The organism is Mucilaginibacter sp. P25 (assembly GCF_050859465.1).
Classification (GTDB): domain Bacteria; phylum Bacteroidota; class Bacteroidia; order Sphingobacteriales; family Sphingobacteriaceae; genus Mucilaginibacter; species Mucilaginibacter gossypii.
In genome coordinates this window covers 4940335-4998005 of record NZ_CP193937.1, presented here as the reverse complement: position 1 = coordinate 4998005, position 57671 = coordinate 4940335, and the positions used below count along the sequence as shown (strand labels likewise).

The following is a 57671-nucleotide window of genomic DNA, read 5'->3' as shown; positions in this document are numbered from 1 at the left end:
GGACGCCAAACGCCGCGTTCGCCGTAAATAAAACCTTTTAGGCCATTTTGTACTTCCTCACCGCCCACGTTAAATCTTGATAAAGGTAAAGAGCTGCCATCATCAAGTTTAAGATAGCCGCGCTGCACGCCTTTTTTGGCTACTAATAAGTATGGCTTCCTCTTAAGATTTAATTTAGCCAGACCGTCGCCGTCGGTAGTGGTTTTGTAGATCACTTGTTTCTGATAGTCGAGCAGCTCAAGATCTACATTGCTCATAGGCTCGGCACTTAGGATATCGGTAACAGCTATCAGCATACTGTTATCATTGCCACGTTTGGCAATAAGGCCAATGTTTGAGGATATGATGTTTCGGGTAGCCCAGCGTTGCTTACTATAATACGAATCTGTGCACGCATCGTCGCGTTCCTGCCAATTGTAGCCTTCGGGATAGTAATTATCATAGCGCTTCCAAAAGTCGTCGTCCTCGTCGCTTACTTTTGAGGCATTATCGCTATAATCACCGCCGTAGTAACCGCCTTCTTCGTCGTCACCATTGTCTTTTTGAACCTTACCGCTATAAACCTTGCAGTTGAACAAGGAATATGATCGCCTGAAACCGATTACCACTCGATATATAGCGCCGGGTTCAGTTCGGATCATCTGGTCAAGATCAAGCATAAAACGGTTCTTCTTGTGCAGGTTAAGACCTTTATCAGTATCTAACCGAATAGTTTTTTGCACTATAGGCTTACCAACCTGCCTTAATTCTGCACTGCCGTCAAAACCATTGCTTTGAAAGTATTGCGGTACGTTGTTTTCGTAGATCTTGATGATGATGACATCAACCGCGTTCAGGTTAATTGCTTCAAAAGGCATCATAATGCGGCCCGAGTCGGGGAGGATCACACCCTTGCCGGGTATGGCAACTGCAGGCAAACGGTTTTCAAAGAATAAATTAGCAGTATAGCCCTTCGTGATCCTTTTCAGGAGCGTGTTTTTAATGCCTTCGTTCACAGATATGGTGTAATCCCCCTGGAGGCGATCAGGAGCGTAAACTTTTACCAGGCTACCGTCGATGCTGTACGCCGGATCAGTGATATTGTTGATGCTGATAAGGCCGTTAAGTTCCTGTCCAACTAAAATGTTATCCGAAAACTGTACCTCAACATACTGATCATTGTCCTGCACAGCGCGGATATTCAGTACCTTAAAATCGCCAATGGCGGGCACTTCAAAATTCTGGTTGCCTTTTTTATCCACGCCAATGCTGCTGCCATCCCAGTTAATTGTAAGTGGATTGGCTTTGCCGGCTATACGTGTTAACCCGGTTATGGTAAAATGATGGTTTTTATGGGCCGCGTCGTGTTCCCAGTTTATTTTAACCGGCGAATCATAATTGGGTACAATAAGCTTATCAACAGCCGATGGGTCTTCTGCGTCAGCTGTTTGAATATCACCTGTAAGCTTCATTTCGGTATTTGAAGTACTGCTGGCGGTTTGCATGCCGATAAATGACACGGTAAAGTAGGGCTGAATAACCTGGAAATTAAATTTAAAGTGCTCAAAATGATCCGACACTTCAATAAGCTTGCTCAATTTAAAATCAGCAGTATAGTTTTTACCGGGGTCGAGCTTTTCATCGGGCCTGAACTCGATGGTTCGTGCATCCGTCCAGATAGCCTTTCCTTTTATAGCTGGTGAAAAGTTGAAAAGATCTTCGTTTATTTCCTCATTTTGCTGGTGCGTTACCTGCACGTCACTGGCCAGCCTGATACGAATGGGGCTCTGTTTGGAAATAACACCAGTTGTATACGACTCGATATACTTGCTGAAAGCAGGATCAACTATTGTTTTTTTTGGCCATGAGCTACCAGGTATATGATGAGTAATGCAAGAGCAATGGTAGTGACAACAGTGATTAAGGTTCGGCGTTTGCGGAATTGATTGTATCCGTTTTCCATGAATAGGTTTATTTATTATCAGGTAAATTATGAAATTTATGACAATAAATAATTTAAAGCGAGAATTATTTTATCATAACTCCAGGCTTATTTAAAACCGGGATCTTGATAAAATTCATCTCCACAATACTTTCAGGAAGGAATATAAATTTCTTGTCGAAAATGTCTTTGCCTATATAATAGCTTAGCCAATATTCGTTATTAAGGCCGAAGGTTTGCTCATCAATAGGCTCGATAAGCTTATATGCTTTGCTATCTACAACAGGGATCATATGCCTTAGGGTAGAGGTTTTTACCTGTTCACCATCCTTTTCCCCATAGCCTTTTGAGGTTATGAGCACGTTTTCGATCGGCTCGTTTTTAAGGTTAATGAGGTACACATACCATACCTTACTTTCCACGCTCTCGCTCTCCAATGCTACCGCAATAGCAATATCCTTTACATTATTTTCGGGCAGGTCTTTTTTCATCTTTTGGTCGATTGGGTTGATTAGGTGAGTGGTCTAATTTCAATGCTAAACCATTCACCTAATCAACCATTCACTACTTCTTCTTAGTTGCCGCCTTTTTCTTAGCCGGTGCTTTTGTTGCAGCGGGTTTGGCTGAGGTAGCAGCTTTACCAAAGCGCCCTTTTTTAGCATCCTTCGGAGTTGCGTCGGCGAGTGCCTTGCATTCCTCGTAAGTCAGGGTCAAAGGATCTTTATCTTTAGGGATCTTAACATTTAGTTTACCAAATTCAATATATGGTCCCCAACGGCCGTTCAATACTTTTACATCCGGATCTTCGTCAAAAGCTTTGATCAGCTTTTCAGCATCCTTTTTGCGCTTCAGGTTAATGAGCTCAATAGCTTGTTCTTCAGTAACATCATGCGGGTCGATTTCTTTAGGTAACGATACAAAAGCGCTGTTGTGGCTAATGTAAGGTCCGAAACGGCCGATGGCCACTTTCATTACCTTGCCTTCATACTCGCCCACAACTTTGGGGAGTTTGAATAGCTCAAGTGCCTCTTCAAGGCTGATGGTCTCGATACTCTGCCCGCTGCGAAGACTTGCATAAAGGGGTTTCTCTTCGTTTTCGTCGGTAGCGCTCTCTCCAACCTGCACAAATGGCCCGAAACGACCTATCCTCACAGAAACTTTCTTCCCACTTTCAGGGTGAATGCCTAATTCACGCTCGCCGGTTGCTTTATCAGCCTTTTCAATAGTATTTTCAACTTCCTTATGAAACGGATTATAAAAATCGTGGAGCATTGCAGTCCACTCTTTCATTCCCTGCGCTATTTCGTCAAATTGCTTTTCAACGCTGGCGGTAAAGTTAAAGTCAACGATATCCTTGAAGTATTGTACCAGGAAGTCGTTAACAACTGCACCAATATCAGTAGGGAACAGTTTGCCACGTTCGGCTCCGGTGTTCTCTGTTTTTTCCTCTTTGGTGATGCTGCCCGCCTTCAATGTTAACACCCGGAAATTACGCTGTTTACCTTCGCGTTCTTCCTTTACCACATAACCACGGTTTTGAATGGTTGAGATAGTTGGAGCGTAGGTTGACGGACGCCCGATACCAAGCTCTTCCAACTTTTTCACTAAGCTTGCCTCAGTGTAGCGTGCCGCCGGACGTGAAAAACGTTCTGTAGCCGACATCTCCTGCATAGCTAAACGCTGACCTTTGGTTAATGGAGGCAACATTGCGTTTTCACCATCTTGCTGTGGTTCATCCTCATCATCCTGCGATTCAAGGTAAACTTTCAGGAAGCCATCAAATTTCATTACCTCGCCGTTTGCCACTAAATCTTCATTACGGGTTGAGATACTGATTTTTGCAGTAGTTTTCTCAAACTGGGCCTCGCTCATTTGCGAAGCAATGGCACGTTTCCAGATCAGCTCATATAAGCGCTTTTCTGCGGATTCACCATCGATAGAATGGTTATTGAAATATGTTGGCCTGATCGCTTCGTGCGCTTCCTGTGCACTGGCATTTTTGGTTTTATATCTTCTTTGCTGATGGTATTTTTCGCCGTAGGCAGATACAATCTCGCTTGCCGCCGAATTTAAGGCCAGTTCAGACAGGTTTACCGAGTCGGTACGCATATAGGTAATATAACCTGATTCATATAACCTTTGTGCAACCTGCATAGTGCGCGCTACAGAATAGCCCAATTTGCGGCTTGCTTCCTGTTGCAGGGTTGAGGTGGTGAACGGTGCAGCTGGTGAACGTTTTGTTGGTCTGGTATCTAATGATTTTACATCGAAGTCGGCAGGAATACAATCCTGTAAAAACTTTTCAGCATCTCCCTGTTTAGAAAAACGTTCAGGTAGTTCGGCCTTGAAAGCTTCTTTGCCTTTGCCAAATATGGCTACGATTTTAAATGCTGCTTCTGATTTAAATTTATTGATCTCACGTTCACGGTCTACAATAAGCCTTACTGCAACTGACTGTACACGACCTGCCGAAAGTGATGGTTTTACCTTCTTCCACAAAACAGGGGAGAGCTCAAAGCCTACCAACCTGTCTAAAACACGGCGCGCCTGTTGGGCGTTAACAAGGTTATAGTCGATTTTACGTGGTGTATCTATTGCTTTTAAAATGGCCGGTTTAGTGATCTCATGAAAAACAATACGCTTGGTGTGCGTGTCCTTCAGATCCAATGTTTCAAACAAATGCCAGGAAATGGCCTCACCCTCGCGGTCCTCGTCCGACGCGAGCCAAACCATTTCGGCTTCCTTAGCTAACTTCTTTAATTCGCTAACTACCTGCTTTTTATCTGCGGGTACCTCGTATTTTTGTTTAAAGTTATTAGCTATATCAATTGCATCTTCCGACTTAACCAGATCACGGATATGCCCGTAGCTGGACTTTACAGTAAAGTCCTTTCCAAGGTAACCCTCAATGGTCTTAGCTTTTGCCGGTGATTCAACTATCAGTAAGTTTTTGGCCATTTAATCAGTTTTAGTTTTTGCAAATAAAACATAAAGTAAGCGAAACACCAATTAGTTTTTGGTAAAAGGTGTAAAAATTGAAGGCGAATTATGTTTTAAGTTGAGATTTTTGCGCGAAAATGCCTTTGGAAATTATATTCTTGCAAAATAACCAATCTGATTTTAACAAAATGATAACAAGCAAATGCGGCAGCTCGCATTGTCAAGCTTAAAAAATGCAGGAAATAGGGTGTTTACATAAGAAAGCCGCCGCCAACAAGGTCATCTCCTTCATAAAATACAGCTGATTGGCCCGGTGCTATGCCTGATACATTATGATGAAAATCAACTTTCATATGTTCGCCCATTTGAAGAATGGTGCTTTGCGCTCCGGCATCTTTATAACGGATTTTGGTAATGGCTTCGAGCGGCTCATTTATATTTTCATATTTAATTAGGTTGAGGTTTTTTACCCAGGCTTGTTTGCGTTCAAGCTCGTCGGCGGTGCCTAAAACAACTGTATTAGTGGTAGGATCGATGCGCGTAACAAACATAGGGTGTCCTAATGCCACGCCCAAGCCCTTACGCTGGCCAATGGTATAAAAAGGATAGCCCTGATGCTTACCTACTACTGTGCCGTTGGTCAGTACGAAATTACCCGGGCCAATTCGCTCATCAAGGTCTTCAACTTTATGGCGCAGAAATGACCGGTAATCATTATCAGGTACAAAGCAGATCTCATAGCTTTCACTTTTACCTGCAAGCTCTATTTGCCCCATATCAAGTGCCATTTGCCTGATCTCTGGCTTTGAAAAACTTCCCAATGGAAATTTAGTACGCGCAAGATTTTTTTGAGATACACCCCACAATACGTACGATTGATCCTTATTGGTATCCTTGCCTTTTGATATCACGTAACGGCCATTGTCCTGCAAACGGATATTAGCATAGTGACCGGTAGCTATAAATTCGCAATCGAGTTTATCGGCACGTTTTAATAACGCTTCCCATTTAATATGAGTGTTGCACAAAACGCATGGGTTAGGGGTACGGCCAGCCAGGTATTCATCAACAAAGTTATCGATCACGAAATCGCCAAACTCGTTGCGGATATCTAATATATAATGAGGGAAACCGTAACCAACGGCAAGGGCACGCGCATCATTGATGCTATCTAAACTACAACAGCCGGTTTCTTTTGAGCTGCCGCCCGATGAGGCATAGTCCCAGGTTTTCATGGTTAAACCAATAACTTCATAGCCCTGTTCATGCAGCATCACTGCCGCCACCGAACTATCAACCCCGCCGCTCATCGCCACTAATATCCTGCCATGCTTACTCATAATGCTGCAAAGATACCTATTTGATTTTTATGTTAACACAAGCTTAGTCAGTATAGGGTAAAATGTGTTTAGATAACCATTATTTTGTGTTAATTAATAGTTAATTAATATTGTTATTCAGGATCTTATATGAGTTATATTAAGTAAAGATGATGGTGATATATGAGGCAAAATTAGTGTAAATGTTGTTTATAAATCCCGATTTCGTCGCTGTTAATTTCATTGTTTCTTTAATATAAGTTAAAATGCCCCGATAGCGATATTCTTAACACCATATTAATATTGTATAATAAAGCAAAAAAATTTAATCTACTTAGTGTAAAAAGGGCTGATTAAAAAAGGGAATTAAACGGGCGCTCAGAGAGTTCATTTCGTTGTAAAAAGTGTGTTTGTAACAGGTGTAGGTGATACACTAATTTCAACATTAAAAGACATTTGTTGCTAAAATTTTAAATAATAAATGTAGAGTTGACTATTATAAAAACAAGCAACATTATTTATTAAAAAAACGTAAAAGTGATGCCGCCTATTGTAACGGACCTATTACATTATAAATTTGCTATATCCTAATTAATAAAACAATGTTAACTCAATTAACTTTAGAACAAAAATTACAGGGCGTAATTTTAGTGATTATTTGCTTTATTGCAGCAGCCAACTACTTAATAAAGTAACGCTTAACAATACGAATAAACACGTTAAGGTGCTTACTATACAGAGTAAGCACCTTTTTTATGTGATATGTTTTTTGCAGGATATTTTACGGATTGCGTGTTTGTCCGTTGCCTTTAACTATCCATTTGTAACTGGTAAGTTCTTCCAGGCCCATAGGACCGCGGGCGTGGAGTTTTTGAGTACTGATGCCAATCTCGGCGCCAAGACCAAACTGGGCGCCATCAGTGAACGCTGTTGATACGTTTGCATAAACAGCTGCAGCATCCACATCATTTAAAAATTTAGCAATGTTTTCTGCATTTTCAGAGATAATGGCTTCACTATGTTTTGAACTGTTTACAGCGATATATTCTAACGCTTCAGTAAATGAACTTACTGTTTTAATAGCCATCTTCATCGAAAGAAATTCAGTACCAAAGTGTTCCGGACTGGCTTTATGCAAAAGGTTGGAGGGGTAATTGCTTTTTAACGCTTCAAAGGCCCGTTCATCGGCAAAGATTTCTACTTCTTTTTCGTTTAGGATGTGTGCCAGTTGCGGCAGGTCGCTTAAGCGGGCGGAGTGGATGATCAAACAATCCAAGGCGTTGCAAACACTTACCCGGCGGGTTTTTGCGTTGGCAATAATTTCAGCACCTTTCTCTACGTTGCCCGATTCATCAAAATAAGTATGCACAATACCGGCACCTGTTTCAATAACAGGTACCTTGCTGTTATCCCGCACAAAATCAATCAGCGACTGGCTTCCTCTTGGGATAAGCACATCAATATAACCAATAGCATTCAGCAAAGCTGTTGTAGCCTCACGTTCGGCGGGGAGCAGTGTAACCACATTGACATCAACTCCATGTTTTGCCAATACTTTATGGATAACCGAAATAATAGCCCGGTTAGAGAAATCGGCATCACTGCCGCCTTTTAATATGCTGATGTTGCCTGTTTTAAAGCAAAGCGCAAAAACATCAAAGGTAACATTGGGCCTGGCTTCGTAAATAACGCCAACAACGCCAAGCGGGACACGTATTTTTGATATCGATAAACCGTTGGACATTTCTGTAGCAGAAAGCTGTTTGCCAAGCGGGCTATCCAGTTGGGCTACGCTTTGCATATCGCCTGCAATACCTTTGATGCGGTCGGCTGTAAGTTTAAGGCGGTCGTATTTTGGATCGGCCGGATCCATACGGTCAAGGTCTCGTTCGTTCTCGGCCAGGATATATTCGGTTTGTGCTATAGCCTCGGCAGCAACATCCTCCAAAATCCCGTTGATTACGGTAGGGGCAAGAGGCGATTTTCGACTTGCTTCACGTGCTTTATCAAAATAGCTGTTATAGTTCATTGTATTTAGCCTTGTAAGTAAAGATAATCATAGTGTACCAGTGCTTTTTGGTTTTTTTGGCCGACGCGTTCACGGGCCTTATCGGCACCATATTCGGCAATGCCTAAACCAATCAGCTTATCGGTATCATCTATCAGTTTAATAATATCGCCTTTTTTAAAGTCGGTTATTACCCCCACTATGCCAACCGGCAATAAGCTGGTTGCCTTGTTTGAGATGAGCGCGGCTTTTGCACCGGCATTGATCAGTACACTCCCAGTCGCTGATTTTTCGGAATGGGCAATCCATTTCTTTTTACCCGATGCTGTTTTATTTGGAATGAAGCGGGTATGTGTAACCTGGTTTTCCAAAACATCTGTTAAGATCTGATCACGTTTACCATTGGCTATATGCACTGAAATACCAAGCTGGGCTGTTTTTTGCGCCATGGTTGATTTGGTGATCATGCCACCCCGGCCAAATTGCGAACGGCCAGATGATACAAAACTTGAAAAATCAAGTTCATTACCGCTAACCTCATCTATCACTGCCGAACCAGCTGCTTTAGGATCGCCATTGTAAATGCCATCAACGTTGGTGAGGATGATGAGCGCATTAGCGTTTAGCATAGATGCTATGAGGCCTGCCAATTCATCATTATCGGTAAACATAAGCTCGGTTACTGATACCACGTCGTTTTCATTGACAACAGGGATCACCTCATATTGCAGCAATGCCTCAAGGCAATTTTTCATATTGAGGTAATGCATCCTGTCCCTGAAATCCTCGCGGGTAACCAAAACCTGCGAGCACAGGATCTGAAACTGCTCAAACAAATGTGAATAGGTATTGATCAGTTTTACCTGCCCGATAGAGGCCAAAACCTGCCGGGCCGCAACAGCATCTGATTTTTCGGCAACGGTAATGAGACTGCGACCGGATGCGACAGCGCCCGATGAAACCAGTATCACTTCAATGCCTTGCTTTTTTATCGCAGCTATCTGGTCAACCAAATGGGTTATTCGCGGCAGGTCGGGGAGGCCGTTTTCCTGGGTAATAACATTTGAGCCGATTTTGATAACGATGCGTTGATAATTGAAAGCCATTAGTATAGTACAGGTTGAGGCTTCAATATTACAAATTTGGGAGAAATTAGGCTTTGTTTATTTTGAAATATCCAGTAAAGTGATGGATTTTATAGTGAAATGACGCGGAAGTCATCAAAAATTTAAAAAAACAGACCGGAAAGCTTGACAGTCAGTATTAAATTTTTATTTTTGTCGACTAATTCTATAGACAATGTATCATTTTAATGCAATTGCCGTTCTGTCCAAGTTAAAAATGCAGCTCCTAACTGCAATGTGTTGTTGTTGAGCCATAGCCTCCATCAACGATAATACACGACCCAAAATCACAATTTTAATTACCACCGCCACAAATTACTTCATGAAAATTTTTACAAACTTAGTTAGAATACTTGCGCTCTTCCTGGTACTATTGCCGGGTATAGGTTATGCACAGCTTAACGGCTCATATATATTGAGCGGAAAAGTTGACGACGACCAGGGTAAGCCGCTGATAGGGGCAACCGTATCTATTAAAGGCACAACCAATAAAACATCAACAGATACTACCGGTAAGTTTTCATTAACTACCAGTGCCAAATTGCCCTATACACTTGTTTTTACCGCGATCGGTTATCAGCCGCAGGAGTTTTACATTAAAAATGCCAATAGTACCGTAAATATTACGCTTACTACGCAATCATTGTTGGTTAATGAGGTGGTAGTAACAGCATCCCGTAAGGAGGAAAAATTGCTTCGCTCGCCCGTAGCTATCGAAAAATTGAGTATCACGGCGTTAAAACAATCGCCCGGCCCAAGTTTTTATGATGCTTTGGAGAACGTGAAAGGCGTGCAGATGACAACCACCAGTATCACCCTCAAAGTGCCTAACACCCGTGGCTTCAACAGTCCCAACAACTTCAGGTTTATGCAACTGGTTGATGGCGTTGATATGCAGTCGGCTACACTGGGTGTACCGCTTGGAAACGCTATTGGCCCAACCGAATTAGATATTGCCAGTGTGGAAATTACTCCGGGTGCTGCTGCTGCGCTTTACGGTACTAATGCTATTAACGGCTTGTCAAACCTGTTCACTAAAGATCCATTTAAATACCAGGGCTTAAGCTTTTACCATCGCCAGGGTTTAAACCATGTTGGTAAAGACCGCTTAGGGGCAAGTTCGCTTACCGAAGATGCTTTAAGATATGCCAAAGCATTTAACAATAAATTTGCCGTTAAAGTGAACTTTAGTTATATGCAGGGACAGGATTGGCAATCAGATACCCGTCTTGATCAAAATCCAACCAACCTTAAATCGGCCAACCCTGCTTATCCTGAATTAACAGGTACCAGCAACGCAGCTTATGATGGCTGGAATAAGTATGGTGACGACGCACTCGCAGGCAGTAACACTGTATCAATAAAAGGCATCACGGTTGATGGTAAAGCCCGCCCAAACCTTACCGTAGCCCGTACAGGCTATAACGAAGTTGATCTGGTTGATCCGCATGTGAAAAACTTAAAACTGGATGGTACGCTGGCTTATAAATTATCGCCAAATACCATCTTATCTTATACTTATCGCTATGGCAGACTTGATGGCGTGTTTCAGCGGGGTAATAAAATCTCGTTACAAGGGGCTACAGTTCAGAACCATAAAATTGAGTTAAAAGGGAAAGACTTCCTGGTGCGCGGTTACGAATCGATTGAAAATACCGGCAACTCGTTTAATGTAAAACCACTGGCCGATAACCTTGACCTTAACCACGCCAGCAATTCGGCATGGGCAACTTTATATGGTAACGCTTTAAAAGCTTATAATGGCGGTGTATTAACGTCTGCAAATCTTGCTGCAGCCGAACAAGCTGCCCGTGTAGCTGCTGATAAAGGCCGTGTTGAACCGGGAACTCCTGAGTTTGACGCTTTGAGGAAAACCATTATCGGCATCAATAACTGGGATATTAAATCAAGCCTGATCCCTAATGCCCCGGAAACAGGCGGTGCGGCGTTATGGCAAAAAAGTCATATGTACAACGGTGAGGCCCAGTGGGACCTGAGCAGGAAGGTTAAATTTGTTGACCTTTTGGTTGGCGCTGATGTACGTGTTTACAGCATTACGCCGGATGGTAATAACTTCGTGGATTTCAGCCGTCCTATTGCAGACAGGAACACGCCATTGGCTGATGGCTCTTTCGGTAAAGACGTTATCTATAAAAAATACGGTGCATTTACCCAGGTTACCAAAACCTTTTTTGATGAGAAGTTGAAATTATTCGGCTCAATCCGCTGGGATCGTAACCCATACTTCGATCCTAAATTTACACCGCGTTTAGCCGCTGTTTATACCGTTAACCAAAATCATAACTTCAGGTTTACATTCCAGAACGGTTTTCGTTTTCCATCGTTATTTGAAGCTTTATCATACGTAAATAACGGTCGTGTAAAACGTGTGGGTAGTTTGCCATTCATTAACGAAGGCTTAGGATACCTTGGCAATAGCTATACCCAAACATCGGTAGTGGCATTCAATGCTGCAGTAAACGCTGCAGGCGGCTCAGACCAGGCAGCTTTGGCTAACCGTAACCTGTTAAAAGTAGCGGACTTGCCACCTGCCCGCCCGGAGCAAATTACTTCTTTTGAGGTAGGTTATAAAGGTATCGTAGCCGACAATAAAGTGTTCATTGATATTGACGCTTACACCAACCGTTATGATGGTTTCCTCGGCCAGGTACAAGTTTTTGTGCCAAACGGTGTTACCGTAGGTTCAGACGCAGCTGTATTAGCCATGCTTGACATTAACCGCGATCCCACAACAGGCACATCAAGTAACGCAGCCAGTCAGGGGCAAAGCAGGTACCGCGTTTATACCAATGCTAAGAATATTTACCATAATTATGGTTCTTCGGCGGGTATCACTTACAATTTCTACCAGCACTACACGGTATCGGGTAACGTGAGCTTCAATAAGCTGAAAGCCCAAACAGCTTCAGATATTTTTGTTACAGGTTTCAATACCCCGGAGTGGTCGGGCAATGTATCGTTCGGTAACCGTGAGGTGGTTAAAAACTTCGGTTTCAACGTGGTTTACAAATGGCAGCAGTCGTACCTGTGGGAGAGCCCATTGGTTACCGGTACCGTGCCTTCAATTAAAACAGTTGATGCACAGGTTACTTACCGCGTGCCTTCTTACTATGCAACATTTAAGTTAGGGGCTACCGATATTTTTAACAAAAGATATTATCAATATGCAGGCGGCCCGACAATCGGTGGCTTGTATTACGTATCGGTAACGCTTGATGGCTTATTAGCAGGCAATAATAACAACAAGTAAGAGCTTTTATAAGGTTTTATATAGTTTGTAAGGGGATGGAGTGATAAGCTTTGTCCCCTTTTCTATTTTGTCTATCGTCATTATAAAAGCGTCATTGCGAGGCACGAAGCAATCCCCTAAATACAATGGGGCTAAGCAAATCCAGCCTTTGTAGTTCGCGATTGCTTCGTGGCAATGACAGTGAGTGGGGATTATGACGGAAACAAAAAAGGCCAACTGATTTTTCAACCAATTGACCTACGTATAAAAAAAGCGTCTTTGACTTATTTAGCGGTTACCTCATGCAAACCACATTCCTTTTTCGATTGATCTTCCCACCACCAGCGGCCTGCACGAAAATCTTCACCTTCGGCTACGGCACGGGTACATGGCATACAGCCGATGCTTGGGAAACCTTTATCATGCAGTGAGTTATATGGAATGTTGTATTGTTTGATATAGGCTTTTACTTCGTCCAGTGTCCAGCTGAAAATAGGGTGGAACTTAACCAGTTGGTTTTGCTCATCCCATTCCATGTCATGCATATCATGACGGTTAACCGATTGCTCGGCGCGGATGCCGGTGATCCAAATTTTGTTGCCTTTTAAAGCGCGTTTGAGCGGTTCTATTTTACGGATCCCGCAGCACTCTTTGCGGTTTTCAACCGACTCGTAAAAGCTGTTTGGGCCTTTTTTGCTTACCATTTCTTCCAATAGTTCATTATTCGGATAGTAGGCATGTATAGGTTTTTGATACCTGTTCATGGTAGCCGCCCAAACTGAATAAGTTTCGCGGAACAGCCTGCCGGTTTCAAGCGTAAACACTTTAATTGGCAGGTTATTGGCAAAGATCATATGACTGATCACCTGGTCTTCCCAACCAAAGCTGGTAGAAAATATAACTTCACCAGGGAAAAGCTCTGCCAATTTAGTGAGGGCTTCCACAGGGCCAAGTCCGGTGGTTACACTTTGTATTTGTTGTAATGCAGTGCTCATTTTATATAACCTTAGTAATAAACATGATAATAGAACGGATACTGATGAGGATAACAATTACTGATACCGCCACCATGATAGTTTTCGCAGAGATCTTATTAGAAATCTTAGCTGCGATTGGCGAAGCAAGCGCACTGCCTAAGATAAGCCCTCCGACAGCCTGCCAGTGATCGCTGCTTACCATGGCTATGAAGGTTATTGAGCCCATCATTGCCACAAAAAAACGTGAAAGCTTAACAGTGCCTAACGAAAAACGTGGGCTCCGGCCACCGGCTATCAGGGTTGATAACACGATTGATCCCCAGCCACCGCCGCCAACAGCATCGATAAAGCCACCGCCTAAACCCAGCAGCGAAATGCGTTTTACCTTATCGGCCGATTTTTTCTTTTGTGTATTGAATGCCTTCCTGAATATCACTATACCCAATATCAGGGTATAAACCGATACAACAGGTTTGGTATACATGCTGTAATGCTCAAGCGAAGATAGGAGATAAGCTCCTGTTACCGCTCCTATTATACCGGGAATAACTAATAACTTAAATAGTTTCCAGTTGATGTTGCCCATGCGATAATGCATCCAACCGGCTATACCGCAACTCATGATCTCGGAAAGGTGTACGCCCATACTGGCTGAGGCCGGAGGGATACCCATAGAAAGAGAGAATGTGGTTGAGGTAACACCGTACGACATGCCGATGGCGCCATCAATCATAGCAAATACAAACCCGGCTCCTAAAAAGTAATAAAAGATAGGATCGATGCCGGTTACGAAGTGCTTAAAGTTAGGCTCTTTGAAATAAAGTGCGGTTATACCAATGGCCAGTGATATGATAATGGTTGACCAAATTAGCCAAATGAAATTTTTCCGGTTAACAGGTTTTGGTTCAACCAATACCGAGGTTACGCTATTTAGTTTTTTTACTTTGTCGGCAAAATCGCCTTCAAGGGTATTTCTTAGTTCGCTCATTTGCTGCAAAGTGATGTCAAGCTCCGCAGGAAGGCTTTCATTCAATACTTCTTTTAATCGTTTAGCCACAGTAGGCGATTTTCCATTGGTAGATATGGCCAGTTTCAAGTCGCCCTTTTGCACTATCGATCCTAAGTAAAAATCACATAGCGCAGGCTTATCAGCTACATTGATCAATAATTTACGATCATGTGCTGCGCTGCGAACATAGCTGTTAAGTTCGCTATCATTAGTAGCAGCGATAACAATATCGGCGTCGTTCAGGTCGTCGTCGGTAAATGATTTTTGTATAATGCGGATGCCCGGATATTGCAATGCAAGTGTATGTACCTCGGGCAAAAACTCGCGCGAAATAACGGTAACCCTTGCACTGTTGCTGTTATTAAGTACAGCAGTAAGTTTTTCCAAACCAACATTACCGCCGCCAATAAGCACCGTATGCAGATCATTCAGTTTTAAAAATACCGGAAAAAGCTGGTTACCTTCCTGTTTTTTATCCTGAATGTTGGTTAAACTCTTATCCCCGGGCAACAACGTCATAAACTTCTTTTATCAGTTGGAATTTTGGATGAAGCGATACCACCTCGCCTAAAACAATAATGGCAGGCGATGAAATCTCACTTTCATCAACGGTATCAACAATAGTATCCACCGTCGCAACAGCGATCTTCTCGTCTGCAGTAGAACCGCTTTGAATAACGGCTACGGGTAGTTTGTTCTTGCCTTGTAACTTGAATATTTCAGCGATCTCGGCCAGCTTATGAATGCCCATCAATACAACCACGGTAGCATTTGATCGTGACGCGTCAACAAGATCGTTCGAGATCTTGCCATTTGCAGTAGTTCCGGTAACCACCCAAAAACTTTCACTTAAACCGCGGTGAGTAACCGGGATCTGCTGCAATTCGGGTACGGCTATCGAGCTGGAAATGCCCGGAATAACAGAAGCGGATATATTGTGTGCCGCGGCAATTATCAACTCTTCATATCCACGACCGAATACAAACGGATCACCACCCTTTAACCTGACTACGTGACCATAGTTTTTGGCATAATCAACCATGAGGTTGTTTATTGCTTCCTGCGAAAAGGTGTGATCGCCTGAACGTTTGCCTACGTAAACTTTTGTAGCGTTTTTCGGAGCGTAGTCAAGTAACTCTTCATTAACCAAAGCATCGTACAAAACAACATCGGCTGTTTTTAAAGCTTTGATAGCTTTTACGGTTATCAGGTCGGCATCGCCTGGGCCTGCACCCACCAGTGTGATGCGTGGTTCTTTTATATTTTTATTAGTTTCAGTCATTATTGTACAAGCGCCTCTCTCTTATCCTTGCTTCTGCTTAAAAATTCTGTAGCCTGTGCTAAATATGTTGTGGCAAATTCTTGTGACGGCTCATTTTGGTTGAGTTGTAATACCAGATCATTAAAGCTCCCGTTCAATTCAAACTCGCCTTTTTCAACGTATTGCGCATCAAACTCGCGGATCACGCCAATTTGCGTACTGCTGTTAACGGCTTTATCAAGCAACAGCGCTTTCGCCGAGCTTACAAACACATTATAGGCATGATAAATAGCGTCAGCCCAGCGGCCATCAGCATAAGCTTCGTTAGCCCAGCCTAATTTTTCTTCCGATTCAAACAGGAGGGTAGCTACCAGGTCGATGATCACACCGGCGCATTCACCTACGCCTATAGCGGTAACAAATGTTTCCTGGTGCCCCCAGTCAATATATTCGTCATCGGTAAGAGTAGTTAAATCGGCAAGTGGTTTCAGCAAACGGTAAAAATAATCTTTACCCTGCCTGTCATAATATTCATGGTAAGTTTCACCCTCCGGTGAAAACTCTTTATAGTCGTTCAATAACCACCTTAGCACATCGGTAGCACGTTTGGTAGGTACTTTAATCACCCTTTCGGCAGCGCGGCCAACGCCGTCGCCAACGGTACCGCCGCCTAACATCACCTGTACAGAAGGTAATACTTTAGCGCCTGCTTTAAGCGAACTGCCATGAAACCCAATGTGGGCCAAACCATGCTGGCCACATGAATTCATACAACCGCTTATTTTGATTTTGATTTCGCGGTTATAAATAAAGTCTTCGTATTCGTTATAGATCAGGTCCTCCAATACGCGGGCCATGGTCATGCTGTTGGAGATACCAAGGTTGCAGGTGTCTGTACCCGGGCAGGTGGTGACATCAGCAATGCTATCAAAACCCGGCGCAGCCAGTTCAAGCTTAGCCAGGCCTTCATATAAAGCAGGCAATGCTTCCTTTTGAACATATTTTAAAAGCAAACCCTGGTTTTGAGTAATGCGGATCTCGTGACCAACCAATGGCTCCAGTGTTTTAACCAGTGCACGGGCAGTATCTGATGAGATATCACCTACAGGCACTTTAATATACACGCCGTAAAAACCTTTTTGTTTTTGCTCAAAAACGTTGGTAGCCAGCCATTGCTCATAGCGCAACGGGTTGCTGATGGTTACCTCAGGATAGCTATCAGTTGGTGGTAAAGCCGGGGCATCAATAGCATCCCGGTTGATAGGGTATGATTTTACTTTGTTGGCCGTACGCTCAATTTTGGCTAAACGCAATACCTCGTCTAAACCTAATTTTTGGATAAGGTATTTCATACGGGCTTTGTTGCGGTTATTGCGTTCGCCGTAACGGTCAAAAACACGGATTACTGATTCTATATAAGGGATCAGCTGATCTTCTGGTAAAAACTCTTCAACAATACTGGCTAAAATTGGCTGTGCACCTAAACCGCCGCCAAGCATGATCTTAAACCCACGTTCGCCATTGGCATTTATTTTAGGTATAGCACCGATATCATGAATGTATGAAAACGCTGTGTCCTCATCGCTTGACGAGAAAGAGATTTTGAATTTGCGGCCCATTTCCTGGCATATCGGGTTACGCAGAAAATAATCAAACGTAGCATATGCATAAGGAGAAACGTCAAATGGTTCTTTTGGGTCGACACCTGCAGTAGGAGAGGCTGTAACATTGCGCACGGTATTACCGCATGCTTCGCGCAGAGTGATATCATCCTGTGCAAGCTTGGCCCAAAGCTGAGGTGTACGGTCAAGACTTACATAGTGGATCTGGATGTCCTGGCGGGTGGTAAGGTGGAGATTACTGCTCCCAAACTCGTCAGAAATCTCGGCAATCTTCAATAGTTGCTTAAAGCTAACTTTACCAAAAGGTAGTTTAATGCGTACCATTTGCACGCCTGGCTGACGCTGGCCATAAACACCGCGCGCCAAACGTAAACTTCTGAATTTTTCATCATGAATTTTACCTTCACGAAAAGCATGGATCTTTTTTCAAGATCTATAATATCCTTCTCAACAATAGGGTTCTCCAGTTCCGTTCTGAAGCTCTGCATATTCTATGTATTAATCTTTTATAAAAAAGCCCCTTTGGCTGTGGCTAAAGAGGCATATATGGTTAAATATTACGTTTACAGCCTCGTTTTCTCATTGCACATATAGCAATAAGGCAGCTGGTTAAGACAAGTAATATTAATGCTCTCACGATTCATTTCCCAAATATATATATAGTATACGGAAAAAGTAGCATTTAATTTAAAAAAACTGCGTTATGACAGTTTTATGAAGTTTTAAAATTAAACGCTGATGAGGGTGGTTTCGCGTTTGATGATATCGGCGATGCTGGTTTCGCTTAATATTTTAAGTGTGGCATCTCTTACATCAACAAATACATCCCTTATGCCGCAAGTGCTTTCCTGGTGGCATTCATCACATTTGTGGTAAAAATTTAAGCTGGCGCAGGGCACCATGGCTATAGGCCCATCGGTTATACGCATAATGCTTACCAGGAATATTTCTTTAGGATCGCGGTTAAGACTGTAGCCACCGCCTGCTCCTTTTTGCTGTAAAGAAACCCTGCATTGCGCAAATCAAGCAGTATCTGCTCAAGAAACTTTTTAGGGATTCGTTCAATCTCGGCAATCTTCGAAATTTGCATAGGCGGCTGGTCCATGTTCTTGCCAAGAACCACAAGTGCCTTTATAGCATACTTAGTTTTTTTGAAAGCATTTTCTAAAATAAAACTCACAAAGGTAAATAAAGATATTCTCTAAATTAACTATTTTTTCGAGTAATATTATAGATTATATAGAAAGGATATTTTATACAGACATTGTTATATAAAAGTTACAATGTATGCCTGTCTGAATGGCCGAGGCTTTTACCCGGGTTAACTTTATCACGAACGGCCTGTTTTAACTCTTTGATTTCTGGAAAATGGCCATCACGTTTGCGGTCAAATAGTGTTTCTTCACCTACGCTTATCGTATATCTTCCGCTCACTTCGCTTGGTTTTAAGGTAACGCCATTTACGTCATCGGTAAAGGTTGTAAGCAGTTCCTGCGCCATGTAAGCGGCACGCATCATCCAGTTGCATTTAGGGCAATATTCGATTGTTATGGTTGGTTTCATGCAGTTGTGATTGGTTTCTTTGCTACAATAAATCTTTCTTCGGTATGGGTACTTAAAACCTTAAGTTCATCACCCACCGAAATTATGCCGGTATTTTCATGTATCAGGTTTTGCCCAAACATGATCTTATTGTTTTTCATACGATAGGAGGCGAGGGTTTTTAAAGGCTCTTTGGCTTTTACAGCCGTTTGCTGATCAATAGTAGTGAGCACACAGCGTGCACAAAGCTTTGCCCCGTAAAAGGTTATGCCTGCTATCTCAATCTCATTCATCAGGTCTTCGCTATAAGCTTTGCCGCCTGTAAAAACTATATTGGGGCGAAAGCGGTTGATTGGCAATGGCAACGGCATACGTTTGTTGAGGTCATTAAGCGAAGCTTGCCCAATAAGCAGAAAAGGATAGGCATCTGCAAAGGAAGTGATCATGCCGGGTTTGGCGTAGCGCTGGTCAACTTCGCGTTCACTGTCATCGGGCATGTAAATGAGGCGGCATTTCATATTAAGTGCTGCGCTGAACCATTCGTCGAACTCTTCGCTTACATATTGTCCAAAACAGGTGTCTTCCCAAACTGCAAACTGTTGCAAAGGTTTTCTTTCGCAATTAAACGGAATTAATAATGACCCACTTGACTGATGATGTACTGTTATCCCATCCGATTGGATTGATGCCTTCAATAAGGCCATCTGCGGAAACTCGCGTTGCGTTATAAAATGCCCGTGGTCATTAACCAGCATCCAACGCCTGTCGTGTTGTAAACCACGACGGGTAACCTCCGCATTTTGCACAGCAACGCCGCCCAATGATTTGATAGGGTAGATGTATAATTCACTTACTTGTAGCATGTGGTAAAAATAAGAAATCTGAGGCATGATTTTCGGGATTAGGAGATTAAAGGATGTTTGAATCCAGACTTTCCATCAAGTCAATCCTTCAATCAAAAAAAACATGGTTCTTTTTCTTCACAATCGATTGCTATATCGATTTTTAATTAATATAATTGTTTTATCCAATTTCAAAACCAATTTATAAACTATGCCATTAAGTAATATAAACGGCAAGGCTAAGGCTAATAATACCTATGATGCCATTGTAATAGGGTCAGGCATCAGCGGTGGCTGGGCAGCAAAAGAGTTATCCGAACTTGGCTTGAAAACCATTATGCTTGAACGGGGCCGAAACTTTGAGCATATTAAAGATTATAAAACTGCTAATCAGGACCCCTGGGACCGACATCATGCCGGAAAGCCAACGCAAGCCCAACGTAAACAACGCCCCGTAATTTCACGTAATTGGGGAGCTTCCGAACCTATTATGGATTACTGGACCGATGAGCAGGCCGCACCATACACCGAGATCAAACCTTTTAATTGGTGGCGATCATACCAGCTTGGCGGCCGCTCTATTTTATGGGGAAGGCAAAGTTATCGCTGGAGCGATTTTGATTTTGAAGCCAACGTTAAAGATGGCTGGGCTATTGACTGGCCCATCCGATATAAGGACCTTGCACCCTGGTATGATCATGTGGAGAAATTTGCAGGCATCAGTGGTTCGCTTGAAGGGTTACCGCAATTACCTGATGGGCATTATTTGCCACCCATGGATATGAACGTGGTAGAAAAAGACGTAGCTGCCCGTATCAAGAAAAATTATAATGGTACAAGGCATATGATCATCGGTCGTACAGCCAACTTAACAGCTGCTATTCCGGGGCGTACCGCATGCCAGTTCAGGAACAGGTGCTGGGAGGGCTGTCCGTTTGGTGGCTACTTTAGTACGCAATCATCAACTTTGCCTGCAGCGCTGGCTACCGGAAATTTAACAGTAAGGCCATATTCCATCGTTACTAAAATATTATACGATAAGGATACCAAAAAGGCCAAAGGGGTAGAGGTGCTTGATGCCGAAACCAATCAAACCTATGAATACTATTCAAAAATAGTTTTTGTTAATGCCTCGGCCTTAAACAGTGCGTGGGTTTTGATGAATTCGGCAACAGATATTTGGCCGGATGGTTTAGGCAGCAGCAGCGGCGAACTTGGGCATAATATCATGGATCATCATTATAATCTGGGTGCAAGCGGACTGGTTGAAGGGTTTGAGGATAAATATTACTACGGCCGCCGTGCTAATGGCATTTACATACCCCGTTTTACCAACCTGTTTGGCGATAAGCGCGATTACCTGCGAGGTTTCGGTTATCAGGGTGCGGCAAGCCGCATGGGATGGAGCCGTGAAATTGCGGAATACAATATTGGAGCTCAATATAAAGATGCGCTTACCGAACCAGGTCCATGGACAATTGGCATAGGTGGCTTTGGCGAACTGTTGCCTTACCACGAAAATAAGATCACCCTTGATAAAACCCGCAAGGACAAATGGGGATTGCCAATTTTGGCGATGGATGCCGAGATTAAAGAAAATGAAAAGAAAATGCGTATTGATATTGTGAAGGAAGCTAAAGCCATGCTTGAAAGTGCCGGCGTAAAGAACGTTGAAACGCACGACCGCGGTCATAACGTTGGTGATGGTATTCACGAAATGGGTACTGCAAGGATGGGACGTGATCCTAAAACTTCGGTACTTAATGGTAATAATCAGGTATGGGATGCCAAAAACGTTTTTGTTACCGATGGTGCGGCTATGACTTCGGCAGCTTGTCAAAATCCATCATTAACGTATATGGCTATGACGGCCCGCGCTGCTCATTTTGCAGTAGATGAATTGAAGAAAGGAAATTTATAATTTGGTGATTAGTGAGCGGTTGATTAGGTGAATGGTTTGGCTCCAATTCTCAAGGTTTCATTAACCACTAACTTGATCAACCATTCACTAAACATAAAACTCAATACTCACTTAATCAATATATCAACCACTCACCAACTATGAAAAAGCTACTTACCATTTGCCTTTTAATAGGCGCACTAATAAGCCAGGTACTTGCTAAAGATAAAGTACTGATATTTTGCAAAACCGCGGGATTCCCTCATAAATCAATAGCGGTAGGCGTAACTGCAATAATTAAACTTGGTCAGGAAAATAATTTTGATACAGATAGTACCACTGATGCCACGAGGTTTACCATCGATAATTTAAAACAATATAAGGCGGTGATATTTTTAAACACCACCGGCGATGTTTTAAATGATGCCCAACAAACTGCATTTGAGCAATATATTAAGGCCGGCGGCGGTTTTGTTGGTGTACATTCCGCAACAGACACCGAGTATGATTGGCCATGGTATGGTAAACTGGTAGGGGCTTATTTTAAAAGTCATCCAAAACAACAGGAAGCAACGTTAAATGTGGTCGACCGTAATTTTATTGCCACTAAACATCTGCCTGAAACCTGGAAGCGATGGGACGAGATGGTATAACTATAAATGGATTGGTAATGATTTGCACGTACTGATCAAGATAGATGAGAAAAGCTACACTGGTGGCGAAAACGGCGATAATCACCCCATGGCCTGGTATCATAACTTCGATGGCGGCAGGGCTTTTTATACCGAATTAGGTCATACTGATGAATCATATGCTGATCCATTATATTTGAACCATCTGTTAGGTGGTATCAAATATGCAATGGGTTGGAAGAAGTAGTCTGAACCGGGATTTGGGGAGATTTTTTGGATTTCCCGGATAACATGCAATAGAGAGGGCTCACGATAATTCGTGAGCCCTCTCTATTTAAGTAAGAAAATCCTTTAATCCCCCAAATCCTGATTCAGGAATTACGCATGTTGTATCGCTTCAACAAGTGCCTTATTGTGCTTATATCTGAATACGAAAGGGAAAACAATGGCTATTGCCAGTGCGTAGCCTGCAAAGGTAAGCCAGATGCCATGCCAGTCTTTACCACCGCCCGGCAGCAAAAAGAAATTATCAATGATAAGTCCGCTTGCTATGCTTCCGAAAAAAGCCCCGAAGCCATTTACCATCATCATAAACAAGCCCTGTGCGCTCGCTCTGATATCTGGAGTGGCCTGTGTTTCAACGAAAAGTGAGCCAGATATATTGAAGAAATCGAAGGCCATACCATAAACAATGCATGATAAAATGATCATCCATAAACCGCCAGCCGGATCGCCAAAGGCAAAAAGGCCAAATCGTAACACCCAGGCCAGCATACTGAATAACATTACATACTTAATACCGAATTTGCGCAGAAAGAACGGGATCAGTAAAATAAAAAAGGTTTCAGAAAACTGGGAGATGGACATAATAATGGCCGGATATTTTACACCGAATGAACTTTTATAAGCAGGGATTTTTGAAAAATCATGAATGAATGGATCGCCATAAGCATTTGTGAGTTGGAGCGCGGCACCAAGCAAAAGCGAAAACGCAAAGAATATCGCAAATTTAGGGTCTTTGAATAACGCAAAAGCATTAAGACCCAACGAATCGACCAATGACTTTTTGGGTGCTTTTTCCGAAAGTGGTGGACATTTGGGAAGGCTAAAGGAATAAATTCCCAATGCTAAAGCTACCGCTGAAGCAATATAAAATTGGTTTGAAGAAGCTTCGTTATGAGTTATACTTACCGTCCATAATGCAACTATAAAGCCAACTGTTCCCCATATTCTAATAGGGGGATAGTCTTTTACGACATCTTTATTGTTGCTTTTTAACGCTGAGTAGGCCACGGTTATAGATAACGAAAGGGTCGGCATATAAAAGACCATGTTTAGTAACATCACCCAAAAAAATGCTGATGGGTTGGTAGTTTGCGGCAAGGTAAACAGTGTGCAGGCACCGAGAATATGCATAAGGCCATATAGTTTTTCCGCGTTGATAAATCTGTCAGCAATGATGCCAGTGAGAGCCGGCATAAAGATGGCTGAAATCCCCATTGTGCTAAATATAGCCCCAAATTGAGAGAATGACCAATTTTTTGTAAGCGAGCAGTATGTACCTATTGTAAGCAACCAGGCACCCCAGATAAAAAATTGCATAAAATTCATCAGTATTAAGCGGAACTTAATATTCATACGGTACCGGGTTTAAATAATTTTAGTCAGTGTTAAATTAAAAGCGGAAAGTAGTGAAATAAATGTAAATCAGAAAGCTACAAGTGTAGAAATTACGATTGTTAAACAGAAACCCAGGGGTGAGTTTCTGTTCTATGTCCATTCACGATTAAATTATATTCTTTGAAAAAGTACATTCGGCTAAATCCGAAATAGAAAATCCGAACTCCGAAATCAGGAAGCTTTACGCTTGTTCAGTTCATCGCGGATCTTCGCTGCTTTTTCGTATGATTCTTCGGCGAGGGCTTCCTGAAGTTTGGTTTTGAGCTCTTCAGTACTGATGGAAGCATAACCGCTCACCGATGCACTCACCGATTTTTCTTCGGGCGTTTCGTTGATATTTTCCAGATAAACAAAATCGTTGCCCTCTATAACAATGCCCGCAGTTGAAAGAATAAATTCATAAGTGAAGATAGGGCAGTCAAAGCGTACAGCTACTGCAATAGCGTCAGAAGTGCGGGCATCTATTTCTACAGAACGCTTTCCGTCGCTGCAAACCAGTTTGGCATAAAATATCCCATCAACCAAATTATAGATGATCACTTCCTGAACTTCAATCTGGTAAGCCTGGGCGAAGCTTTTGAACAGGTCGTGCGTAAGCGGGCGGCTTGGGGTCATTTTTTCTATTTCGATAGCGATAGCCTGAGCTTCAAAGCTTCCGATGATAATAGGCAAGCGACGACGGCCGCTAACCTCGCCTAAAACAAGTGCATAGGCGCCCGATTGAGTTTGACTGTATGATAAGCCGACAATATCAAGCTTTATTTTTTTCATGTTATTCCCCATCACACCTGTATTTATGCTGAAGCTTTATATTCTTTAACGGCTGTTATTAATTTAGGGAGTACTTCAAACGCGTCGCCCACAATTCCGTAATCTGCCACCTTAAAAAACGGTGCTTCCGGATCTTTGTTTATGACTACAATAACTTTTGATGAACTTACCCCGGCCAGGTGTTGAATTGCACCTGAAATACCGACTGCAATATACAAATTTGGACTGACAGCTATACCGGTTTGTCCAACGTGTTCGCTATGCGGCCTCCAGCCAGCATCTGATACAGGTTTTGAACATGCAGTAGCTGCGCCTAAAAGTTCGGCAAGTTCTTCTATCATGCCCCAGTTTTCGGGGCCTTTTAAACCGCGACCGCCCGAAACAACGATTTCAGCATCAGGCAATGAAACTTTATCCGTTGAACGAACGATTTCTTTAATCATCGCCTTAAAGTCTGAAGCTTTAGTTTCAACACGAAAGTCCTCAACCTGGGCAGTACCGCCAGTTTCAACAACTTTATAAGAGTTGGGTACAAGCGCAATAACTTTTATGGCGGAGGTAAGCTCGACAGTTGCGAAAGCTTTACCTGAAAATGCTGTCTTTTTTACTTTAAACGAGCCGCCTGTCTGTTCAGGTAAAGCAACCGCTCCGTCGGCAACACCGGCTTCCAGTTTAATACCTATACGGGGCGCTAAACCTCGGCCGGAAAAGGTGTTTGATAGTACCACAACCGCCGAACCTTCTTTTTTGGCCGCCTCGGCTATGACAGAGGCGTAGGCCTGGTTTACAAATTCCTTCAATTTATCTCCTGATACATTAAGCACTTTATTTACACCGTATTTACTTAATAAAGCTAATTCGGTGGCGTCAACGTTGCCTATTGAAACAGCGGTAAGGGAAGTATTATTTTGATCGGCAATGGCGCGGGCATAAGAAACGGCTTCAAAAACTGATTTCTTGAATTTGCCCCCGGTATTTTCCGCATATATTAAAACTGACATATTTATCTGTTAATGATTTAGATCATAATTTATATAACACGCGCTTCGGTATGCAGCAGCTCAACCAGTTTAGCAGTATCATCAGCAGGTATAAGCTTCACCTGGCCGCGTGGAGCAGGTGTTTCATAACTAATGATCTCCGAAAATGTTTTTATCTCAACCGGTTCAACAACTGTAAGTGGCTTGGTTCGGGCAGACATAATGCCGCGCATATTGGGTATTTTGGGTTCGGCCACACCTTCGGCCGTACCGGCTACAAAAGGATAGGGAATAGTTAAAACCTCTTTACCACCTTCAATCTCGCGCTCAACGGTTGCCTCTGTGTCAGCGGCATCTAATTTTTTAATGATGGATACCGATGGCAGATCAAGCAGTTCGCCAAGCATACCAGCAACTTTTGATCCATTATAATCAATAGATTCACGACCTGTCAGGATCAGATCAAAAGGATTTGATTTTACATATTGCGCAATCTGATATGCTACATACCAGGCATCGTGCGGTTTAGCACTTATTCGTACCGCGTCGGTAGCGCCAATGGCCAGGGCTTTACGTATAGTGGCTTCTGTATTGGCTTCCCCAATATTTATTACAGTTACTGTACCTTTACCGCCGTCGGTTAGTTCAATGGCGCGGGCAAGTGCAATTTCATCATAAGGGTTAAGTATAAACTGAACCCCGTTTGTATTAAATTGCGTGTTATTATCAGTAAAAGTTATTTTTGTGGTGGTATCAGGAACATTACTTACACATACCAGAATCTTCATATCAATAGGTTTTTGCAAATTTAGTTAAAAAAGATAGAGTTTAAAATGGAGTTAAGCAGATTGAATAAGCTGTTGGAATTTATAAAAAATGAACCGGATGATGAGTTTCTGAAATATGCCCTGGCAACTGAATATCTGCGTCTGAATGAGACAGATAAGGCACTTGCCTATTATGAAGACCTGGTAAATAACCACCCCGGCTATACAGGTACCTATTATCATTTGGGTAAGCTTTATGAAGCGTTAAACCGAAAGGATGACGCCATTAAAACTTATGAAACCGGCATGAAAATGACAAAAGAAAAGCGCGATAACCATGCTTTTTCTGAATTGCAGGCAGTATACCGGCAAGCAATAGGTTTTGAAGAAGACGATGACGATTATTAGCCTTTAGGGTTCATAGTTGATGGTTCATAGTTCATGGCAACTGAATAATGACCTTTAGGTTTTAGCTTTATAAACTAAATGAGTTTACTTATAATAATTGATATTAGGCTATAAAGCATGGTCTTAAGAGCCATCACCACAAACTATGAACCATCAACTATGATCTTTTTTAAAGAATGAAAAAACGGCAACTTATATTCCTTCGGGATGTGCTAATTTATACTTTTACCGCTTTTGGCGGGCCGCAGGCCCACATTGCTGTTTTACTGCGCGAGTTTGTTGAAAAACGAAAATATATTACCGAAGATGAGTTGATGGAGCTTAATGCCTTATCGCAGGTATTGCCCGGCCCTTCGTCAACCCAAACGCTGGTTGGGATAGCCTGGAAAGTGGGTGGACTTAGGCTGGCTATTATTACATTTTTAATTTGGATACTGCCCTCGGCCACTATTATGTGTATGGCGGCTATCAGTTACAGTATGGTTGCTAATAAGGCCAAATTTGCTCATGTAATCAGTTATGTACAGCCTATAGCGGTAGGCATAGTTGCTTATGCCACTTATACATTTGCCAACAAATTTTTAAAAACCAGGATCAGCACCATGCTGGCTATTGGTTCACTGATTGTGACACTCATCCTTCAAAATGCTTATGCCTTTCCGATACTGATATTGCTTGGCGGCATTATATCATCGGCCATGGAAACTCAGCAGCATGAAAACGAATTGAGGGTAAAGCTGTATTCAAATGTAAACCCTAATAAAGTAGCTTACTTTATAGGTATTCTGCTTTTTTTGCTGCTTTAGGTGCGGTTGTAAATCAAACGTCCCCATTAAGTTTACCAATCCGTTTATTTGAAAACTTTTACCGCAACGGCATTCTTATTTTTGGAGGAGGACAGGTGCTGGTACCACTCATGTATACCGAATTTGTTGAGGTTAAGCATTACTTAAGCCGGTCGGAGTTTTTGTCGGGATATGCCTTGCAGCAGGCTTTGCCCGGGCCTACATTTTCATTTACTTCGTTTTTGGGCGGCATAACGCTTGGCAACAAGGGATACACTATTTGGGGGCAGGTAATTGGGAGCCTGGTTGCTGTTATTGGCATCAATACACCAGGCCTTATCCTTATCCTGTTTATTGTGCCGTTTTGGGAGGATCTGAAGAAGATTACACGTATAAAAAACTCACTGAGCGGTATAAATGCAGTAGCTGTAGGTTTTATGGCAACTGCGCTGATTTTACTGGTAAGGCCTTTTGGCTTAAATTGGACAGCCTATGCCTTAATGATCGGCACCTTCCTGGTGCTGCATTTTACCAAAATAAAAACACCGATAGTGATCATTATCGGTGTGGTTTTAGGAATAATATTTTGATTTGCGATTTCGCATTTTTGATTTCGGATATTGTCTTTAAATAAATCCCAAATCGAAAATCCCACATTCGAAATGAGATTAAAACGGAGGCTCATCATCTATGTCGTCCATTCTTGAAGGACGTATAATGAAGTTACTCTGCTTTTCAAAATCCTGCGAAGGGGCAAGGCCTGCGAAAGCGTTACCTGCGGGAGGGGGAAGCCATCCATACCTTCTTCAAGATTTGTGAACTTAACATATTTGCCCACAAATTTAAGCCGAACAGTACCTGTTTCACCGTTACGGTGCTTGGCTATAATTACCTCGCCCACACCCTGGGTTGGATTACCGTCCTCATCTTCGGTCAGACCATAATATTCTGGACGATAGAGGAATAATACCATGTCGGCGTCCTGCTCAATAGCGCCCGATTCACGTAAGTCTGAAAGCATTGGTCTTTTTGAGTTGCCCGGCCGGCTTTCAACCGCACGGCTTAACTGCGAAAGTGCAATTACCGGCACACTGAGCTCCTTGGCAACTGATTTTAAAGCACGAGAAATGCTACTGATTTCCTGCTCACGGTTGCCCCCGCCACCTTTGCCTTCAGCTTTGCCATGCATCAGCTGTAAGTAGTCGATAATGATTAACTGGATATCATACTGTGATTTTAAGCGGCGGCATTTTGCCCTGAACTCAAAGATGTTTAGGGCAGGTGTATCATCAATGATGAACGTTGCTTTTTCAAGCCTGCCAATTTTAGAGTGTACCTGCTGCCATTCCCATTCTTCAAGCGTGCCTTTACGGATTTTTTCCTGCTCAATTTCTGCCTCGCCAGCTATCAAACGGTTAACTAACTGTACAGACGACATCTCCAGCGAAAACACCACAACTGGCTTGTCAAAATCAACCGCTGCGTTACGGGCACAGCTTAATACAAAAGCTGTTTTACCCATCGCCGGACGTGCCGCAATGATCACCAGATCTGATTTTTGCCAACCTGACGTCATCCGGTCAAGGTTGGTAAAGCCAGAGGCGACACCTGTTAAGCCATCCTTTTTATCCTTCAGGGCTTCAATATCGCGTAGGGCCTCATGAACAAGATCGTCCATATTACGGGCATCCCGGCGTAAATTGCTCTGGGCTATTTCAAACAGATTTTTTCGGCCATATCCAGCAGGTCGAATACATCTGCAGTATCCTCATATGCATTGTTGATCACCTCTGTAGAAATGCGGATCAGTTCGCGCTGAATAAATTTTTGAATGATGATGCGCGAATGGAATTCGATATTGGCGGCCGATGCAACGCGGCTTGTAAGTTCAGTGATATAGTAAGCACCGCCAACCATTTCCAGCTCGCCAAGCCTGCGCAATTCGGCAGTCACGGTAAGGATATCTACAGGCTGTGTTTTTTCAAACAAGATTTTTATTGCAGAAAAAATCTTTTGGTGATTGGTTTGATAAAAAACTTCGGGTTTTAAAACATCTATAACAGATGAAAGGGCATCTTTCTCCAGCATAAGGGCGCCTAAAACTGCTTCCTCCAAGTCCGTAGCCTGTGGCTGCAATTTGCCGCCTGCAATGAATGGGGTAGGATTGGGGATCCGGCTGCGGCGTTCAAAAGTATTTGGCTTGTTATACTGGTTGTTATTCTCAAAACTCATAAGGGTACAAAAATATACAAAAAACGCTTCGACAGGCAAAGTAAACACCTAACATAGTGTATCGGTATTTTAAAATAATCATACACAGGGTGATAATTTTAAGGTTTTTAATAAACACCTCAGTGTTGATAACTTTTTAAGGGAATTTGGGCTGATTGATTTTCAGCTAATTGAGTCAATGTTAATAAAGTTTTCAAGTGTTGATAGCATCTGCACTCAAACGCCGGTAAACCCAAAAGGGTTATCAGTTCAATAACGGCTTAATCAATTAATATAGCTACTTTTGCCAAAATTTAAATCATAAAATGGCATTTAATTCAAGGCCTCAGCGCGAAAGCAATCAGATGGTTTTTGGTATCAGGGCGGTAGTAGAAGCGATTCGCTCGGGTAAAGAGATTGAGGCGTTATTTATACAGCGAGGCATAGGCGGTGGCCTGATACAGGAGCTTAAAGAACTGATGAACGAATATCAGATAACCGCACAGCAGGTTCCGGTTGAAAAACTAAACCGCATTACCCAGAAAAATCACCAGGGAGTTATAGCTGTGATTTCGCCTATTGTTTATCAAAAGATAGAGAACATCATTCCAGAAGTATTTGAAAAGGGGGAAACGCCGTTAATTTTAGTTTTAGACAGCATTACTGATGTAAGGAACATGGGTGCGATTGCCCGTACTGCCGAATGTGCCGGTGTGCATGCCATCGTGATCCCAGCCAAAGGCTCGGCGCAGATAAATCCTGATGCCATTAAAACATCGGCCGGCGCATTATACAAAATTCCTGTTTGCCGGCATGATAATTTTATGCAAACTGTACGCTTCCTCCAGGAATCGGGCTTGCAACTGGTTTGTTGTACCGAGAAAACACAGGATAATATTTACACTCCGGATTATACCGTACCTACTGCCATCGTTATGGGATCGGAAGAAGACGGCATTCGTAACGAGATCATCCGGATCTCCGACCACCTGGCCAAGATCCCTATGTTCGGCGAAATTGAATCGTTGAATGTATCGGTATCTACCGGGGTGATTTTGTATGAGGCAGTGAGGCAGAGAACCCCCGCCCCCTAAAGGGGGTGCTTACTTACGGCTGGTTTTTATCTGTCGTATTAAACTTAAAAGTATTTAAACAAGAAAAGCTTTGCCGTGGCAAAGCTTTTCTTGTTTAGCATTACAGCTAAAGAGTGATTGTAAGTAGGTACCCCCTTTAGGGGGCGGAGGGGGCTAAATATACTTCGCTCCAAATTTACTTTTTACATCAGCCACAACCTGTTTGATGTTCTGTTCCTGGTCGCGGGGGCAAATGAGCAGGGAGTTGTTCGATTCTACTACGATATAATCATGCAGCCCCTGCAATATTACCAGTTTTTCGCCCGGCACGTTTACCATGCAGTTTGAAGAGTCATACATGATCACTTTTTCTGCAGGGATAACGGCATTACCTACATAATCCTTTTCGGCAAGGTCATATATTGATGCCCAGGTACCCAGATCGCTCCATCCAAAATCCGAAGGTAATACATACACATTATCTGCTTTTTCCATAATGCCGTAATCTATCGAGATATTAACGCATTGCTGGTAAGCCTTGTGTATATAAGACTTTTCATCGTCTGAGTTATAAACTGGTTTTGCATCAGCAAAGATCTCATGCATTTCGGGCAGGTACTGATTAAAGGCCTTAACAATAGTTTTGGCCGACCAAACAAAGATGCCGGCATTCCATAAAAAGTCGCCGCTTTGAATAAAGGTTTTAGCTATTTCAAGAGTGGGTTTTTCGGTAAAGGTTTTTACTTTATGAAACTCATCATTGATAACGTTATCAGTGTATTGAATATATCCGTAACCGGTATCGGGCCTTGATGGTTTAATGCCCAGGGTTATCAGATAATCATTTGAAGCGGCGGTTTGCAATGATTTTTCGATAGCGGCAACAAAAGCATCCTCATCCAGGATCTGCTGATCGGAAGGGGCTACAACAATAGCTGCATCGGGGTTAAGACTTTCAATTTTAAAACAGCCATAGGCAACACAAGGTGCCGTATTACGCATTACCGGTTCGGTAAGAATCTGCTGATCCTCCATATCGGGCAATTGTTGTTTTACCAGTTTGGTGTAGTTTTCGTTAGTAACAACGTAAATATTTTCTTTGGGGCAAACTTTCAGGAAACGTTCGTAGGTGTTTTGTATTAAGGTTTTACCGGTACCAAGTATATCTATAAACTGTTTAGGGTGCGATGTACGGCTTATCGGCCAAAAGCGGCTTCCAATCCCTCCAGCCATAATTATCGCATAATAGTTTTTATTCATGAGCAAGTAAAGAATTTTAATTTGGTATATCGACCGTAAAAATGTGTAATAATTTGTTAATTATCCATTAAGTGTAGCTAAATAATTTAACGGTGGGCATAACCACAAATTTGTCTGGTTCTTTAAATGAACGAGCAATGAAATTGTTTTTCATCTAATCATCATTTTTGCATAAAATTTAAAAGTAAATCCATCGTTTATTTAGAAAATTTTGTTACTTTAAACTTTTAAATACAATTTAAGAATTTGTTAAAATAATGATAGAAACAAAGAAATCGCTATTTGACAATCTCCAGAATTTTTTCGGGTTTGATAATTTTAAGGGAGAACAGGAAGCGATAATAACCAACATCCTGGCCGGTAATGATACATTCGTTATTATGCCTACCGGTGGCGGCAAATCGATGTGTTATCAGTTACCAGCTTTGATGAGCGATGGCACGGCAATCGTAATTTCACCATTGATAGCCCTGATGAAAAATCAGGTAGATCAGCTTAGGGCGTTTGGAGGATCAGATAGTATAGCCCATTTTTTAAATTCATCACTTACAAAATCAGAGATAGGCAAGGTTAAGGAAGATGTACTGGCAGGGAAAACCAAGTTATTGTACGTGGCCCCCGAATCGTTAACCAAGCAGGAAAATATTGATTTCTTACGCCTTAACCACGTTTCATTCGTGGCGGTAGATGAAGCGCATTGTATTTCGGAGTGGGGGCATGATTTCAGGCCCGAATATCGTAAAATACGCCAGGTGATCAGTAACATAGGCGAAAATATTCCCATAATTGCTCTAACAGCTACGGCTACCCCAAAAGTTCAGCAGGATATTCAAAAAAACCTGCAAATGAATAATGCTACCGTATTTAAATCGTCATTTAACCGGGGCAACCTGTTTTATGAAGTTAGGGCCAAGCGTAATGTTATCAAAGAGATTGTAAAATTTGTAAAACAAAATCAGGGCAAATCGGGAATTGTGTATTGCCTTAGCCGCAAAAAGGTTGAGGAAGTAGCCGAGGCGCTGAACCTTAACGGGGTAAGGGCGTTGCCCTATCACGCAGGGCTTGATCCTAAAGTGCGTGCAGAAACGCAGGACAAATTCCTGATGGAAGATGTTGATGTTATTGTCGCTACGATTGCATTCGGTATGGGTATTGATAAACCCGATGTTCGCTACGTTATACACCATGATGTGCCTAAAAGTATGGAGGGTTACTACCAGGAAACAGGAAGGGCCGGACGTGACGGAGGAGAAGGTGTTTGTGTGGCTTTTTATTCGGAAAAGGATATTGATAAGCTTCAGAAATTTATGAAAGACAAGCCTGTTTCGGAACGCGAAATAGGTACTCAGATACTAAAGGAGGTTATCGATTATTGCGAGTCGTCGGTTTGTCGCCGTAAACAATTATTGCATTATTTTGGCGAAAACTTTAATGAAGCAGGCTGTAATAACATGTGCGATAATTGCTGTACCCATAAAGAACATTTTGATGGGGAGGAGCACCTGCACAGGGCATTAAGTTTGATTAAGCATATTGGCGAAAAGTTTGACGACCACCATATCCTCAGCATATTAATGGGTGAGGAAAATGCTCAGATCAAAAATTATGAGCATGATCAGCTTGACTATTATGGTTCGGGCAAAGAACTAGGTAAAAATCTTTGGAACTCGCTTTTAAGGCAGGCATTACTAAATAATTACATTTCAAAAGATATTGATCAATACGGGCTTTTAAGGCTTACTAAAAGTGGCATAGGCTTTATTGAGAACCCGCACAGTATCCGTTTTGTTTTGAATAAGGTAATGGAGGCTGCTGACGATGACAACGATGACGACGGACCAAAACAAAGCGGCGGTGCACTTGATACCCAGTTGCTGCAAATGCTTAAAGAGCTGCGTAAAAAGCTGGCCAAACAAAAAGGATTGCCACCGTTTGTAATATTCCAGGACCCTTCGTTAGAAGAGATGTGCACTCATTATCCTATCAACACCGAAGAACTTAAACAAATTTCGGGTGTTGGTGCAGGCAAGGCGCTGAAATTTGGTAAACCTTTTACCGATTTGATCCAAAAATATGTAGAGGATAACGATATTGACCGGCCAATTGATATGGTGATTAAGAGTGCTGCCAATAAATCGGCGCTTAAAGTGTTCATTATCCAAAATATCGACAGGCATTTAAACCTTGATGATATTGCTGCTTCAAAAGGTCTTACTTATGAGGAGATCCTGAAAGAAGTTGAAACTATAGTTAACTCAGGAACCAAGCTCAATCTGAACTACTATATTGATGAGGTGATTGACGAAGATAAGCAGGAAGAAGTATTTGATTATTTCCGCACTGCAGAAGCTGACTCTATTGATGAAGCCTTAGCCGAACTGGGCAGTGATGATTACACCCGTGAAGAGGTGCAGTTAATGCGTATCAAATTCATGTCGGAGTTGGGGAATTAGTTGCTGAAAAGTTCTGATAAAGAAAGCCTTTAGATTAAATTCTGAAGGCTTTTTGCTTTTCCCCTGATTACTGCTGTTGGCTTTAATTTTATTTAGTTATGATCATAAATTCCGTACGCCTGTTCTTTGCCCTGTCTTCCTCTGTTGTATTGGATGCTATCGGTTGCGTTTCACCGTATCCTTTGTAAACAAGGCGGGTAGGGGCAATTCCTTTCGACACGAGATATTGATAAACAGACTTTGCCCTGTTTTCAGATAAGGTTTGGTTACCCTGGTGATTACCTGTATTATCTGTATGGCCTGAGATCTCAATACGGGTAGTTGAGTTTACCCCTAAAAATTCAATGAGCTTGGCAAGTTCGGCTTTTGATTCCTTTTCAAGGTCAAACTTATTAGTATCGAAGAAAATATTTTTAAGGATTACCTTATTGCCAATTTCAATGGGTGATAATAGTGCTACAATGTTAAACGGGCTTTTAATCTTATAATTTTTAAGCGAAAAGTTTTCGGAATAAAACAGATATCCGCTTTTTGAAATATTAAGCGCATAGTTTTTGCCCGACGTTAGTGTGGCTAAAAAGTCCCCCTGTTCATCGTCACTGTAATCCTGGTAAACCGGCAAATTACTTTCCAGGTCAATAATCTCAATTGCAGCTTCAAGGGGGCTTTCGTCTTTACGTCTTTTACAAAGCCTTTAACATACGTTACCAAATGGGGGCGCAACTTTACAGGCAGCTCGAACTTATAAATATCATAACCGCCCAACCCCTTTAAATTATCCGATGAAAAGAAAGCATAATCTCCGGCGGCAGTTAATGATAAGCCGCCCTCATCACCACTGGTATTGATAGGATATCCAAGGTTTTCGGGTTTTTGCCATTTACCGTCTTTATCCATGCGGCTAACAAACAGGTCCTTGCTACCTAAACCCGGCCAGCCATCGCTGCTAAAATAAAGTGTACTGTCATCAGGGTGAATAAACGGTGATAATTCATTGTAGGGGGTATTAATATTGGGACCCAGGTTTTCAGGTTCGCCCCAGCCTTTTTCACCCAGCCTACTTTTCCAAATGTCATAGCCGCCATAACCGCCTTTACGGTTGCTTACAAAATAAAGCGTGCGGCCATCGGCATTTATCGAGGGTTGAGATTCCCAACCCGACGTATTTACCGGTGGGTTCAGGTCAACAGGTTTCCCCCAGTCATTTCCCCGTTTTTGAGCGATATAAATATCACAACGGCCTAAACCGTCGGGGCGATTGCATCCCGTGAAAAACAGGTATTTACCATCCTGCGATATGGATTGCGCACCTTCGTTATATTTTTCAGTATTAATTTGGTTGCTTAAATAAGTGGCAGTATTCCACTTGCCGTTTATCATTTCGCTTTTATAAAAATCTTCGTTGTTATTGATCTTTCGGGTAAATATCAACGTGCCTTCGTCGGCTGTAGCAACCGGGAGGTACTCGTCATTAACAGTGTTTATTTCAGGGCCAATATTTATAGGTTTAAATGGCACCGGATGTGTCATCGACTGGATGCTGAATTTGGCATCAGCAAGCAGTTTTTTTGCGTAGGTATTGGTTTGAGGGTTGATATCAGGGTAGGTAAGGTATTTTTCGAGGTGTTGCTGGGCCTGTGTATAGCTTGCATCATGGATTTCCATTTCAGCAGCTTTGAGATACACTCCCCTGTTAAATTCCGGACTAAGTGAAATGACTTTAGCGTATTGCTCAACAGCTGGCCTGTACATGCGTTTCATTCGGTACAGATCGGCGAGTAATAACCGCGCTTCTATAAACTTTGAATCTTCGCTAATAGCTTTAAGCGAGTTTTGAATCGCCTCATCATAAAGATGTTCATCAAGGTTTTGATAAGCGGTAGCAAAATATTTTACAGCTTCTTTATTGGATGACGAATACCGGGTTTGCTGCTGGGCGCCAAGCAAAGCAGGTAAACACAATGCAAGCACCAATAATACTGCAATTTTCATTTGTAACTTAGGATAATTAATACCGTAAGTTACAAAGATTATGGAATATTCAGATACTTATGTGTTTGTAGTGAAATTTCCCACTGCGGGTTTTCTTTTACATAATCCACAATCAGCGGGGTCATTTCTTTGGATTTTGACCATTCGGGCTGCAGGTAAAGCTTACAGTCGGGCGATACCATTTTGGCGTGATATTCGGCCCATTCAAAATCGGATTTATTGAAAACGATCACTTTTAACTCGTGGGCACATTCGGCCACGTTTGGCGTAGGCGCTTTGAATTTTTTGGGTGAAAGGCAAATCCAGTCCCAATCGCCCGAAAGCGGATACGCACCTGAAGTTTCAATAAATGTTTTTATTCCCTTTTCGTGCAGGTTGTGGGTCAAATAATCAAGGTTGTAAATAAGCGGCTCGCCACCGGTAACCACAACAGCTTTTGCAGGATGAAGGTCGGCGTTGCTCACAATTGTATCAGCCGCGGTAAGGGGATGCAACTCGGCATCCCAACTTTCTTTAACATCACACCAATGGCAACCTACATCACAGCCGCCAAGGCGAATAAAATATGCGGCTTTGCCCGTATTGTACCCTTCCCCCTGTATCGTATAAAACTCTTCCATTAAAGGAAGCAGCGTGCCGTCGTCTGGTATTTGGTGTGCCATAGTTATTTGAGGGTGCAAAGGTACTGAAATATAGGCGAAAGCTAAAAGGTGAAAGCCAAAAGGTTACACTAATATGGAAGTACCTTAATAAGGCGAAAGGTAAAAGGCCAAAGGTGAAAGGTATTGGCTTTATCATCAAATTACATTATAAAAAAATAAAAGTACACGCTAAAATACCTTTTGCCTTTCACCTTTATCCTTTTGCCTTTTTTTATTTTCATTTATAATTGTTATAATTACCTTAATTTTAAGATAACCAATTAAATCCCTTTTCGTAAAATGCAATAACTGTATCGTTAACGCTTAATTTATATCCGGAGATGAAAAAGCTTTACCTTCCTTTATTTTTAATGGCAGTGCTTTGTTTTAGTTCATGTGTAGATATTGAAGAGCATTACGATTTTAAAAGTGACGGGACCTGCAAAGTAGCATACGCTTTTGATATGAGCAGGGCAGTATCTGTATTAGTTAACCTCATGTCTGATTCAGTTAAGGAAACGCCTCAATTTAGTTTGGTTAAGGACACTACGCTTAACTTTTATAGTGCTATACCCGACAGTGCGCAGCAGAAGTTGAAAGCTGAAGAAATTGAAATGGCCAAAAGCAGTGAGCTAACGGTGAATATGAATCTTAAAAAGAGTGTTATGAAAGTAACGCTTAATCATACCGCCAAAAATGCAGCAGACCTGCAATATTACTTACAAAATGTATCAAAAATTGCACTTAATACCCAGATAAGCGCTATTACCACCACCGATAAAACGAATAAGCCATTCGATGCACGGCAAATGGTAGGAGGGCAGGACTACTACTCGTATGATATAACTCCCCATAAATTTTACCGCATCATTGATAAAGCTAAGTTTAACGCTTTTTTAAAGAAAACTCAGGCCACTTTCATGATGGCCAAGGCGATGCTGATCGATATGCCTTATAAAGTGATCCTGAGGTTTGCTCACCCTGTAAAGAAGATCAACAATTCAAAAGCCATGCTCTCGGCCGACAGGAGGGAAGTGACGCTTATTACCAGCATGGACGAGGTAATTAAAAATCCAAATGTGATGAATCTGAAAATTGATTTTTAAAATTGGTTGGCTCAATAAGATTCAGAAATGTTGGCGTAATGTTAGATTTTGAAACTTGCAGTGCATAACTTGTACTCATGAAATCTGATCTTGACCAAATTATCGAATATTTTGAAGGTGAAAAGAAATCGCTTGAAGTGTCAATTAAGAAAAGCCTTGCTGAGTATGACTATTTATATGCCCATTATCAACAGGAAGGCCTTTGGCGTTTAGATAGTCATCTTGGCGCATTAAAGCGTTTTAAAGATCCTTTTTACGTTAAAAAGAGTTTACTTGAAAGATGGATTAGGTGGATGGACTCTTCTTTTGAAGATGGCGAACGTTCTGCTTTTGATAAAGAGCAAAGAGTTGAAACGAGAAATGAACTTAAAAAATTAAACCGGCAGCAAGCAGATCTTTATTTTAATGATAGCCAGGTAATTGACAACGCATTGTTCGATTTGTATGAAAGGCGAATTAGAAAATTCAGGTTGTGTCTGAGCGCGGAAGAAAATTTTAATCTTGATTTTGAAGTTTTCGGAGAGTTTTTAAAAATCAGCCATCAGTTGGATTCACAGTACAATAATTTTATTGATTCGACAGACTTTGATGACGATGATATACCATCTCGATATCCTTTAATAAATCTTGGCTTTAAATGGCATGTAACGGAAAATAAGTTTGTATATTATTATGATATGAACGGGTTTAAAGAAGCCCTGCCAGTAAAGATCTTGTTATCCCGCATAGTTTATGAAAAATTCAGCTTTGATTTGGACAATCCCGATTTAAATCCCTTTGTTAATATATTCGATAAATGAAATGGTATAAAGTTTTGGGATTAGTCTGTATGGAAGGCATATTTATAAAAAAGGTTAAGGTTGGCAGTAAAAGTATTTGCCTCGTAAATTTTGAAAGTAAGCTTTATGCAGTATCAGCAAAATGTCCCCATGCCGGAGCCGATTTAAGCGAAGGCCTATGCGTAAGGCAGCTGATCGTTTGTCCATATCATCGCTATACTTATAATCTTGAAACAGGAAAAGGTGGCGAAGGGCAAAACGATTTTATTGAAACTTACCCGGTTGAAGTAAAGGAGGATGGAGTGTACGTTGGCGTAGCCTCTATTTGGGATAAGTTGAGAGGATTTAAGTGAGGGGTTGATTAAGTGAATGGAAAAAAGGAATCACTCACCTAATCAACCCAATAAACTACTCACTATTTATAAACCTCTTTATTAGCTGAAGCCAATGTGTTTTTAAGCAAACCGACAATGGTCATCAAGCCTACGCCACCCGGTACAGGGGTAATCCATGATGATTTTGGTGCTACGTTTTCAAAATCAACATCGCCGTAAAGTTTAAAGCCCGATTTTGTTGTGGTTGAGATTTCGCGGTTCATACCCACATCAACAACTACTACACCATCTTTAACCATATCGGCAGTAATGAAATTCTTTTTACCGATAGCTACGATCAGGATATCTGCATCAAGTGTGAATTTTTTAATATCAGGTGTGCGACTGTGGCATATGGTTACCGTGCAGTTGCCCGGAGTTGTATTGCGAGCCATCAGGATACTCATTGGTGAGCCAACGATATTGCTGCGACCAACAACCACGCAATGTTTGCCGGCTGTGTCAATGCCGTATTCTTTAAGCATTAAAGTAATACCATAAGGAGTTGCGGGTATAAACGAAGGCAGATTGCGCTGCATACGGCCCAGATTAACCGGGTGAAAACCATCAACATCTTTACGGTGATCAATACGCTCGGTTACTTTTTCGGGGTCGATATGTTTTGGTAGCGGAAGTTGTACGATAATACCGTCGATATCAGAATCAGCATTGAGCTCTTCAACTTTTTTCAGCAGCTCTTCTTCAGTAACATCGTCTTCATAACGCACCAGCGATGATTTGAAGCCAACTTTTTCGCAGTTCTTCATTTTGCTGGCAACGTAAGTTTCGCTGCCGCCGTCATGACCAACCAACACTGCCACCAGGTGAGGCTTCCTGCCGGTTTTTTCTAATATTTTAGCTGCTTCTTCAGCTATTTCAACCTTAAGTTTTTCTGAAACGTATTTTCCGTCTAAAAGCTGCATTGTTAAATGTTTTTTACGAAGTAATCGGGTAACGGGGGCAAATTTAAACTCACCTGTTTTGATTTCAATCGTATTCTTATAAAAGGCCTGTTATCCAGGGACAGTTTTAATGTGTGATTTTGATTTATTTTGCTAATGATACTTTCAATGGTTTCTGTTTTATTGTTCAGGAGCATTTCAAATATAATTTTATTTGAAATAGCGGCTTTATTGAAAGCATCAATGTAATATTTCGGTTCTGTCGCGCTCGTACACAATCCATTTACCATAAACAAAGTTCCCTAAATGAATATGTTTAACAAGCCCTGTTACCGTAAAATATGTAACTAATCTGTACAGAATATATTAATTTATTTATCCTCAATATTCTTCAGGAAATTGAGGGGTTAATCCAACTTCAAAACTGCCATAAATGCCGACTGCGGTATCTCTACGTTACCTACCTGACGCATGCGTTTTTTTCCTTGTTTCTGTTTTTCCAGCAGTTTACGCTTACGGGAAATATCACCACCATAACATTTGGCTGTCACGTCTTTACGTAGAGCTTTTACTGTTTCGCGGGCTATGATCTTGGCGCCGATTGAAGCCTGGATAATAATCTCAAACTGCTGACGCGGTAAAAGTTCCTTTAATTTTTCACAGATCTTTTTACCAAAATCGTATGAGTTACCGCGGAAGATCAGGGATGAAAGTGCGTCAACAGGTTCGCTGTTTAAGCGGATATCGAGTTTAACCAGATCTGACTGGCGATAACCTATCTGATGATAATCAAACGAAGCATAACCTTTTGAAATGGTTTTTAACTTGTCGTAAAAATCAAATACGATCTCGCCCATTGGCATCTCGAAGATCAGCTCAACACGCTCGGATGTGAGATATGACTGATTTACGATGGTACCGCGTTTTTGAATACAAAGCGACATTACCGGGCCAACAAATTCAGATTTGGTGATGATAGTAGCTTTAATATAAGGCTCTTCTACAAAGTCAATTTTACTTGGATCAGGTAGATCGGACGGGTTATTTACCGTAAACGAATCGCCCTTGGTGGTGTGAGCCAAATATGATACGTTGGGAACGGTAGTGATCACCGTCATGTTAAATTCGCGCTCCAAACGCTCCTGGATGATCTCCATATGCAGCATGCCCAGGAAACCGCAACGGAAACCAAAGCCTAAAGCCGCTGATGATTCCGGTTCAAAAACCAACGATGCATCATTGAGCTGTAATTTAGCCATTGACTCACGAAGTTCTTCATAATCTTCGGTATCAACCGGGTAAATACCGGCAAATACCATTGGCTTTACTTCTTCAAAGCCCTGAATCCCTACTTCGCAGGGACGGTCAACGTGGGTAATGGTGTCACCAACTTTAACCTCTTTTGCTTCTTTTATGCCTGATATGATATAACCTACGTCGCCGGTTTTGATTACGTCTTTAGCTAACGGGCGCAATTTAAGCGTGCCAACTTCATCAGCAAGGTATTGCTTTTCGGTAGCGACGAATTTTACTTTATCGCCTTTTCGGATCTCGCCGTTTACAACTTTAAAATAAGCTATAATACCACGGAACGAGTTGAAAACCGAATCAAAGATCAGGGCTTGCAGCGGAGCTTTAGGATCACCTACCGGAGCGGGCACACGCTCAACAATGGCGCGTAAAATATCATGAACACCCATGCCGGTTTTGCCCGATGCGGCAAGGATCTCCTCACGTTTGCAGCCTATAAGATCGACTATTTGATCCTTAACTTCCTCGGGCATAGCGCCGGGAAGGTCCATTTTATTCAGGATCGGGATAATTTCCAGGTCGTTCTCTAAAGCCAGATAGAGGTTTGAAATGGTTTGCGCCTGGATACCCTGCGCAGCATCAACTATCAGTAAAGCGCCTTCACACGCTGCTATGGAACGTGATACTTCATATGAAAAATCCACGTGACCGGGGGTATCGATCAGGTTGAGCACGTATTTTTGCCCGTCAAGCACATAATCCATTTGTATGGCATGGCTTTTTATGGTGATGCCGCGCTCGCGTTCTAAATCCATATCGTCAAGCAATTGTGCCTGGGATTCGCGCTGCGTTATGGTGTTAGTATACTCTAATAACCTATCAGCAAGTGTGCTTTTGCCGTGGTCGATATGTGCTATGATACAAAAATTACGAATGTGCTCCATTGAACCGCAAAAATAACTTTTTAAACCGATAATTTGTATCGGCTAATAAATTAACTATTTTGAAATGTTTAATTTAAATAATATCCGAACAAAATGGCTGTATCGGCAAGCATAATAAGTGATATTGAGTGCAAGCTAAACGCTCAGATTAAGAATGTAAGCCGGGTAAGCGGAGGAGATATTAATCAAGCCTACTGCTTGCAAACCACGTTAGGTGATTTTTTTATTAAGATAAATAACCTCCATAAATTTCCGGGCATGTTTAAAAGCGAGGTGAGTGGTTTAGCTGCTATCCGCAAAACAAATACAATAGCTGTACCTGAGGTTGTTTTACAGGGCGATACCGGTGACGAAAGTTATCTTATGCTGCAATGGATTGAAGCAGGATACGGCGATGCTATATCATCGCAAAAATTGGGCAGGCAACTTGCTCTCATGCATCGTGACACAGCTGCACAATTTGGGTTTGAAGCAGATAATTATATGGGTTCGCTCCATCAAAGCAACAATCGACACAATAGCTGGGCCCGGTTTTTTATTGAAGAAAGGTTGCAGCCGATGGTTAAAATGGCTGTAGATAAAAGAAAGCTTACCCAAACCGATATTCACCAGTTTGATCAGCTCTATAAAAAGCTTCCAGGTTTATTTACAGAAGAACCACCCGCATTACTGCACGGAGACCTTTGGGGAGGCAATTACTTGATTGATACCAGTGGCAAACCTTACCTGATCGATCCGGCGGTTAGTCATTGTAACCGCGAGTTTGATATTGCGATGACCACGCTTTTCGGTGGTTTTGACCGCGCTTTTTATGAGGCTTATAACCAGGAATTTCCGTTACGGCCCGGCTGGCAACAGCGTCTTAAACTTTGGAACCTTTATCCGCTGCTGGTTCACGTAAACCTGTTTGGCGGTATGTACGCCAGGGAGGTGAGGAGGAGCCTTTCGGCATTTATTTAGTTTGTGCCCTGTACAAAGATTGGTGTTTCGGTTACTTTAACAATAAGTTTCCCGTTAACTGTTTTTAGGGTTGTTTTAACAACATTATCGGCACCTGTTTTTAGTGTGTAAACATTTGCTTTGGCTGTGCCGAGGTTGAGTGTGTATGTGCCTGTACGTGCCCGATAATCAGGGATGGTTAATACGTACATGCTTTGTAAACCTAATGAATACTTATCAACCAACGGGTCGGTATTAATGGTGGCTGAATAGGTATAGTTACCCATTAATTTTGATGTTTGCAATATAAAATCGGCGGCAGGTCTGCGTTTGCCATTTTCGGCTAAACCAGATGTAGCATATTGACCAGCAGCATTAGGGGCATCGTCAAAAAGCTGGTAATAAAATACACGTTGTATACCATGCCTGATGTAAAGAAGCGAAGTTCTTAAAATCCAATCTGCCTGGGTGTTTTTCGATGTCTTTTGCCCTACATCTAAAGCTCTCTGATAGCTTCCCTTGTTTATATCGTAGCCAGACTCGGTTACCCAAACAGGGATTGGTTTAACAAAAGAATTTGCATACTGAACAAACGAATCAGCAATTTGCCCCGCCATCGACAATTCCGGCGGCAGGCCAAACGTGGCAGACTGATGTGTTAAAATATTACCGTTATTGTTGTAATAGTGGTAGTTAATAATATCAAAACACAGATTGATACTGCCGTTGGCTCTGTAACCACGGTTGATGCGGCACCACTCTACCATTTTCTTTACAAAATTTATGTCGGCTGTAGCTAATCCACCCATTATCACTTTCATATTAGGATCAGCATTTTTTACACCGGCATTTTTTCCTAACTTCCCCTTGTTGCCATCATAAAAGGCCGACATATTAGCTGCATACTCTTCAGCGGTTTGTTGTGTTGCCGATCCTTTCCACCATTTATCGCGCTCATTATCACACTCTACGTAAGTTATAAGGCCCATGCCCACTTTTACCTGGTTAGGCGAGTCATCTGCCCATCGCATGCTGGTGTCAACTTTTATCAATGCCTTGTTAATATTAGTATTATAGCCATACCTGGCGGCAAATTGAAAGGCCATGTGCGCCTGCTCAATATAGCTTGCCGGATCAGCCTTACTTAAGCCATAAATAAGCGGCGCATTTTCAAGATCCCGCATATTGTTAGGATAAGTATTAACCAACCATGGCGGACAATTTTTTATATCTGCTAAAACCAATATACCTTCCTGCTTGCAACGGCTATAAATGAGATCATAGTTCCAGTTGTCTTTATGAGTGGGGTTGAAGGTATAGCTGCCTTTAGTGCTTTCCATCCGGGCCCAGCCTAAATAATGCCTTACTGCACTGAATGACTTGATAAGGTTCATGTTGGTTTCGTAAATGGCTCCTTTTTGCTCCGGATTGGCGGGATCCTGCAAAAAATTCCATTCATACGCGTTTATGCCAAACATGTTTTTAAGCGGAATATTTGAACTCGTAGCTGAAATTGTGTGAATAGATTTAATAGTTGTAATGCCTTCTGAGCTTTTTTGCGGCCGGCAGCGATTAAATGAAAAAGTAAATAACGATAACATTAACAGTATCTTATGGTTAATTAACAGCTTCATCCTTTGAGTGGTTTTTAGCGGGTAAACTATAATTAAATCCGGGCCGATAACAAGACTTCTTCAATGAATTTCATCGTTTTACAAACAACAATCGGCTAACTTTTTGTGAAGGCTTTTCAATAAAATTTGAGTTATTATAAGCATGGATAATTTAGGTTTTAACGAATAGCTTACCGCACAGGTTTCGATTTATTGCTATTGTAAAGATGAAAGTTGTTCAGTCGGTTCAGATAAACAGTGCAAATAAAAAGCCCGGACACACCGGGCCTTAAAATATAAGTTTTTAGGTTTATTTCAATCTTACATAAGTTTCAATGATCTCATGATCAACTTTAAGGCTGTCTATCTTCTCAATTCCTTTTTGAGTTAGGGTATCATTTTTCATTGTGAGCTTAAATTTGAAATCCCTGTTTTCCCAATCGCGGGCATCGCAATAAGCCAGATGCTCGGTATAATCGTCGCCGGATAGTGTATAAGTGCCCGCGCCCGACGAATAAACCGGTTTGGCTGTTTTGCCGTGTACCAGGTCATGCGTGAAGAAGGCGAAGTTAGTGGCGTTAAACATTTTAAACATTTCCTGGTCTTTGGGAGGGGTGGTTACTGTAGTATCGCCCTTCATAATGCTTTTGCTTGATATCAGATGCCAGGTCCCGTCAAGCTTACCGGCTGGTTCGATTGTTTCTGTAGTTGCCTTCGGCGGGTTACTGCATGAGCATAACGCGAGCAATAAAAAAGATGCTAAGTAATAGGTTTTCATGGTGTTAATGAAGGTTATTGATATACAATAATAACATAAAAAAAGCATCGGCTATCATATTTGCCGATGCTTTTTAAAATAATTTCAAAAGTTTATGTTATTCGCCGCGTTTAAGGCCAAATTTTTCAATTTTACTGTAAAGATGACTGCGTTGAATATCGATATCATCAGCAGTTTTTGAAACGTTCCAATTATTTTTTTCCAGCTTGAATTTGATGTATTCACGCTCCGCAAAGTCTTTATATTCCTGAAAGTTATTGAATTGATCAAAATCCGTTTGCGGTGCAGGAGCGGCGGCGCTGCCAGTGCCAACTGCTGTTGGTGCAGATGGGTTGGCAAACGCTCTAACATCGTTATCTGTAATAACTTTATCACTCAGGATGATCAAACGCTCAACCATGTTGCGGAGTTCACGAATATTACCGGTCCATGGCAGGGCTTTAAGGGCCTCAAGTGCAGCATCAGAGATTTTTTTAACGGGCATGCCATATTCATTGCAGATCTCATCCAAAAAGCTTTGAGTTAACAACGGGATATCGTCTTTGCGTTCAATAAGCGGTGGTACGTGGATCAATATTACACTTAGGCGGTGGTACAAGTCCATACGGAAATTACCGGCTTCAATTTCTTTCAGCAGGTCCTTGTTGGTTGCCGCTACTACACGTACATCAACGTCAATTTCCTTTTCGCCGCCTACGCGTGTAATCTTATTTTCCTGTAATGCACGCAATACCTTAGCCTGGGCCGACTGGCTCATGTCACCTATCTCATCCAAAAACAAAGTGCCGCCATTTGCCGATTCAAATTTACCGATGCGTTGTTTAATGGCTGATGTAAACGAACCTTTTTCATGACCGAATAGTTCACTTTCAATTAACTCTGATGGAATGGCAGCACAGTTTACCTCAATAATAGGTGCACTTGAGCGGTTTGATTTTTCGTGCAACCAACGCGCAACCAGCTCTTTACCACTGCCATTGGCACCCGTAACCAATACGCGGGCATCGGTGGGGGCCACCCGGTCAATAGTTTCTTTTATTTTAAGGATAGCCTGCGATTCGCCTAAAATCGAGCGCACCTTTGATACTTTACGTTTAAGGACCTTAGCCTCAACAACAAGACTTCCCCTGTCAAGCGCGTTACGAACGGTAATGAGCAGGCGATTCAGATCAGGTGGTTTCGAAATAAAGTCAAATGCGCCTTTTTTGCTGGCTTCCACAGCGGTTTCAACCGTGCCGTGGCCTGATATCATGATGAAAGGAAGATCGGGTTTAATGGCAAGGCCTTCTGTAAGTACTTCCATGCCATCCATGCGGTTCATTTTAATGTCGCACAGTACCAGGTCATAGTCTTTTTTTCAATTAACTGAAGGCCGTCAACCCCGTTATCTACATCTTCAACCTCGTAATCTTCATACTCTAAAATCTCGCGAAGCGTATTACGAATAGACCGTTCATCATCAATTATTAAAATTTTAGCCATGTTTTGTAATTATGTACCGATATGTAATTGTTTGCTAATATATGGGTTTGTATAGAAAAACAAACACTTTTAATGTGCTATAAAGGTTTAAGGCGGATAAATGTTTGCAGGGTTATAAAATTTATTAAAAATAAATAGATACAAATAAAAAAACCCCTCGCTTTACAGCAAGGGGTTTATACAGCAGCAAACCTATAAGCCGGGTTCTGTTTTGCCTTTTTAAAGGGCAACTTCTATCATTTATCTGGCCCTGTTATCACTAACAGGTTTAAACAACCTACCCATCCTAACGACCTACCTTGCGGCAGATACGGGAGCGAGCAACTCCGCTTTCAGGACCTATTTGGTTTTTCAACTCCTGAGGTTTACCGTCATAGCCGGTCGCCCGGTTATGCCGTGAGCTCTTACCTCACGTTTTCACCCCTTACCCACCTAAGCGGGCGGTATTTTCTCTGTGGCACTTTGCTGTCGCCGGCTGCCGGCGCCTTCCCGTTAGGAAGCAGGATGCTCTGTGTTGCCCGGACTTTCCTCCGCCAAACAAGCTGGCAGCGATAGAACGTTTTGCGGGGATAAAGATAGGGAAATTTTGTGGTTCATGGCTGATAGTTCATGGATCATGGTAAAATGGAGCCGACCAATAAGTCTTTGCTATGAACCATGAACTAAAAACTATTTGCAGTTTCTAAGATCATCCTGAACCTGCTGCAAAGTAACTGTCCCCATCTTATTACCAAAGGAATTGGAGACATAAGTAAGCACTTTAGCAATTTCTAAGGGCGCAATATCATCCGCCTGCATGTCATCGTCAAATGTTCTGCCGGCTACAGTTATTTTTCTTTTAAGGCCGTTTTTGATAAAACAGGCAAGTACAGCTTTGTTCTGTTTTAGATACGTTGAATCTGTTAATGGCGGGATAAGCGATGACAGGCCTTGTCCTTTATCGCCATGGCAATTTTGACAATGCTGCTGGTAAACAAGGCTTCCGCCAGAGTAATAGCGTTTAAACTCAATTTGATCATCGCTTTGGCATGATGCACCAATTATGATCAGCAAAATAGCTATAGCGCCTATTGCCTTTATCTTCATTTGGCAGTAATTTGGTCGGGGTCGGCTTTCAGGGTTTTGATATCGGCAATCAGCTTGGTTACTTCTGCCGGATCTGTTCCTTCGTAGGTACCGCGAATACGTTTTTGTTTATCTATCAAAATAAAAAAGCCGTCATGGATATATTCGCCTTTGGGATTTTTTTCGGATACACTTTGCAGGTAGCTTTTGGCAATTTTATAAGTATCGCCTTTTTCACCATGCAACAACCACCAGGTATTGCCCGCAATCCCTAATTTATCCGCATAGCGTTTTAATACGGGCACGGTATCATATTTGGGATCGATGGTATGCGAAATGATCCTGAAGTTATCATCATCCTTAAACTCCTTGTATACATTAAGCATATTTCGGTGCATCACCGGGCAAATAGAAGGGCAGGTGGTGAAAAAAAGTCGGCTACATATATTTTTCCATCCAGGTTTTTCTGAGTTATAGTATCAGCATACTGGTTTACAAACTTGAAGGGTGGGATAGTGGCGTACTCAGTATCTGTTACTGTTTTGCCATTAACCGTTTTAGTTACCGGAGTTTTATAACCCAATATTGGAAGGGCGGTTTTAGTATTTGATTTGCAGGCATTGAAAAGCATTAATATAACAATGCCTATCCACAATTTCCTCATTTTTTTGCCGGTATTTGGGTTATATATTTAGTTGAGCCGGTAACAGCTACATTTATTTGGGTATCTATTTTGCTGATGAGCTTCTTTTGAGCTTCAAGATAGTCCATAATTTCCTGATGGGATTTGCCTTTGTTTTCCGCATCAAATTTATGCATCCAGTCGCTCATCGCATTATCAGCATCATCAACCAGTTTTAAATAAACCTGCGCGCTGTCTTTATTGATATTGGGAGCGTTCTTTTTTATCAGGCTATCCAGCAGTATCTTATTTTTCATCAATTGCTCGTCATTGGCCATTACTTTATCATGTACGGCAATTACCTGTTTTAAAAGATCTTTTTCCTGTTTTTTAGTGTCGGTGCAACCTAATAACAAGGCAATGCCTGCAGCTGCGAATAGATGTTTTTTCATGGTTTTTGATGCGTGATAAAACTTGGCAAATATGCTAAATGTTTAGCTGTTTAACACCCTTAAATAATAACTATAGTCTGTAACAGGTAAAGTTTTTGTACCCGCAAACTTTAGCTGTTGCCCAATTTGGGCCCTGGTATGTGTACCATGGTTAAGAACCTGCGTAATAATATCGCCAAGTTGGTTTTCAAAATAGTCGCCGGTAAAGCTATGATACGGAATTATGCTATTCAGATCTTCCTCATCGATTTCGTTTAAAAATGTGACCCATGCTTCATAACGCTCCGGTACCTGTTTTTTGCATTGCTCAATTGTAACATTTTCGGGCCATGTGTTAGGCAGAGAAGAAGGGATAAGTTTGCATCTTTCGAGCCATACCTGTTCGGCGGCCAGCAGATGGCCCATCAGTTTAAGCGTTACCTCCGGCGAACCGTTTGCTTCCATTGTCTGTATCAACTGCTGATTGGCAAACAGGTTATAACCAAACATTTTTATAAAGTGTGTTTTCATAGCGTTTGTAAATTAATGGCTAAAGTATTAAAGCAATTTTGTATATTTATGAAAATGCTGGTTAACAATTAAATAACATAGTTGTCACATTCAGCAAACATCTGCTTGTTACCTTTATTTTATAGCTAAAACACAAAGGTTATGAAATTCATTATCAATATCTCTAAACTGCTGATTAATTTCCGTCAGTGGATGATGCTTAAAAGTATGCGTTCGTCGTTCATACATTAAGTTATCACTTATAATTCTTCATTTATAAATATAATTGCACTTTTGGGCTTGTAGCTCAAATTAATGGAACTTACTGACCGGGAAATACATTTAAGCAAAGATCTTTTTGGTGCCGACTTTGAATGGGGCGTTTCAACTGCTGCTTTTCAGGTAGAAGGATCTCATGATGCCGATGGAAAAGGACTATCTGTGTGGGATGTTTTTACCACAAAAAAAGGAAAGATCCTGAATGGCGACCATGCACAAACCGCTTGCGATTTTTACAATTTGTATGAGCGTGATATCGACCTCATAAAAGAACTTAATATCCCCAATTTTCGTTTTTCTATATCCTGGACCCGTATTTTGCCCGAAGGCACCGGGAAAATTAACCAGGCCGGCATTGATTATTATAACCGGGTAATCAACTACTGTATTAAGCAAGGCGTTGAACCCTGGTTAACTGTTTATCACTGGGACCTTCCGCATGTGCTTGAAGTTAAAGGCGGCTGGACAAATCGTGAAGCAATAAACTGGTTTAGTGAGTTTATCACTATTTGTGCTCAAAACTTTGGCGATAGGGTAAAACATTGGATGGTAATGAACGAGCCTGTAGTTTTTACGGGAGCCGGCTATTTTTTCGGCATCCATGCGCCGGGACGCAGTGGTATGAAAAACTTTGTGCCCGCCATACATCACGTTACCATGAGTATTGCTGAAGGTGGCAGGATCCTGCGAAAATTGCTGCCTTCAACGGCGCAAATAGGTACCACATTTTCGTGTTCGCAAATAGAGCCTTACACAGATAAGCCAAGGGATATAGCTGCCGCAGTCCGTGCCGACGCGCTGATCAATCGTCTATATATTGAACCTTTGTTGGGCATGGGTTACCCAATAAAAGACCTGCCTGCACTTAAAGATCTGAAAAAGTATTTTTATTCCGGTGACGAGGATAAGCTGAGATTTGATTTTGATTTTATCGGCATACAGAATTACACCCGCGAAATTGTAAAATATTCGTTTTTTACGCCGTATATCAACGCAAGTATGGTCAAAGCCGAAAAGAGGGGTGTTGACCTTACAGCTATGCGCTGGGAGGTTTACCCGCCTTCTATTTACCATATGATCAAAAAATATGATGCATATCCTAATGTTAAAAAGATTATCGTTACGGAAAACGGATCAGCTTTTCCCGATGAGGTTACTGATGGTGAAGTAAATGACCCCAAAAGATTAAAATACTTAAAGGATTACATAGCACAGGTGTTAAAGGCAAAAAACGAAGGCTGTAAAGTTAATGGCTATTTTGTGTGGACCCTCACCGACAATTTTGAATGGGCCGAAGGTTATCATCCGCGTTTTGGGCTGATTCATGTTGATCATGCAACCCAGCAGCGCACGGTTAAAACATCTGGCAGATGGTACGCTGAATTTCTGAAATAAGCTGTTAGTTTTTTGGCAGCGTGAAATTAAATGACGTGCCATTTTCGGTATCACTTTCAAACCAGATCCGGCCGTTATGATCTTCAATAATTTGCTTACAGATGGAAAGACCAAGGCCAAATGATTTTTCACCAGCGGTTCCGGGGCGTTTAGCATCTGTAAACATGTTAAATACCTGGTTTTTGAGCTTTTCGGGAATCCCTATACCGCGATCTTTTACAGAAAACTGGATTTCGTTTTCCAAATCAATAGCCATAACTAAAATAGCAGATCCTTCCGGACTGAATTTAATGGCATTACTGATCAGATTGCTAATCACCCGCCATATTTTTTCACGACTAATGTAAATTTCGAGTGGTGAATTTAACAGGAAAGTATTGATAATCTGCTGCTTTTCAGCGGCCTTAAAACGCATCAACTCAACACTATTGCTCAATAAGGAATTAACTTCAACCGCTTCTTTATGTAATATAGCCGAAGCGGATTCAGTGGCTTCCAGAATTTCATTGATTAGTTCAATGGAGTTAAATGAAGTCTCCCGGATAATATTTAACAGCTCTTTTTGTTCGTCGCTATAATTTTCCTCTGTCATTACACTGGTAAGCGAAGCTATTCCGCCTATAGGGTTGCGCAGATCATGTGCAACAGTACGTAAAATCCGGTCCTTTTCCTGGTTATTGAGTTTTAAATCACGGAGGGCGTTTTCAAGATGGTGGTTTTGATGGTTTATCTGGCTGTTAAGGCTTCCAAGTGTTTTAATGTTCTTTTTTGATTTTTGCCAGTTTAAAAATACCAGGGAAATGATAATAATGAGCATCAGGGCAAAAACAACAGTTACCCTCAGATAAATATGCTGCAATTCATTGTTTTTTTTAAGGTTATTAAACTCGTTATCTTTTTCAAGGCTTTTAACCTGTTCTGCAACGTCGGCTTCTTTTAGTTTTTTGTTTTCATTTGCTATGATGTCCTTAAGTTCATCATATTGCTTATAGTGCGTCATAGCCTGCTGATGATCATTCTGCTTCTCGAAATAATTTGACATCAATAAGTGCCATTTTTGTTTTGTTTCCCTACTTTGGACACTATCAAACTGGAGGCTAATAATATTGAGGAGGTTTAATAAAGAGTCATTTAAGTTTTGCTGATCATATATAGATGCAAGCTTTAATTCGGAGTGTTGAGCGTCATTATTATCGTTTCCTTTGCGCAGATTGATAGCTATACTTTTTCTGAGAAGACTTTTAGCCTTGTTATAATCTTTTTCCCTGATACTTATATCAGCCATATTGCCATATACAACCCCTTTGGATACTTCCCCCATTTGGGGCCTGTCTTTAAACCTTGCAATGTTATCATTAATGTAATCGAGGGCTTTGTTGTAAAAATGCATGGCACTATCATTCATCAACATTTTACTGTAGCTTAAACCTATATTATTCAATAGTTCCTGCCTGCGATAAAAATAATTGAAGTTTCCTTCGCATGACCTGGTTTCATCAAAGCTTTTTTAAAATATACGGCAGCCCGGCTGTAATGTTCCTGCTTATACAAGATCATGCCCATCCGGTAGCTGTAATCTCCCATGGTACAATCGTCAAGGTTATTATTGGCAATTACTTTTCCTTCGTAAAAATAACTGTAAGCTTCGTTGTAACGATGCTCGTCAAATAACACATCTCCCTTGGCAAGATGAGCCTGGCCATATTCACTGGTAAATTTTAGTTTCTTCTCCGGCGTATCGAAAATATTAAGCATACTGTCGGCGTAAAGCAAAGCCATTTTTCGATCGGCCTTTATATGCGAAGCATAATTATAGATAAAATAATAGTAGTTATAAACCTGTTTGAAGCTAAGGTTGCTTGAATGACGGAAGGCCGAATCAAGATAATTTACTGCTGCTTTGTGATGCCCATTATCATACATTATCGTTGCAGTGTCAACAGCCTTATTATATGCTGAAGACAGAAAGAAAGCCCTTTGACTGTTGCCCGCATGAAGTGGTTATCAACAAAAAGTAAACAAAAAGCAAACAACCCTGTATATTACCGGATAGCCATATTTGCCTGAAGCTTTTGTATATAAACATCAATATTAAATTATGCGAGGTTTAGAGTTGATTGTAAAACAAAGGTAATCTATAAAAAAATAAAAATGACCGGGTTGTTTTACCAATATTTTTTTATTTATCTATCACCTGTCCAAAATAAATTGGTTTGGAATAACCGATATGTTAAGATGCCTGGGCCGGAAGATAGACGTAAAAACTTGAACCATTATTTGATTCGCTTTTTAGCCAAATCCTGCCGCTATGTTTTTCAACTATTTGACGGCAGATGGAAAGCCCGAGGCCAAATGATTTTTCGCCGTCGGTACCGGGCCGTTTAGCTTCGGTGAACATATTAAACACTTGTTGCTGTAATTTATCAGGAATGCCTATACCGTAATCTTTAACACATATTTCAACACCTTGATGTTTTTGGTTTACAATTACATAAATAACGGCACCTTTGGGACTAAACTTTATGGCGTTACTAACCAGGTTGCTGATAACCCGCCATATTTTTTCCCTGTTTATTAGTATTTCAGTGGGAGCATCCAATAAGCTCAGCATGATATCCTGGTCTTTTTCAGCTGCTTTAAACCGCAACAAATCAACACTTTTATTAATGAGGCTGTTAATTTCAACCCATTCTTTATTAAAAGTCATGTTGGCTGTATTTGCCGCCTCTAAAATTTCATTGATGAGTTCGAGGGAATTATAGGAAGTTTCTTTTATGAGGTTGATCAGCTCTGTTTGTTCTTCATCAGTTGCATCATCAACCATTGAGGCCGATAACGATGCTATTCCTCCAAGCGGATTGCGGAGGTCATGTGCTACAGCCCGTAGAATTCGGTCTTTTTCCCTGCTTCCCCGGTTTACTTCTTCAAGTGTGTTTTCTAATTCGGTTTTTTGCAACTTAATTTGGTCGTTTAGCATTTTTATAGCTACCATATCTCGTTTTGACCTTTTAAGGTTACGAAAAACAAGGAAGATAATAATCACTGCCATCACTGAAAAAAGCACAGCAAGATAGATGTATATCAACTGCAGTTTATTATGACTTTTAAGATCTTCTATCTGATTTTCTTTATCAAAATTGGCTTGTTGCTGATTAATATCTGTCCGTTTTAATGATGAAGTTCTTTTTGTTGCCGAATCTTTTAACGATGAATAGTTTTTTAAATACAACAAGCTATTCTGGTAATCTTTTTTGCAGATAATAATTACTCATCAAACCATTCCAGTTGGTTTCAGCGTCATCATTTTTGATAGTATCGAGCTGGGCGCGGAGTCTTTTCAGTAGTTCAAAAAGGTCGTTTGGTTTATTGGTTATTAAATATAGTCGGGCAAGTTTTATTTCGGTTAGTTCGGCATCGCGGTTATCATAACCTTGTTTTAAATTAATGGCGATACTTTTTTCAGTAATTCGTGTGCCTGGTTATAATTATGGGTTAATAAGGCCAGATCTCCCTGGTTGCCATATACTACGCCTCTTGCAACTTCAAGCAGGTTTGCCCTTTCGGCAAACCTTGAACTATTTTCATTGATATAAACAAGCGCCTTATTTAAATAAAGGCTTGAGCTGTCAATATCGTCACTGTTTTTATAGCTCTCGCCAATATTATCCAAAAGCTCCTGCCGCTGATAAAAGGCACGAAAATCATCAGCATAGGCATAGCTTTGCCTATGACTGATCTTGAAATAATTGGCCGCTTCCCTAAAATGCCCCTGCTTAAACATAATCATACCCATTCGGTAAGTGTATTCGGCCAGGATGGCATCGTCAATGGCGTTTTTGCCGATAGAGTAGCCCTTGTAAAAATACCTGTAAGCCTCATCGTATCTTACCAGGGCCGAATAGGTATCCCCGGTTGCGAAATCAGCTTCGGCAGCTAATTTAATATGCTGATCCGGGGTAACACTTTCGGTAGCCACAGCTCGCATAGTATCAGCATAAAGCATGGCTTTTTTAGGGTCATGCAGCCCTTTTAAATTGTAAAGAAAATGGAAGGCATAAAAACGGAACCTGTCGCTTACAAACGGGTGTTTTATAGTGCGGTAGGCTGAGTCAAGGTATTGAATGCCCTTCTGTGGTTGGGATCTTTCCCCATTATACAGGTTTACCGTATCAAATAGTGTTTTAAAGTGCCTGGAGTAATCGCCTGTATCATTAACGCTGTTTGCGCAGGAATTAAATATCAATAAAAAAGCCAGGGCCAGCCAAATTAAATGGTTGACCAGCAGTTTGTTTAAACTAACTGGGCTATCAGGGGTTGACAACATTAAGTGGTTACACCACAAATATAACGCTCATAATTATAATGAACAATATTTATGCGCATGAATAACACCGGCGCTGCTGAAAGTTAAAGTATATCGATTATCTATTACTTAAAAGCGTCGAGCCCGGTAACATCCATCCCGGTAATAAGCAGGTGAATGTCATGTGTCCCTTCATAAGTTATTACCGATTCAAGGTTCATCATGTGGCGCATAATAGGGTACTCGCCGGTAATACCCATACCGCCGAGCATTTGCCGGGCTTCACGGGCTATAGTAATGGCCGTTTCAACGCTGTTTCGCTTAGCCATTGATATTTGGGCAGGCGTAGCTCTGTTCTCATTTTTAAGTACTCCAAGACGCCAAACTAACAGCTGCCCTTTGGTGATTTCAGTAATCATTTCGGCCAGTTTTTTTGCTGAAGCTGAAATCCAGCTATCGGCCGGCCAAACTGCTCGCGTTCTTTGGTGTAACGGAGGGCTGTGTCGTAACAATCCATCGCAGCACCTAATGCACCCCAGGCAATACCGTAACGGGCCTGGTTTAAACAACCCAGCGGGCCTTTTATACCCGCTACGTTGGGCAGCAGATTCTCTTTTGGGACTTTAACATGATCAAAAACAAGCTCACCGGTTGCCGATGCCCTTAACGACCATTTATTATGGGTTGTAGGTGTGGTGAAACCTTCCATGCCGCGCTCAACTATCAGCCCGCGAATTTTACCAGCTTCATCCTTAGCCCAAACAACGGCAATATCAGCAAAAGGCGAATTGGAGATCCACATTTTAGCGCCATTAAGTATATAATGATCGCCGGCATCTTTAATGTTGGTCGTCATGCCACCAGGGTTTGAGCCATGATCGGGCTCGGTAAGGCCAAAGCATCCCATTAATTCACCACTCGCCAGCTTAGGAAGATATTTTTTACGCTGTTCTTCACTGCCGTAGGCATAAATGGGATACATCACCAGCGAACCCTGAACAGATGCTGTTGAACGGATGCCAGAATCGCCGCGCTCTAATTCCTGCATGATGATGCCGTAAGCAGTATAATCTAAGCCCGCTCCGCCATATTCTACTGGTATGGTAGGCCCAAAAGCACCTATTTCGGCAAGGCCTTTTAACAGTTGCGAAGGGAACTCAGCTTTTTGAGCGTACTCTTCAATAATGGGGCTCAATTCCTTCTTCACCCAATCACGAACTGATGAGCGGATCAACTTATGCTCATCGGTTAGTAACTCATCTAATAAATAGTAATCGGGGGCTTCGTACAGATCTGTTTTGGCCATAAAATTATAGTTGGTGGGCAAATATAAAGCATTTATCGCCGGTAAAAGCAAGCCAAAAACGCTGTTTTTTGATATGCGAAGCCACTTTATGATAAAAAGCAGGTTTAAACGGTTTAAAACATGTTTTTGATTGTAAAATATTTTTTGAGCTGCTGGAAATCAGCCGAAATAAAAATATTTTTAAAAGTCTTTCTATAGAGAGTGAGATTTAGAGAGGGCTTTTT

46 protein-coding genes, 1 other RNA gene and 5 pseudogenes (1 of these 52 running past the window's edge) are annotated in these 57671 nt (G+C 41.7%); 14 read left to right on the top strand and 38 right to left on the bottom strand.

All coding sequences use genetic code 11. The annotated features are described in order from the left end of the window. The 6 genes from ACRQ5D_RS25270 to proB all read right to left on the bottom strand — a co-directional run. A protein-coding gene (locus ACRQ5D_RS25270; protein WP_432326982.1) for an MG2 domain-containing protein crosses the window boundary here: on the bottom strand, positions 1-1736 show its 5' portion. Its footprint begins 301 nt before the window's first position; only the first 1736 of its 2037 coding nucleotides appear in the window; it begins with the start codon at positions 1734-1736; the stop codon falls past the left edge of the window. Between the two features lie 271 nt (positions 1737-2007). Continuing rightward, positions 2008-2412, bottom strand: coding sequence for a hypothetical protein (locus tag ACRQ5D_RS25265; protein ID WP_090525388.1), 405 nt, complete (start codon positions 2410-2412; stop codon positions 2008-2010). A gap of 73 nt (positions 2413-2485) precedes the next feature. Further along, a complete protein-coding gene (gene topA / locus ACRQ5D_RS25260; protein ID WP_091163876.1) occupies positions 2486-4879 on the bottom strand; it encodes a type I DNA topoisomerase in 2394 nt (797 codons plus the stop codon). A 233-nt stretch (positions 4880-5112) separates the two neighbouring features. Beyond that, a complete protein-coding gene (mnmA, locus tag ACRQ5D_RS25255; RefSeq protein WP_091163878.1) occupies positions 5113-6201 on the bottom strand; it encodes a tRNA 2-thiouridine(34) synthase MnmA in 1089 nt (362 codons plus the stop codon). 760 nt (positions 6202-6961) lie between these two features. After that, positions 6962-8209, bottom strand: coding sequence for a glutamate-5-semialdehyde dehydrogenase (locus ACRQ5D_RS25250; RefSeq protein WP_091163879.1), 1248 nt, complete (start codon positions 8207-8209; stop codon positions 6962-6964). Positions 8210-8214: 5 nt separating this feature from the next. Continuing rightward, positions 8215-9294, bottom strand: a complete 1080-nt coding sequence (gene proB, locus ACRQ5D_RS25245) for a glutamate 5-kinase (protein ID WP_090525396.1) — start codon at positions 9292-9294, stop codon at positions 8215-8217. Positions 9295-9634: 340 nt separating this feature from the next. Between proB and ACRQ5D_RS25240 the strand changes: the two genes are divergently transcribed. Next, complete coding sequence (locus tag ACRQ5D_RS25240; protein WP_091163881.1) at positions 9635-12583, top strand: TonB-dependent receptor; 2949 nt, start codon at positions 9635-9637, stop codon at positions 12581-12583. Between the two features lie 263 nt (positions 12584-12846). Here ACRQ5D_RS25240 and ACRQ5D_RS25235 read toward each other — a convergent pair whose 3' ends face one another. The 7 genes and pseudogenes from ACRQ5D_RS25235 to ACRQ5D_RS25205 form a co-directional block, all read right to left on the bottom strand. Continuing rightward, on the bottom strand, positions 12847-13557 hold the full coding sequence (locus ACRQ5D_RS25235; RefSeq protein ID WP_091163883.1) for a phosphoadenylyl-sulfate reductase: 711 nt from the start codon (positions 13555-13557) through the stop codon (positions 12847-12849). Position 13558: 1 nt separating this feature from the next. After that, a complete protein-coding gene (locus ACRQ5D_RS25230; RefSeq protein ID WP_091163885.1) occupies positions 13559-15067 on the bottom strand; it encodes a TSUP family transporter in 1509 nt (502 codons plus the stop codon). Further along, positions 15045-15830: a uroporphyrinogen-III C-methyltransferase gene (gene cobA / locus ACRQ5D_RS25225; RefSeq protein ID WP_091163888.1), complete on the bottom strand. Its 786-nt coding sequence runs from the start codon at positions 15828-15830 to the stop codon at positions 15045-15047. The genes ACRQ5D_RS25230 and cobA overlap by 23 nt, the downstream gene beginning before the upstream one ends. Further along, positions 15830-17919 (bottom strand): annotated as a pseudogene (locus ACRQ5D_RS25220) (nitrite reductase). The gene cobA and the pseudogene ACRQ5D_RS25220 overlap by 1 nt, the downstream one beginning before the upstream one ends. A 240-nt stretch (positions 17920-18159) precedes the next feature. Next, positions 18160-18536: pseudogene (locus ACRQ5D_RS25215) on the bottom strand (RrF2 family transcriptional regulator). 173 nt (positions 18537-18709) lie between these two features. Continuing rightward, the gene (locus tag ACRQ5D_RS25210; RefSeq protein ID WP_091163894.1) at positions 18710-18994 is read right to left on the bottom strand and encodes a SelT/SelW/SelH family protein; all 285 of its coding nucleotides are present in this window, start codon (positions 18992-18994) and stop codon (positions 18710-18712) included. Further along, positions 18991-19836 carry an MOSC domain-containing protein gene (locus ACRQ5D_RS25205; RefSeq protein WP_091164920.1) on the bottom strand — a complete coding sequence of 282 codons (846 nt, stop codon included), beginning with the start codon at positions 19834-19836 and terminating at the stop codon, positions 18991-18993. Before ACRQ5D_RS25205 ends, ACRQ5D_RS25210 begins: the two co-directional genes overlap by 4 nt. Before the next feature lie 190 nt (positions 19837-20026). Here ACRQ5D_RS25205 and ACRQ5D_RS25200 point away from each other — a divergent pair, with 190 nt between their 5' ends. The 3 genes from ACRQ5D_RS25200 (at position 20027) to ACRQ5D_RS25190 (ending at position 22594) form a co-directional block, all read left to right on the top strand. Beyond that, positions 20027-21736: a GMC oxidoreductase gene (locus tag ACRQ5D_RS25200; RefSeq protein ID WP_091163897.1), complete on the top strand. Its 1710-nt coding sequence runs from the start codon at positions 20027-20029 to the stop codon at positions 21734-21736. A 140-nt stretch (positions 21737-21876) separates the two neighbouring features. Beyond that, on the top strand, positions 21877-22368 hold the full coding sequence (locus ACRQ5D_RS25195; protein WP_431200698.1) for a ThuA domain-containing protein: 492 nt from the start codon (positions 21877-21879) through the stop codon (positions 22366-22368). Further along, positions 22316-22594, top strand: a complete 279-nt coding sequence (locus ACRQ5D_RS25190; RefSeq protein ID WP_432326977.1) for a ThuA domain-containing protein — start codon at positions 22316-22318, stop codon at positions 22592-22594. Before ACRQ5D_RS25195 ends, ACRQ5D_RS25190 begins: the two co-directional genes overlap by 53 nt. A 131-nt stretch (positions 22595-22725) precedes the next feature. On the opposite strand, the gene ACRQ5D_RS25185 is transcribed toward ACRQ5D_RS25190, so the two are convergent. From ACRQ5D_RS25185 to ACRQ5D_RS25170, 4 genes are all read right to left on the bottom strand, one after another. Continuing rightward, positions 22726-23985, bottom strand: coding sequence for a nucleoside permease (locus ACRQ5D_RS25185; RefSeq protein ID WP_091163903.1), 1260 nt, complete (start codon positions 23983-23985; stop codon positions 22726-22728). A 213-nt stretch (positions 23986-24198) separates the two neighbouring features. Then, entirely contained in the window at positions 24199-24798 is a 600-nt protein-coding gene (locus tag ACRQ5D_RS25180; RefSeq protein ID WP_091164922.1) for a bifunctional nuclease family protein, read from the bottom strand. Positions 24799-24821: 23 nt separating this feature from the next. Then, positions 24822-25799 carry an electron transfer flavoprotein subunit alpha/FixB family protein gene (locus tag ACRQ5D_RS25175; RefSeq protein WP_091163906.1) on the bottom strand — a complete coding sequence of 326 codons (978 nt, stop codon included), beginning with the start codon at positions 25797-25799 and terminating at the stop codon, positions 24822-24824. Between the two features lie 29 nt (positions 25800-25828). After that, a complete protein-coding gene (locus tag ACRQ5D_RS25170; RefSeq protein WP_091163908.1) occupies positions 25829-26566 on the bottom strand; it encodes an electron transfer flavoprotein subunit beta/FixA family protein in 738 nt (245 codons plus the stop codon). 45 nt (positions 26567-26611) lie between these two features. Here ACRQ5D_RS25170 and ACRQ5D_RS25165 point away from each other — a divergent pair, with 45 nt between their 5' ends. The 3 genes from ACRQ5D_RS25165 to ACRQ5D_RS25155 all read left to right on the top strand — a co-directional run bounded on the left by ACRQ5D_RS25165 (position 26612) and on the right by ACRQ5D_RS25155 (position 28328). Then, on the top strand, positions 26612-26953 hold the full coding sequence (locus ACRQ5D_RS25165; protein ID WP_091163911.1) for a tetratricopeptide repeat protein: 342 nt from the start codon (positions 26612-26614) through the stop codon (positions 26951-26953). 176 nt (positions 26954-27129) lie between these two features. Next, a complete protein-coding gene (locus tag ACRQ5D_RS25160) occupies positions 27130-27759 on the top strand; it encodes a chromate transporter (RefSeq protein WP_431200696.1) in 630 nt (209 codons plus the stop codon). Between the two features lie 95 nt (positions 27760-27854). After that, positions 27855-28328: a chromate transporter gene (locus ACRQ5D_RS25155; RefSeq protein WP_431200695.1), complete on the top strand. Its 474-nt coding sequence runs from the start codon at positions 27855-27857 to the stop codon at positions 28326-28328. A gap of 78 nt (positions 28329-28406) precedes the next feature. On the opposite strand, the pseudogene dnaB reads toward ACRQ5D_RS25155, so the two are convergent. Beyond that, positions 28407-29970 (bottom strand): annotated as a pseudogene (gene dnaB, locus ACRQ5D_RS25150) (replicative DNA helicase). 305 nt (positions 29971-30275) lie between these two features. Between dnaB and rlmB the strand changes: the two are divergent. Further along, on the top strand, positions 30276-31043 hold the full coding sequence (gene rlmB, locus ACRQ5D_RS25145) for a 23S rRNA (guanosine(2251)-2'-O)-methyltransferase RlmB (protein ID WP_432326974.1): 768 nt from the start codon (positions 30276-30278) through the stop codon (positions 31041-31043). Positions 31044-31196: 153 nt separating this feature from the next. Here the strand turns inward: rlmB and ACRQ5D_RS25140 are convergent, their stop codons facing one another. Continuing rightward, on the bottom strand, positions 31197-32282 hold the full coding sequence (locus ACRQ5D_RS25140; RefSeq protein ID WP_090525993.1) for a mannose-1-phosphate guanylyltransferase: 1086 nt from the start codon (positions 32280-32282) through the stop codon (positions 31197-31199). Positions 32283-32542: 260 nt separating this feature from the next. Here ACRQ5D_RS25140 and recQ point away from each other — a divergent pair, with 260 nt between their 5' ends. Further along, entirely contained in the window at positions 32543-34735 is a 2193-nt protein-coding gene (gene recQ / locus ACRQ5D_RS25135; protein WP_091164924.1) for a DNA helicase RecQ, read from the top strand. A gap of 88 nt (positions 34736-34823) precedes the next feature. On the opposite strand, the gene ACRQ5D_RS25130 is transcribed toward recQ, so the two are convergent. The 3 genes from ACRQ5D_RS25130 to ACRQ5D_RS25120 are packed head-to-tail and all read right to left on the bottom strand — an operon-like array spanning position 34824 to position 37389. Further along, complete coding sequence (locus ACRQ5D_RS25130; protein WP_431200693.1) at positions 34824-35357, bottom strand: OmpA family protein; 534 nt, start codon at positions 35355-35357, stop codon at positions 34824-34826. Next, positions 35309-36727 (bottom strand): OmpA family protein, encoded by a 1419-nt coding sequence (locus ACRQ5D_RS25125; RefSeq protein ID WP_431200692.1) that lies wholly within the window; start codon positions 36725-36727, stop codon positions 35309-35311. Before ACRQ5D_RS25125 ends, ACRQ5D_RS25130 begins: the two co-directional genes overlap by 49 nt. Before the next feature lie 38 nt (positions 36728-36765). Next, positions 36766-37389, bottom strand: coding sequence for a 7-carboxy-7-deazaguanine synthase QueE (locus tag ACRQ5D_RS25120; RefSeq protein WP_091163920.1), 624 nt, complete (start codon positions 37387-37389; stop codon positions 36766-36768). 320 nt (positions 37390-37709) lie between these two features. On the opposite strand from ACRQ5D_RS25120, the gene ACRQ5D_RS25115 reads away from it, so the two are divergent. The 3 genes from ACRQ5D_RS25115 to ACRQ5D_RS25105 all read left to right on the top strand — a co-directional run bounded on the left by ACRQ5D_RS25115 (position 37710) and on the right by ACRQ5D_RS25105 (position 39606). Further along, on the top strand, positions 37710-38474 hold the full coding sequence (locus ACRQ5D_RS25115) for a hypothetical protein (protein WP_091163922.1): 765 nt from the start codon (positions 37710-37712) through the stop codon (positions 38472-38474). Between the two features lie 77 nt (positions 38475-38551). Continuing rightward, the gene (locus ACRQ5D_RS25110) at positions 38552-39274 is read left to right on the top strand and encodes a hypothetical protein (RefSeq protein ID WP_091163924.1); all 723 of its coding nucleotides are present in this window, start codon (positions 38552-38554) and stop codon (positions 39272-39274) included. Next, complete coding sequence (locus tag ACRQ5D_RS25105; protein ID WP_091163926.1) at positions 39271-39606, top strand: Rieske (2Fe-2S) protein; 336 nt, start codon at positions 39271-39273, stop codon at positions 39604-39606. Before ACRQ5D_RS25110 ends, ACRQ5D_RS25105 begins: the two co-directional genes overlap by 4 nt. Before the next feature lie 62 nt (positions 39607-39668). On the opposite strand, the gene ACRQ5D_RS25100 is transcribed toward ACRQ5D_RS25105, so the two are convergent. Continuing rightward, complete coding sequence (locus ACRQ5D_RS25100) at positions 39669-40550, bottom strand: bifunctional 5,10-methylenetetrahydrofolate dehydrogenase/5,10-methenyltetrahydrofolate cyclohydrolase (protein WP_091163929.1); 882 nt, start codon at positions 40548-40550, stop codon at positions 39669-39671. Between the two features lie 386 nt (positions 40551-40936). Continuing rightward, a complete protein-coding gene (gene lepA / locus ACRQ5D_RS25095) occupies positions 40937-42724 on the bottom strand; it encodes a translation elongation factor 4 (RefSeq protein ID WP_091163934.1) in 1788 nt (595 codons plus the stop codon). Between the two features lie 93 nt (positions 42725-42817). Here lepA and ACRQ5D_RS25090 point away from each other — a divergent pair, with 93 nt between their 5' ends. After that, the gene (locus ACRQ5D_RS25090; RefSeq protein WP_091163936.1) at positions 42818-43684 is read left to right on the top strand and encodes a fructosamine kinase family protein; all 867 of its coding nucleotides are present in this window, start codon (positions 42818-42820) and stop codon (positions 43682-43684) included. On the opposite strand, the gene ACRQ5D_RS25085 is transcribed toward ACRQ5D_RS25090, so the two are convergent. From ACRQ5D_RS25085 to ACRQ5D_RS25045, 9 genes and pseudogenes are all read right to left on the bottom strand, one after another. Then, positions 43681-45141, bottom strand: a complete 1461-nt coding sequence (locus ACRQ5D_RS25085) for a hypothetical protein (RefSeq protein WP_143020709.1) — start codon at positions 45139-45141, stop codon at positions 43681-43683. The two genes, ACRQ5D_RS25090 and ACRQ5D_RS25085, sit on opposite strands and share 4 nt — an antisense overlap. A gap of 445 nt (positions 45142-45586) precedes the next feature. Next, a complete protein-coding gene (locus ACRQ5D_RS25080; RefSeq protein WP_091164930.1) occupies positions 45587-46054 on the bottom strand; it encodes a hypothetical protein in 468 nt (155 codons plus the stop codon). 97 nt (positions 46055-46151) lie between these two features. Beyond that, positions 46152-47536, bottom strand: a pseudogene (locus ACRQ5D_RS25075) (sigma-54-dependent transcriptional regulator). A gap of 179 nt (positions 47537-47715) precedes the next feature. Further along, an RNA gene (gene rnpB, locus ACRQ5D_RS25070) (RNase P RNA component class A) lies at positions 47716-48104 on the bottom strand. Positions 48105-48205: 101 nt separating this feature from the next. Continuing rightward, the gene (locus ACRQ5D_RS25065; protein WP_091163943.1) at positions 48206-48622 is read right to left on the bottom strand and encodes a c-type cytochrome; all 417 of its coding nucleotides are present in this window, start codon (positions 48620-48622) and stop codon (positions 48206-48208) included. Then, complete coding sequence (locus ACRQ5D_RS25060) at positions 48619-48987, bottom strand: SCO family protein (protein ID WP_431200691.1); 369 nt, start codon at positions 48985-48987, stop codon at positions 48619-48621. The genes ACRQ5D_RS25065 and ACRQ5D_RS25060 overlap by 4 nt, the downstream gene beginning before the upstream one ends. An 11-nt stretch (positions 48988-48998) precedes the next feature. Beyond that, positions 48999-49265, bottom strand: a complete 267-nt coding sequence (locus tag ACRQ5D_RS25055) for a hypothetical protein (protein WP_432326969.1) — start codon at positions 49263-49265, stop codon at positions 48999-49001. Next, on the bottom strand, positions 49262-49675 hold the full coding sequence (locus tag ACRQ5D_RS25050) for a hypothetical protein (protein ID WP_091163947.1): 414 nt from the start codon (positions 49673-49675) through the stop codon (positions 49262-49264). The genes ACRQ5D_RS25055 and ACRQ5D_RS25050 overlap by 4 nt, the downstream gene beginning before the upstream one ends. Before the next feature lie 42 nt (positions 49676-49717). Then, entirely contained in the window at positions 49718-50185 is a 468-nt protein-coding gene (locus ACRQ5D_RS25045; RefSeq protein WP_091163949.1) for a DinB family protein, read from the bottom strand. Between the two features lie 294 nt (positions 50186-50479). On the opposite strand from ACRQ5D_RS25045, the gene ACRQ5D_RS25040 reads away from it, so the two are divergent. Then, positions 50480-51838, top strand: a complete 1359-nt coding sequence (locus ACRQ5D_RS25040; RefSeq protein ID WP_091163951.1) for a GH1 family beta-glucosidase — start codon at positions 50480-50482, stop codon at positions 51836-51838. Positions 51839-51842: 4 nt separating this feature from the next. Here ACRQ5D_RS25040 and ACRQ5D_RS25035 read toward each other — a convergent pair whose 3' ends face one another. The 5 genes and pseudogenes from ACRQ5D_RS25035 to ACRQ5D_RS25015 form a co-directional block, all read right to left on the bottom strand. After that, positions 51843-53279, bottom strand: a complete 1437-nt coding sequence (locus tag ACRQ5D_RS25035; RefSeq protein ID WP_431200689.1) for a sensor histidine kinase — start codon at positions 53277-53279, stop codon at positions 51843-51845. Continuing rightward, positions 53276-53761 (bottom strand): tetratricopeptide repeat protein, encoded by a 486-nt coding sequence (locus tag ACRQ5D_RS25030; protein ID WP_431200688.1) that lies wholly within the window; start codon positions 53759-53761, stop codon positions 53276-53278. Before ACRQ5D_RS25030 ends, ACRQ5D_RS25035 begins: the two co-directional genes overlap by 4 nt. A 307-nt stretch (positions 53762-54068) precedes the next feature. Next, positions 54069-55070, bottom strand: a complete 1002-nt coding sequence (locus ACRQ5D_RS25025; RefSeq protein ID WP_431200687.1) for a sensor histidine kinase — start codon at positions 55068-55070, stop codon at positions 54069-54071. 204 nt (positions 55071-55274) lie between these two features. Further along, positions 55275-56162: a tetratricopeptide repeat protein gene (locus tag ACRQ5D_RS25020; protein ID WP_431200686.1), complete on the bottom strand. Its 888-nt coding sequence runs from the start codon at positions 56160-56162 to the stop codon at positions 55275-55277. Between the two features lie 104 nt (positions 56163-56266). Further along, positions 56267-57447 (bottom strand): annotated as a pseudogene (locus ACRQ5D_RS25015) (acyl-CoA dehydrogenase family protein). Between the last annotated feature and the right edge of the window lie 224 nt (positions 57448-57671).

What these genes read in the sequence shown, in the direction of transcription:
- ACRQ5D_RS25265 (WP_090525388.1), bottom strand. Translation starts at nt 2,412, where the DNA reads ATGAAAAAAGACCTGCCCGAAAATAATGTAAAGGATATTGCTATTGCG.
- topA (WP_091163876.1), bottom strand. Translation starts at nt 4,879, where the DNA reads ATGGCCAAAAACTTACTGATAGTTGAATCACCGGCAAAAGCTAAGACC.
- mnmA (WP_091163878.1), bottom strand. Translation starts at nt 6,201, where the DNA reads ATGAGTAAGCATGGCAGGATATTAGTGGCGATGAGCGGCGGGGTTGAT.
- ACRQ5D_RS25250 (WP_091163879.1), bottom strand. Translation starts at nt 8,209, where the DNA reads ATGAACTATAACAGCTATTTTGATAAAGCACGTGAAGCAAGTCGAAAA.
- proB (WP_090525396.1), bottom strand. Translation starts at nt 9,294, where the DNA reads ATGGCTTTCAATTATCAACGCATCGTTATCAAAATCGGCTCAAATGTT.
- ACRQ5D_RS25240 (WP_091163881.1), top strand. Translation starts at nt 9,635, where the DNA reads ATGAAAATTTTTACAAACTTAGTTAGAATACTTGCGCTCTTCCTGGTA.
- ACRQ5D_RS25235 (WP_091163883.1), bottom strand. Translation starts at nt 13,557, where the DNA reads ATGAGCACTGCATTACAACAAATACAAAGTGTAACCACCGGACTTGGC.
- ACRQ5D_RS25230 (WP_091163885.1), bottom strand. Translation starts at nt 15,067, where the DNA reads ATGACGTTGTTGCCCGGGGATAAGAGTTTAACCAACATTCAGGATAAA.
- cobA (WP_091163888.1), bottom strand. Translation starts at nt 15,830, where the DNA reads ATGACTGAAACTAATAAAAATATAAAAGAACCACGCATCACACTGGTG.
- ACRQ5D_RS25210 (WP_091163894.1), bottom strand. Translation starts at nt 18,994, where the DNA reads ATGAAACCAACCATAACAATCGAATATTGCCCTAAATGCAACTGGATG.
- ACRQ5D_RS25205 (WP_091164920.1), bottom strand. Translation starts at nt 19,836, where the DNA reads ATGCTACAAGTAAGTGAATTATACATCTACCCTATCAAATCATTGGGC.
- ACRQ5D_RS25200 (WP_091163897.1), top strand. Translation starts at nt 20,027, where the DNA reads ATGCCATTAAGTAATATAAACGGCAAGGCTAAGGCTAATAATACCTAT.
- ACRQ5D_RS25195 (WP_431200698.1), top strand. Translation starts at nt 21,877, where the DNA reads ATGAAAAAGCTACTTACCATTTGCCTTTTAATAGGCGCACTAATAAGC.
- ACRQ5D_RS25185 (WP_091163903.1), bottom strand. Translation starts at nt 23,985, where the DNA reads ATGAATATTAAGTTCCGCTTAATACTGATGAATTTTATGCAATTTTTT.
- ACRQ5D_RS25180 (WP_091164922.1), bottom strand. Translation starts at nt 24,798, where the DNA reads ATGAAAAAAATAAAGCTTGATATTGTCGGCTTATCATACAGTCAAACT.
- ACRQ5D_RS25175 (WP_091163906.1), bottom strand. Translation starts at nt 25,799, where the DNA reads ATGTCAGTTTTAATATATGCGGAAAATACCGGGGGCAAATTCAAGAAA.
- ACRQ5D_RS25170 (WP_091163908.1), bottom strand. Translation starts at nt 26,566, where the DNA reads ATGAAGATTCTGGTATGTGTAAGTAATGTTCCTGATACCACCACAAAA.
- ACRQ5D_RS25165 (WP_091163911.1), top strand. Translation starts at nt 26,612, where the DNA reads ATGGAGTTAAGCAGATTGAATAAGCTGTTGGAATTTATAAAAAATGAA.
- ACRQ5D_RS25160 (WP_431200696.1), top strand. Translation starts at nt 27,130, where the DNA reads ATGAAAAAACGGCAACTTATATTCCTTCGGGATGTGCTAATTTATACT.
- rlmB (WP_432326974.1), top strand. Translation starts at nt 30,276, where the DNA reads ATGGCATTTAATTCAAGGCCTCAGCGCGAAAGCAATCAGATGGTTTTT.
- ACRQ5D_RS25140 (WP_090525993.1), bottom strand. Translation starts at nt 32,282, where the DNA reads ATGAATAAAAACTATTATGCGATAATTATGGCTGGAGGGATTGGAAGC.
- ACRQ5D_RS25125 (WP_431200692.1), bottom strand. Translation starts at nt 36,727, where the DNA reads ATGAAAATTGCAGTATTATTGGTGCTTGCATTGTGTTTACCTGCTTTG.
- ACRQ5D_RS25120 (WP_091163920.1), bottom strand. Translation starts at nt 37,389, where the DNA reads ATGGCACACCAAATACCAGACGACGGCACGCTGCTTCCTTTAATGGAA.
- ACRQ5D_RS25115 (WP_091163922.1), top strand. Translation starts at nt 37,710, where the DNA reads ATGAAAAAGCTTTACCTTCCTTTATTTTTAATGGCAGTGCTTTGTTTT.
- ACRQ5D_RS25110 (WP_091163924.1), top strand. Translation starts at nt 38,552, where the DNA reads ATGAAATCTGATCTTGACCAAATTATCGAATATTTTGAAGGTGAAAAG.
- ACRQ5D_RS25105 (WP_091163926.1), top strand. Translation starts at nt 39,271, where the DNA reads ATGAAATGGTATAAAGTTTTGGGATTAGTCTGTATGGAAGGCATATTT.
- ACRQ5D_RS25100 (WP_091163929.1), bottom strand. Translation starts at nt 40,550, where the DNA reads ATGCAGCTTTTAGACGGAAAATACGTTTCAGAAAAACTTAAGGTTGAA.
- lepA (WP_091163934.1), bottom strand. Translation starts at nt 42,724, where the DNA reads ATGGAGCACATTCGTAATTTTTGTATCATAGCACATATCGACCACGGC.
- ACRQ5D_RS25090 (WP_091163936.1), top strand. Translation starts at nt 42,818, where the DNA reads ATGGCTGTATCGGCAAGCATAATAAGTGATATTGAGTGCAAGCTAAAC.
- ACRQ5D_RS25085 (WP_143020709.1), bottom strand. Translation starts at nt 45,141, where the DNA reads ATGTTTGGCATAAACGCGTATGAATGGAATTTTTTGCAGGATCCCGCC.
- ACRQ5D_RS25080 (WP_091164930.1), bottom strand. Translation starts at nt 46,054, where the DNA reads ATGAAAACCTATTACTTAGCATCTTTTTTATTGCTCGCGTTATGCTCA.
- ACRQ5D_RS25065 (WP_091163943.1), bottom strand. Translation starts at nt 48,622, where the DNA reads ATGAAGATAAAGGCAATAGGCGCTATAGCTATTTTGCTGATCATAATT.
- ACRQ5D_RS25060 (WP_431200691.1), bottom strand. Translation starts at nt 48,987, where the DNA reads ATGCTTAATGTATACAAGGAGTTTAAGGATGATGATAACTTCAGGATC.
- ACRQ5D_RS25055 (WP_432326969.1), bottom strand. Translation starts at nt 49,265, where the DNA reads ATGAGGAAATTGTGGATAGGCATTGTTATATTAATGCTTTTCAATGCC.
- ACRQ5D_RS25050 (WP_091163947.1), bottom strand. Translation starts at nt 49,675, where the DNA reads ATGAAAAAACATCTATTCGCAGCTGCAGGCATTGCCTTGTTATTAGGT.
- ACRQ5D_RS25045 (WP_091163949.1), bottom strand. Translation starts at nt 50,185, where the DNA reads ATGAAAACACACTTTATAAAAATGTTTGGTTATAACCTGTTTGCCAAT.
- ACRQ5D_RS25040 (WP_091163951.1), top strand. Translation starts at nt 50,480, where the DNA reads ATGGAACTTACTGACCGGGAAATACATTTAAGCAAAGATCTTTTTGGT.
- ACRQ5D_RS25030 (WP_431200688.1), bottom strand. Translation starts at nt 53,761, where the DNA reads ATGTATGATAATGGGCATCACAAAGCAGCAGTAAATTATCTTGATTCG.
- ACRQ5D_RS25020 (WP_431200686.1), bottom strand. Translation starts at nt 56,162, where the DNA reads ATGTTGTCAACCCCTGATAGCCCAGTTAGTTTAAACAAACTGCTGGTC.